Origin of the sequence: Klebsiella sp. HN106, from assembly GCF_051209435.1 — a bacterium.
GTDB classification, from domain to species: Bacteria; Pseudomonadota; Gammaproteobacteria; order Enterobacterales; family Enterobacteriaceae; genus Klebsiella; species Klebsiella oxytoca.
On the sequence record NZ_JBLURD010000004.1, the window covers coordinates 57672 to 115165 of the forward strand.

Here is a 57494-nt window from a genome sequence, read left to right on the forward strand (position 1 = left end):
CGCTCGCATTTTGGGTCGGCCATCATGTCGCCTGGCTAATGGTGATTATCGTCGGCTTTAACCTCTTTTTCTCGCCGCTGGTGCCGCTCACCGACGCGCTGGCGAATACCTGGCAAAAGCAGATCACCATGGACTACGGGCGCGTGCGTCTGTGGGGATCGATAGCTTTCGTCATTGGTTCGGCGCTAACCGGGAAGCTGGTCAGCCTGTATGACTACCGGATGATACTGGTGATGCTCAGCGTCGGCATTGCTTCAATGCTGCTCGGCATGCTGCTGAAACCGTCGGTGCAGCCGCAGGGAGAGTCCCGCCAGCAGGAAGCGGCCGGCCTGGCGGCCTGGCTTACGCTGGTGCGGCAAAGCTGGCGCTTCCTTGCCTGCGTCTGTTTGCTGCAGGGAGCGCACGCCGCCTACTACGGATTTAGCGCTATCTACTGGCAGGAGGCGGGGTATTCGGCCTCCGCGGTGGGCTATCTGTGGTCGCTTGGCGTGGTGGCGGAAGTGGTGATTTTCGCGCTGAGCAAAAAAGTCTTCCGTCGCTTTAGCGCCCGCGATCTACTGCTGCTGTCCGCGGTGTGCGGGCTGATTCGCTGGACGTTGATGGGCTGGACGACGGCGCTACCCTGGCTTATCGTCGCGCAGATCCTCCACTGCGGCACCTTTACGGTGTGCCATCTGGCGGCGATGCGCTATATCGCAGCGCGTCAGGGCAGCGAAGTGATCCGCCTGCAGGCGGTCTACTCCGCCGTCGCGATGGGCGGCAGCATTGCGGTGATGACGGTATTTGCCGGTTTCCTCTACCAGCATCTGCACCAGGGCGTGTTCTGGGTAATGGCGTTGGTGGCCTTACCGGCGCTGGTGGTGAGGCCAAAAGCGGTAGCCTAGGCCTCCAGCATTTTGCAAATCTGCTGCTGCTGATGATCGCTGAACGCCTCTTCAGCATGAAACAGCGGCGGTGAAAACAGCGGTAGCGCGGTGGTATAGGGAGTGACGATCAGCGTCACTTCCTTCGGGGCGCCCTCTTTCTGAAAGGTGCTCACGCTCAAATACTTGATATTGAGCGGCAACAGGGTTAACTCGCGCAGCTGCTGCTCCAGCGACTGCTCAAGATCCGGATTATCATCGGTAAGCAGCACCACCTGCTTCTCTTGCAGATCGCTTTTTTGCATCAGCCATGCGCCGAAAATCACCGCGATCAGGCTGACTTCCTCCTGGCTAAACCGCACTTGCCAGCTGGCTTCAAACTCCTCCAGTGCGGCCTGGGTGGTGCGCATCAGGCGGGGATAAAGACGGCCAATTTCCTCCGGCAGCGCGTTATCGATACCGATAGCGAAAACGCTGCGATGTAACGCCTGCGAGAGGTGGATATAGAGCTGATCGCTGAGCCCCTGTTCATCGCTAAACGGACGGCCCGCCAGGTTCTGAAAGCGGTGAATCAGGCCGGATATAGCCAGATGCAGACGTCGATCCTGCTGATGACCATCGCGAATAGGATCGGGAGTTTTCAACAGCATAAACAGCAGGGTCAAAAACAGCTGTTCTCCTGCGTGGGGCGCTGCCGCAACCCGCCGCTGCCAGTGGCGGACAATCTCCTCCGCGAGGGCAAATTCGGCGGCGGCCTGCGCCCAGCGCTGTTGCTCGTGAGTGAAAGAGGGACTCTGCCCAAGGTGGTGCTGCAGCAAACAATACTGTAAATAAAGACGCAGAAAATGCACGTCGCGGCAGTCAAACTGCCGGTTCAGGGCGCGCGAGCAGCGGTTGACCAATGCCTGAAGATTGGTGTCATCATAGAGCGTGCGTGCGATACCCTGCTGTTTAAGCTGCGTTTTCAGAGCCGGGGTAAAATGGTGGCTGACAAAATGCGGGCACAGGCGCAGCCCGCGGCGCAGGCCGTGCAGCAGGCATAAGCGTTGATCGAGCGCGGCGCCTTCCATCCGATAGCTGCCGTCCGCTTGTGAAGTCAGGGTCAAGCGGTGATAACGCTGAATTTCGCGTCCCGTCTCCGCGATGTCCTGCCGGGCGGTATCCTCATCAACCTGGGTGAGGTTACCCAGCCATTCGGGCGTCACGGACTGCCCGGGCAGATAAAACATCAGGAGCACCTGGCTACGGCGCTGTGGACTGGAAAGCACAGATGGTGGTTCAATCACTGTCATCATCCGGTTAGTTCCAGTTAGGGTTTTCGTTAAGAGTAGTTAATGTATTGCGGGTGAACAGGGCATTTCCGGGTCTTTACATCAGGATTGCTGGCGGGGTTCACAGAATTTTTCACGCGAGGAACAGATGAAGAGAGTGAAACAATGCGTCAGCGTAGCGTTTTTCATGTTTTTATCGCTATCTGCGGCGGCGCATCCGCATAGTTTCATTAGTCTGCAAACCGAGGCCGTAGCGGAAAATGGGCAACTTACCGGCTTTAAAATGCGCTGGACGATGGATGAAATCACCTCCGCCGATCTGCTCTATGATGCGGGCAACGCCAAACCCGGTAGCGAAATATGGAAAAAGCTGGCGGCGGAAGTGATGGCTAACGTACTGGGCCAGCACTATTTCAGCGAGCTGTGGCATAACGGTGAGAGAGTGAAGTTTGATAATCGGCCCGATGGCTATGGCCTTGAGCGCAGCGGCCATCAGGCGGTACTCTCTTTTACTCTGCCGCTGGCGAAGCCGCAGCCTCTGGCCGGGCAAACCTTCACCTTTTCCACCTACGACCCAACTTATTATGTTGATATGTATTATGACCAGGACGCAGACTTTGTTCTGCCGGCTGCAATGACAGCGGGCTGCACGGCAAAAGTGATGACGCCGAAACCTAATGAAAAAATGTTGTCCTACGCGCAGTCGCTGGATAAAGCGGATGCGCCGCCGGAGGATATGGAACTGGGGAATTACTTCGCGCAAAAGGTAACGCTGCAATGTCAGTGATTTTTGCACAAAACGGCCGTTCGCCGCGCTGGCGTCAGCTGTGGCCGCTGGCGCTGTTTCTGCTGCTGGCAGCCGGAGCTGGCTTCTGGCTATGGCGGGCCTGGCCGCAGGTGCTGCTGCAAAGCGCGGTCTGGCAGCGCGCGCTGAATGTCGAACTGAGTCGGCTTCTGCAGGCGGTAGCGGAGAATCCTGCCGCTGCCGGGCTGTCGCTGCTGGGATTTAGCTTCGCCTACGGCGTCCTCCATGCCCTGGGGCCCGGGCACGGCAAGGTGGTCATAACCACCTGGCTGGCAACCCATCCGTCGAAGCTGAAATCGAGCATCGGTCTGACCCTGGCCGCCTCGCTGCTGCAGGGGCTGGTGGCTATCGCCTTAATCGTCGTGGTGCTGACGCTGCTGCGGCTGCCGGCAAGACAGCTGCATCTGAGCAGCTTCTGGCTGGAAAAGGGAAGCTATCTGCTGGTCGGCGCGCTGGGCCTTTTGTTGTGCTGGCGTGCGCTGAAAAAGCTGCGCGTACTGCTGCGCCGGCCGACATTCACCGCCTTCACCGCGCATCACGTCCATCACGCCAACTGCGGCTGCGGGCATCAGCATCTGCCCGCGCCGGAACAGCTGCAAAGCGGCGACGACTGGCGGGCGCGGCTGGCTATCGTGCTGTCAATGGGGATGCGGCCCTGCTCCGGAGCGATTATGGTGCTGTTATTCAGCAAGGTTATCGGCGTATTTAGCTGGGGCATGGCGGCCGCGATGGCGATGGCGGCAGGTACCTCGTTAACGATTAGCGCGCTGGCCCTGCTGGTGCATGGCTTCCGTCAGCTGGCGGTCAGGCTGAGCGCCGGCCGGGCGCCGGCGCTGTGGAAGCAGATTGGCTGGGCAACGCTGGCGCTGGCCGGCGGCGTCATCTTACTGGCGGCGGCGATAGTGATGTGGAGCAGCGCGATGCCATCGGGCGGCGGCCTGCGTCCGTTTTGAAGCGATAAAAAAAGGAAGCCGCGGCTTCCTTTTTGTTTTTCATGCGGTGAGAAATTAACGCTTCAGCGCTTCGCTCAGCTGCTCGCGCATATTGGCCAGCATCGCTTTCACAACGCGCGGGTTGCCTGCAACGATGTTGCCGGTCAGCAGGTAGTTATGGCCGCCGGTAAAGTCGCAGACGATAGCGCCGGCTTCACGGGCGATCAGCTCGCCGGCCGCGAAATCCCACGGTTTCAGCGCGATTTCAAAGTAGCCGTCAACGCGGCCAGCAGCAACGTAGGCCAGATCCAGGGCGGCGGAACCGGTACGGCGGAAGTCCGCGCATTCGGTAAACATGTTGCCGAGGATGTTCATGTAGGAGGTCGCGTGCTGTTTTGCTTTGAACGGGAAGCCGGTGGCGATGATCGTGCCATCGAGATCGCGAGCGCTGCTGCCGCGCAGGCGGTAGCCGTTCAGCTGCGCGCCCTGACCGCGGGTTGCGGTAAACAGTTCGTTACGCATTGGATCGTAAACCACGGCTACTTCAGTACGGCCTTTAATGCGTACGGCAATGGAGACGGCGAAGTGGGGCAGACGTTTTACAAAGTTGGTGGTGCCATCCAGTGGATCGATAACCCATTGAACATCCTGATCTTCACCAGCGTGCTCACCGCTTTCTTCGGTGATGATGGTGTGCTGCGGGTAAGATTTGCGAATGGTTTCGATAATCATCGCCTCTGCGGCTTTATCGACGTTGGTCACAAAATCATTGCTGCCTTTCTGGCTGGTTTCTACGGAGTCAGGGGTTTCGTAGTGCTTGGCAATTAAATTACCCGCCTTGCGCGCTGCGCGCACGGCGATGTTCAGCATCGGATGCATCGGTATCTCTCACTGGATGTTAAAGAACGGGAAAAAACGGCGCATATAGTAACAGTGAAATCTGCTTATGTCTCCGTTTTATGATAGCATGCACGAATAATCTTTAGCCGAAGAACCATAATGCTGCAAAATATTCGAATCGTACTGGTAGAAACCTCACACACCGGCAATATGGGCTCCGTCGCCCGCGCAATGAAAACCATGGGGTTAACCAACCTCTGGCTGGTTAATCCTCTGGTTAAACCTGATTCTCAGGCCATCGCTCTGGCGGCCGGAGCCAGCGACGTGATTGGCAATGCCAACATCGTTGATACCCTCGATGAAGCCCTGGCGGGGTGCAGCCTGGTAGTGGGAACCAGCGCGCGTTCCCGCACGCTGCCGTGGCCGATGCTCGATCCGCGTGAATGCGGTCTGAAAAGCGTTGCGGAAGCGAAGCATGCGCCGATCGCGCTGGTATTTGGCCGCGAACGCGTAGGCCTGACTAACGAAGAGCTGCAGAAGTGTCACTACCACGTGGCGATTGCCGCGAATCCGGAATACAGTTCGCTGAACCTGGCGATGGCGGTACAGGTTATCTCCTATGAAGTCCGGATGGCCTGGCTGGCGGCGCAGGAACAAAATGAACCTGTCGCTGAGCATGAGGAAACCCCGTATCCGCTGGTGGATGATTTAGAGCGTTTCTACGGTCATCTGGAGCAGACGCTGCTGGCAACCGGATTTATTCGCGCCAGCCACCCGGGTCAGGTGATGAACAAACTGCGCCGTTTGTTTACTCGCGCCCGTCCGGAAAGCCAGGAGCTAAACATCCTGCGCGGCATGCTGGCGTCAATTGAGCAGCAGCAGAAAAATAAAGAATAATAGTGCCCGCCGTTGCCCGGCGGCGCGATGCTGGCACGGTCGTTGCGGGTTCCCCTCTCCCTGTGGAAGAGGGGCGGAGTGAGGGCGTCAGGCCGCGCTGAAGTGAAACGGCACGGAAAGCCAAATACCTGACTAAAACAGTCAAGTAAATAGTTGACCAATTTACTCGGGAATGTCAGACTTGCCCTTGCTATGCAATACCCATATTAATAAAAAGCCCGGGCAGGGGCGAGTTTGAGGTTAAGTAAGACATGAGACTGACATCTAAAGGGCGTTATGCCGTGACCGCGATGCTTGACGTTGCGCTCAACTCTGAATCGGGTCCGGTTCCGTTGGCTGATATTTCAGAGCGTCAGGGAATTTCGCTTTCCTATCTGGAACAGCTGTTCTCTCGCCTGCGCAAAAATGGTCTGGTTTCCAGCGTACGTGGTCCAGGCGGCGGTTATCTGTTAGGTAAAGAAGCGGGTAGCATCGCGGTTGGCGAAGTTATCAGCGCAGTAGACGAATCCGTTGACGCCACCCGTTGTCAGGGTAAAGGCGGCTGCCAGGGCGGCGATAAGTGCCTTACTCACGCGCTGTGGCGCGATCTGAGCGAGCGACTGACCGGTTTTCTGAATAACATCACGCTGGGCGAACTGGTGAATAACCAGGAAATCCTCGATGTCTCCGGTCGTCAGCACAACCATGAATCCCAGCGTAATACCCGTGCTCAGGACGCTATCGACGTCAAACTGCGCGCGTAGTTCTCGTTCAGTTTCATCTTGCAGCGATGTGCTGCAAGCTGAAACGAACTGAGTAAAAAAGATAAAAAGATTTTCGAATCAGGCCGGGATGCTCCGACATCCTGTGTACTCGGTCGTACATCCAGCCGGTTGCCTGATTCCTTGCATTGAAGCGATGTACGGAGTTTATAGAGCAATGAAATTACCGATCTATCTCGATTACTCCGCAACCACGCCGGTGGACCCGCGTGTTGCCGAGAAAATGATGCAGTTCCTGACCCTGGACGGGACCTTTGGTAACCCGGCCTCTCGTTCACACCGTTTTGGCTGGCAGGCTGAAGAGGCGGTAGATATCGCCCGTAATCAGATTGCCGAGCTGGTCGGCGCTGACCCGCGCGAAATCGTTTTTACCTCCGGCGCGACGGAGTCCGATAACCTGGCGATTAAAGGTGCAGCCAACTTTTATCAGAAAAAAGGCAAGCACATCATCACCAGCAAAACCGAACACAAAGCCGTGCTGGATACCTGCCGTCAGCTGGAGCGCGAAGGGTTTGAAGTGACCTACCTCGCCCCGCAGCGTAACGGCATTATCGATTTAAAAGAGCTGGAAGCCGCGATGCGTGATGACACCATCCTGGTTTCCATTATGCACGTGAATAACGAAATCGGCGTGGTGCAGGATATCGCTACCATCGGCGAGATGTGCCGCGCCCGCGGTATCATTTACCACGTTGACGCGACCCAGAGCGTGGGCAAGCTGCCTATCGATCTGAGCCAGCTGAAAGTGGACCTGATGTCCTTCTCCGGCCACAAAATCTACGGCCCGAAAGGCATCGGCGCGCTGTACGTGCGTCGTAAGCCGCGTATCCGTATCGAAGCGCAGATGCACGGCGGTGGTCACGAGCGCGGTATGCGTTCCGGGACGCTGCCAGTCCACCAGATCGTCGGTATGGGTGAAGCTTACCGTATCGCGAAAGAAGAGATGGAAAGCGAAATGGCCCGCCTGCGCGGCCTGCGTAACCGTCTGTGGGACGGCGTAAAAGATATGGAAGAGGTCTACCTGAACGGCGATCTCGAGCAGGGCGCGCCGAACATTCTCAACGTCAGCTTTAACTACGTTGAAGGCGAGTCGCTGATTATGGCGCTGAAAGACCTGGCGGTCTCCTCCGGTTCAGCCTGTACTTCCGCAAGCCTCGAGCCGTCCTACGTGCTGCGTGCGCTGGGGATGACCGACGAGCTGGCGCATAGCTCTATTCGTTTCTCTTTAGGTCGTTTTACTACCGAAGAAGAGATTGACTACACCATCAATCTGGTCCGTAACTCCATCGGCCGTCTGCGCGAACTCTCTCCGCTGTGGGAAATGTTCAAGCAGGGCGTGGATTTGAACAGCATTGAATGGTCACATCACTAATTCGGCACCAATAAGGAGAATTCATCATGGCTTACAGCGAAAAAGTTATCGATCATTACGAGAATCCGCGCAACGTCGGCTCTTTCGACAATAGCGACGAAAACGTCGGCAGCGGTATGGTTGGCGCACCGGCGTGCGGCGACGTGATGAAGTTGCAGATTAAAGTCAACAATGAAGGTATCATTGAAGACGCGCGTTTCAAGACCTACGGCTGCGGTTCCGCTATTGCCTCCAGCTCCCTGGTGACCGAATGGGTGAAAGGGAAGTCGCTGGACGAAGCTCAGGCGATTAAAAACACCGATATCGCCGACGAGCTCGAACTGCCGCCGGTGAAAATTCACTGCTCTATTCTGGCGGAAGACGCGATTAAAGCCGCTATTGCGGATTACAAAAGCAAACGTGAAGCAAAATAATTAAGAGTTGAGGTTTGTTATGTCGATTACTTTAAGCGACAGTGCAGCAGCGCGAGTCAACACCTTTCTGGCCAACCGCGGTAAAGGGTTTGGTCTGCGCCTGGGAGTCAGAACTTCCGGCTGCTCGGGTATGGCTTATGTACTGGAGTTTGTTGACGAGCCGGCGGCAGAAGACACCGTGTTTGAAGACAAAGGCGTGAAGGTCGTGATCGACGGCAAAAGCTTGCAGTTCCTCGACGGCACGCAGCTGGACTTCGTCAAAGAAGGTCTTAACGAAGGGTTTAAGTTCACCAACCCGAACGTGAAAGACGAGTGCGGCTGCGGCGAAAGCTTTAACGTGTAATTGCAATGTCATCTCAACCCCACTGCGGACTTCCGTAAGTGGGGTTTGCTTTATCTCGTTAACCCTGAGGTTGTTATGGACTATTTTACCCTCTTCGGGTTACCGGCCAGCTATACCCTTTCGTTAGAACCTCTGGCTGCCCGGTACCAGGAGCTACAGCGCCAGTATCACCCGGACAAGTTCGCCAGCGGCAGCGCGGCCGAACAGCTTGCCGCGGTGCAGCAGTCCGCCACCATCAATCAGGCGTGGCAAACCCTTCGCCACCCGCTGACCCGCGCCGAATATCTCCTTTCGCTTCACGGATTCGATCTCGCCAGCGAGCAGCATACCGTGCGCGATACCGCGTTCCTGATGGAACAGCTGGAACTGCGCGAAGAGCTTGATGAGATAGGCAAGGCGAAAGATGAAGCGCGGCTGGAAAGTTTTATCAAGCGGGTCAAAGCGCAATTTGATACCCGGCATCAGCTGATGGTTGAACAACTGAATAACGAGACGTGGGAGGCGGCGGCGGATACCGTGCGCAAGCTGCGTTTTCTCGATAAACTGCGAAGCAGTGCGGAACAACTCGAAGAAAAACTGCTCGATTTTTAATTTTCGGAAGCAATTATGGCCTTATTACAAATTAGTGAGCCTGGCCTGAGCGCCGCGCCGCACCAGCGACGTCTGGCGGCGGGTATCGACCTGGGCACCACCAATTCACTGGTTGCTACCGTGCGTAGCGGCCAGGCCGAAACCCTGCCCGACCATCAGGGGCGCTATTTGCTGCCATCGGTGGTGAACTATCAGGCTTCGGGTTTGACGGTGGGCTACGACGCGCGACAAAACGCCGCTCAGGATCCGGTCAACACCATTAGCTCCGTCAAACGCATGATGGGGCGCTCTTTGGCCGATATCGAGGCCCGCTACCCGCATCTGCCTTATCACCTGCAGGCCAGCGAAAACGGCCTGCCGATGATTCAGACAACGGGCGGACTGCTCAATCCGGTTCGCGTTTCTGCCGATATTCTGAAGGCGCTGGCCGCACGCGCCACCGAGGCGCTGGCGGGCGAGCTTGACGGCGTAGTGATCACCGTGCCGGCCTACTTCGATGATGCCCAGCGTCAGGGTACCAAAGATGCCGCGCGTCTGGCGGGCCTGCACGTCCTGCGTCTTCTGAACGAACCCACTGCGGCGGCGATTGCCTACGGTCTGGACTCCGGTCAGGAAGGAACTATCGCGGTTTACGATCTCGGCGGCGGCACTTTTGATATCTCCGTGCTGCGCTTGAGTCGCGGCGTATTTGAAGTCCTGGCGACCGGCGGCGATTCCGCGCTCGGCGGTGACGATTTCGATCATCTGTTGGCCGATTATCTGCGCGAGCAGGCTGGCCTGAACGATCGCAGCGATAACCGCCTGCAGCGTGAGCTGCTCGACGCGGCCATCGCGGCAAAAATCGCCCTCAGCGATGCCGATACGGCGCGGGTGAATGTCGGTGGCTGGCAGGGTGAAGTGACCCGCAGCCAGTTTAATGAGCTGATCGCGCCGCTGGTAAAACGTACATTATTGGCCTGCCGTCGCGCGTTGAAAGATGCAGGCGTTGAGGCGCAAGAGGTTCTGGAAGTGGTGATGGTGGGCGGCTCGACCCGCGTGCCGCTGGTGCGTGAACGCGTCGGCGAGTTCTTTGGCCGTACGCCGCTGACCTCTATCGATCCGGATAAAGTCGTCGCCATCGGCGCGGCGATTCAGGCGGACATTCTGGTAGGCAATAAGCCGGACAGCGAACTGCTGCTGCTTGATGTCATCCCACTCTCCCTGGGGCTGGAAACCATGGGTGGCCTGGTGGAAAAGGTTATTCCGCGTAACACCACCATACCTGTCGCGCGCGCGCAGGAGTTCACCACCTTCAAAGATGGCCAGACGGCGATGTCTATCCATGTTATGCAGGGCGAGCGCGAGCTGGTGCAGGACTGCCGTTCCCTGGCGCGCTTTGCGCTGCGCGGCATTCCGGCATTACCGGCGGGCGGAGCGCATATTCGCGTGACCTTCCAGGTGGATGCCGACGGTCTGCTGAGCGTGACGGCGATGGAGAAATCGACCGGCGTCGAGGCCTCAATTCAGGTGAAGCCGTCCTACGGTCTGACCGACGGCGAGATCGCCAGCATGATTAAAGATTCGATGAGCTACGCCGAACAGGACGTCCAGGCGCGTATGCTGGCCGAGCAAAAAGTTGAAGCCGCACGCGTGCTGGAAAGTCTGGTCAGCGCGCTGGCCTCCGACGCCGCGCTGTTAAGCGCCGCAGAGCGTCAGGCTATCGATGACGCCGCGGAGCAAGTACGCGCCGCAGCGGCAGGCGATGATGCCGATGCAATCAAAGAAGCGATTAAAAATATCGACACACAAACCCAGGAATTTGCCGCACGTCGTATGGATCAATCGGTCCGTATCGCGCTGAAAGGCCAATCCGTGGACGAGGTTTAAAATGCCAAAAATTGTTTTTCTGCCCCACCAGGACCTGTGTCCGGATGGCGTAGTTGTGGAAGCTGAGACCGGTGAGACCATTCTTGATGCTGCTCTGCGTAGCGGCATTGAGATTGAACACGCCTGCGAAAAATCCTGTGCCTGCACCACCTGCCACTGCATCGTGCGCGAAGGCTTTGACTCGCTGGCTGAAAGTACCGAAGATGAAGACGACATGCTGGATAAGGCCTGGGGGCTTGAACCCGACAGCCGTCTGAGCTGCCAGGCGCGGGTGACTGACGAAGATTTGGTCATCGAAATTCCGCGTTACACCATCAACCACGCACGCGAGCATTAATATGGGACTGAAATGGACCGATAGTCGTGAAATCGGCGAAGCGCTGTACGACGCTTTCCCGGATCTCGACCCGAAAACCGTTCGCTTCACCGATCTGCATCAGTGGATTTGCGACCTGGAAGAGTTTGATGACGATCCAAACGCATCCAATGAAAAAATTCTTGAGGCGATTCTGCTAGTCTGGTTAGACGAAGCCGAATAATTTTCGCGTCATGATTTACCCGGTGGTTTTAAGCCGAGTGAATCAACGAGCGAAAGAACTTTACGGGCTGCCATACGGCGGCCCGTTTGCTAAGAAGGATAATGATAATGACCGAAGCTATGAAAATTACGCTTACCGCTCAGCCAGCCGATGCGCGCTGGGGAGAAAAAGCGTCTTACAGCATGAATAACGACGGCATCGCCCTGCACCTGAACGGCAAAGACGACCTGGGTTTGATTCAGCGCGCGGCGCGTAAAATTGACGGCATGGGTATTAAACATGTCGCGCTTGACGGCGAGGGCTGGGATACCGACCGCGCATGGGCGTTCTGGGCGGGTTATAAAGGCCCGAAAGGCAGTCGCAAAGTTGAGTGGCCAGCTCTTGACGATGCGCAGAAAAGCGAACTGGATAACCGCCTGACCATTATTGACTGGGTGCGCGACACCATCAACGCCCCGGCGGAAGAGCTGGGGCCGGAACAGCTGGCGCAGCGTGCGGTAGACCTGCTGTGCAGCGTGGCCTGCGATAACGTCTCTTATCGCATCACTAAGGGCGAAGATCTGCGCGAGCAGAACTACCTGGGCCTCCACACCGTCGGCCGCGGATCCGAGCGTCCGCCGGTCCTGCTGGCGCTGGACTATAACCCGACTGGCGACAAAGAAGCTCCGGTATACGCCTGTCTGGTCGGCAAAGGCATTACCTTTGACTCAGGCGGATACAGCATCAAGCAGAGCGCATTTATGGACTCAATGAAGTCCGATATGGGCGGCGCGGCGACGGTAACCGGCGCGCTGGCGTTCGCCATTACTCGCGGCCTGAACAAGCGCGTGAAGCTGTATCTGTGCTGTGCCGATAACCTGATTAGCGGTAACGCCTTCAAACTGGGCGATATTATTCACTATCGCAACGGCAAAACCGTGGAAATCATGAACACCGATGCGGAAGGTCGTCTGGTGCTGGCGGACGGCTTGATCGATGCTTCGGCGCAAAAGCCGGAGCTGATCATCGATGCCGCCACGCTGACCGGCGCGGCGAAAACCGCGCTGGGCAATGACTATCACGCCCTGTTCAGCTTTGACGACAGGCTGGCGAATCGCCTGCTGGCGAGCGCGCAGGCTGAAAACGAAGCTTTCTGGCGTCTGCCGCTGGCTGAGTTCCACCGCGGCCAGCTGCCGTCCAACTTTGCTGAACTGAACAATACCGGAAGCGCGGCCTATCCGGCCGGCGCCAGCACCGCGGCGGGCTTCCTGTCCCACTTCGTGGAGAATTACCATGAAGGCTGGCTGCACATCGACTGCTCGGCGACCTACCGCAAATCTGCGGTTGAGCAGTGGTCGGCGGGCGCGACCGGCCTCGGCGTGCGCACTATTGCGAATCTGTTGACCGCGGAATAACTCTTTCCCCTCACCCTGACTCTCTCCCTGAGGATGAGACAACGTTCGGTTTTCTCCCGCTGAGGAGAGCGTCGGGGCGGAGGGATCATCGTTGTGGAACTACTATGTCCGAAACTAAAAATGAGCTAGAAATCCTGCTGGAGAAGGCGGCTATAGAACCAGGCCATCGTCCGGCTTTTTTCCGCAGTTTGCTGGAAGCCACCGTTTGGGTACCGGGAGCCGCCGCGCAGGGCGAGCAGGTCGTTGAAGACAGCGTACTGGATCTGCAGCACTGGGAAAAAGATGATGGTACATCGGTCATTCCTTTCTTCACCTCGCTGGCGGCGCTGCAGCAGGCCGTTGAGGACGAACAGTCTTTCGTGGTGATGCCGGTGCGCACGCTATTTGCCATGACCCTCGGCGAGACGCTCTATCTCAATGCCAAACTCGCCACCGGCAAAGAGTTTGCGCCGCGTGAGATCAGCCATCTGCTGGGCGAAGAGGGCAGCCCGCTCAGCACCCAGACCGTGCTGGAAGGCGGAGAGTCGCTGCTGCTGTCTGAGGTTGCCGAGCCGCCCGCGCAGATGGTGGACTCGCTGACCACGCTGTTTAAGACGCTGAAAACGGTGAAGCGCGCGTTTTTATGCTCTATCAAAGACAGCGCCGATGCGCCAGCCAACCTGCTGATTGGCATTGAAGCGGAAGGCGATATTGAGGAGGTTATTCAGGCGACCGGCAGCGTGGCGACCGATACGCTTCCCGGCGATGAGCCGATTGACATCTGTCAGGTGGTGGAGGGTGAAAAGGGAATTAGCCACTTTATGATCGCCCACATTACGCCGTTTTATGAAAAGCGCTGGGGCAGCTTCCTGCGCGACTTTAAGCAAAATCGAATTATTTAACACAATGGGGGCCCGGGCCCCCATTGTGCTATCTACTGCCTACTGGGCCGGCTCAATCGGTAAATCCGTCCGCGCGCCCCATTCGCTCCATGAGCCGTCGTACAGGCTAACGCCGTTAACGCCGAGAGTAGTGAGCGCCAGCACGACGACCGCCGCCGTTACGCCGGAGCCGCAGCTGGCAATAATCGGCCGTTCAAAATCGACGCCCTGACGCGCAAAAATCTCGTTGAGTTCATCGGTGGTTTTAAGTTCGCCGTTAATCACCAGTTCAGTCCACGGCACGTTTAGCGCGCCGGGAATATGCCCGCAGCGCAGGCCCGGTCGCGGCTCTGCCACCTGGCCATTAAAGCGCCCTGCCGGACGCGCATCGACGATCTGCGCCGATCCTTCATGGCTGACCAGCAGCACATCGGTCAGCCGCTTGATCGCCAGCGGTTCGACGCGTCCGTCAAAATCCCCTTCCGGCAGTTCGGGAAGGCCTTGCTCCAGCGGTAGCCCATCGCGGCGCCAGCCTTCCAGCCCACCCGCAACAATCGACACCTTTTCAACGCCGAACGCGCGCAGCATCCACCAGGCGCGCGGCGCAGAGAAGAGATTACCTTCATCGTATACCACCAGGTGCTTATCGCTGCTGACGCCTAGTTCGCGCATGGCGACGGCAAACGCCTCCGCGCGCGGCATCATGTGCGGCAGCGGGCTGGTGTGATCGGAGAGGGCTTCGATATCAAAAAAGACGGCGCCGGGAATATGACCGGCCTGATACTCAGCGTTAAGATCGCGCTCTTCCTGTCCCGGCGGCGCCATCCGCGCGTCGATAATCTGGATTTCCGGGTCATCAATATGCTCTGCCAGCCAGTCGGCAGCGACAAAAAACGAGGTAGACATGAGTGCCTCCGTGTCATCAACAATAGAGTGATTGTTGTTGTTTTTTGCGATATCGACAAGGCATTTTCAAGAAGAGGCGGTGGGAATGTGATGCTCCCCCGAGCAGCGTCGGGGGAGGGGGGGCTTAAAACGCGTTTTGCTGCAGATAGCGCCAGGCGTACTGCGCGTACAGTTCAGCGCCGCTTTTCATCACCTGCTCGTCAATATTAAAGCAGCCGTGATGGTGCGCGTAGTCGCTGCCTTTCTCTTTATTTCCTGAGCCAAGCAGCGCAAAGGCGCCGGGGATATTTTCCATATAAAAACTGAAATCTTCTCCGCCGGTAGTCGGCTTTTCGTTGAAAAGGACGCTATCGCCGAATGCGTCGCGGATAACCGACTGCGCCAGCAGCGCGCTGCGCTCTTCGTTGATCACCGGTAGCGTACCGTAGCAGTAGTCAACCTGAGCGGTCGCCCCATACACTGCGGCAGTATGCTCGGCATAGCGGCTAATCGCCGTTTCCAGCCGCTGGCGCGCTTCAAGACTAAAGCAGCGTACGGTACCGTCAAGAACGGCGTTTTCAGCGATGACGTTAAAGCGCGTGCCGACATCCATTTTGCCGATAGTCACTACCGCAGATTCCAGCGGGGAAGTTTCTCGCGCCACAATAGCCTGTAGATTCATCACGAAAGCGGAAGCAACGACCGCCGCATCGACGCAGGCCTCCGGCATCGAACCATGGCCGCCGCGGCCGCGGAAGGTCACTTTCAGTAAATCGGCTGAGGCAAAGGATGAACCGACGTTACAGGAGATTTTTCCGGACGGCGTGCCCGACCAGATATGCATTCCGAAAACGTTATCCACGTTATCAATCGCCCCCTGCTGTATCATCGCCTTTGCCCCTTCGGCAATCTCTTCCGCAGGCTGAAAGATGAGCCGTACGTTGCCCGTCAGCTGTTCGCGAACATCATATAATGCATGGGCGGCGGTCAGCAGCATGGCGGTATGGGCGTCGTGGCCGCAGGCGTGCATTTTCCCGGGCGTTTGTGATTTATAGTCGAGCGGATCGTTCAGCTCCCGTACCGGCAGCGCATCCATATCGGCGCGCAGAGCTACGGTTTTACCCGGCTTGCCGCCGATGATGTCGGCGATGATTCCGGTGGGATGAGTGCGGCGATAAGGGATACCGATAGCCTCCAGTTCGGCGGCGACGCGATCCGTCGTGCGCTTCTCCTCCCAGGGAAGTTCCGGATGGGCGTGCAGGTCGCGGCGAAAAGCGATCATCGCCTGTTCTTGTCTGGCGATAATCGCGGTGATATCAGGGTTAATCATCAATGGCTCCATAATTTGCTAAAAATTCAACGCGCTCAACCGAGCACCGGCGTCAGATAGCCGACCAGAATTCCGGCTAACACCACCGAAACCATGGTGACGGAGACGAATCCGCCAACCAGCATCGGGCCCAGCATATGGTGGGTGAGCATCTGGCGCTCTTTTTCATCGTGGGTGAGGGCGTTGATGGCCTCGTTGGTAATAATGTAGTCGGCGGGAAAACCGTACAGCGCGGTCAAAGAGATGGCGAATGCCATCGGACCGCTGACGCCAAGCAGTTTTCCGACCAGCCAGGAGACAACAAACATACCTATCACCGCCGTGGCGATTAACACTACCATCGGGAATAGCAGACGCAGCAGCATCTCCGGCGTGGCTTTGTTCAACGTATCAAAGATAAAGAGCATCAACGCCATAATGGCGAAGCCAAAGCCGTTAGCCTTATGCAGGGTATGTTTTTCCAGGAAGCCTAACGAGGTAAATACGACGCCAAAAAACAGACACAGTACGAAGGGGCTGATATTCACGATTGGCTTTGCGAGGTCAGCGACGATCCAGGCCAGACAGCCGACCAGCGCCAGACGCAGGAATTTAAAGTAATTGCTGTTGTAGCTGACGGGGATTTTACTGAACAGGCGCGGCATTTTCTCCTCGCCGACGGCAAGCATCGCGTGCTCTTCGGCAATGTCATCAGGGCGCTGTTCGCCGCTGCGGTAGCGGGCAAGCAGCGTTTTGCCTTCTCGTTGCAGCATAATCGCGGTCAGCGGATATCCGGCGAACCCCTGCATCACGTAAATCAAAATGGCAAAAACCGACAGGTCTACCAGGCCGGCGCTACTGGCGCCCTGCGACATAATCAGCGATGACACGATACCCCCGACCAGCGGAGGAATGGTGACCAGCGCGGTGTTAAGATCGAATAGCATCATGCTCACCGCAAAGACGGCCACCGCGATCCCGGCAATACCGGCGAGAGAGATGACCACGGTCTTCCACTGCTGCGCCAGCTCTTTCAGCGACAGCAGGGTGCCCATATTAGTGATTAACAGATACATGAGCATTATGGCAACTGGCGTACCGATCCCGGCCCGGCTAATGATATCTGCCGGAAAAAATGTCCAGTAGCCGACTAAAAACAGAACGGCGCAGACAAATACCGAGGGAATCCAGGCTTTTGTGCGGGTAGAAACAACGTCGCCGATATAAAGAATTAAAATAATAATCGACAGTGCGACCATTTGAGACATAAATAACTTCCATATTATTTATCCCATATAAGGAATATGAGATGGGTTGATGTTGTGCTTTCTGGAAGACTGTGGAACGGACAGTCACTATCATCGCCAGGGTAATGATTTATATTTTAAAGGCATTGATATCCCGAACAATAAATAGAAAGCTCGCGCCTTGTCAATTTATATGGCCGGAGAGAGGGGAATTTCAGAATAAAAAGTGCCAATGGTTGAGGATATTAAAGGTCGAGGTAAGAAAAATCGTAGCGCGATATATCCGCTAAATTAATTCACTCCAGCTATCCGTGGTTCGCGGGGTCGCCGCCCCGGTTATCTACCAATATTGCGGGCTGGCGGGCTATTGGTAATTCTGCCGTTAACGCATAATAATGTGTTCACTGAATGTATCTGGCCTGCGGGCCGAGGGGTTAGAAGGATGAAACCATTTCGTTTGGCGGCGCTGTCTCTGGCGCTACTTACCGCGCTATCGATAACCGGCTGCGACGACAGCGGCAAACCGCAGGCGGCCGCGCCGGCGGCATCCGCAGCGGCGGATAACGCGCCCGCGAAGCCGGACAGCGCCCAGCTGGCGGCGCTGGCTGAGAAAAGCAAAGGCAAAGCGTTAACGCTGCTGGATGCCTCTGAAGTTCAGCTCGACGGCGCGGCGACGCTGGTGCTGACTTTTTCTATTCCTCTACAGCCGGATCAGGATTTCTCCCGCAGCGTGCATCTGGTCGACAAAAAAAGCGGCAAAGTTGACGGGGCATGGGAGCTGGCGCCCAACCTTAAAGAGCTGCGTCTTCGCCATCTTGAGCCAAAACGCGAGCTGATCGTTTCGGTGGATCCCACCCTGGCGGCGCTGAATAAAGCGACTTTTGACAGCAGCTTTGAAAAAACCATTACCACCCGCGACATCGCCCCGAGCATCGGCTTTGCCAGCCGCGGCTCGCTGCTGCCGGGGAAAGTCGTGGCCGGACTGCCGGTGATGGCGCTGAATGTCGATAACATCGACGTCAATTTTTTCCGGATTAAACCTGAATCACTTTCGGCCTTCGTCAGCCAATGGGAATACCGGAATTCCTTGAGCAACTGGGAGTCGGACGAGCTGCTGAAGATGGCCGATCTGGTCTACACCGGCCGTTTTGACCTCAACCCCGCGCGCAATACGCGCGAAAAACTGCTGTTGCCGCTGGCGGATATCAAGCCACTGCAGGAGCCGGGCGTCTATATCGCGGTGATGAATCAGGCGGGCCGCTACAGCTATAGCAACGCTGCGACGCTGTTCACCCTCAGCGATATTGGCGTATCCGCGCACCGTTATCACCATCGGCTGGATGTCTTTACCCAGAGTCTGGAAAACGGCGCGGCGCAGTCCGGTATCGATGTGCAGCTGCTGAACGCCAAAGGGCAAACCCTGGCGCAGGCGAAGAGCGACGCTCAGGGGCACGTGACGTTGCAAACGGATAAAGACGCGGCGCTGCTGCTGGCGCGTAAGGACGGGCAAACCACTCTGCTGGATCTTAAACTTCCGGCGCTGGATCTGGCTGAGTTTTCTATTGCCGGCGCGCCGGGCTTTAGCAAGCAGCTGTTTATGTTTGGTCCGCGCGATCTCTACCGCCCGGGCGAAACGGTGATCCTCAACGCGTTACTGCGCGATAGCGACGGCAGGCCGCTTCCCGAACAGCCGGTAAAGCTGGAAGTGGTGCAGCCGGATGGCCAGGTAATCCGCTCGACGGTCAGCAAACCGATCAATGGTCTGTATCAATTTACTTATCCGCTCGATAGCGGCGCGGCGACCGGGATGTGGCATATTCGCGCCAGTACCGGCGATAACCAGCCGCGCGAGTGGGATTTTCACGTTGAAGATTTTATGCCTGAGCGCATGGCGCTGAATCTCACGCCGCAAAATGCCCCCGTTTCGCCGGCTGCGGATGTCAGCTTTGCCGTAAGCGGGGCGTATTTGTACGGCGCGCCGGCCAGCGGCAACTCGCTGCAGGGTAAACTGTTCCTGCGTCCGCTGCGCGACGCGGTACCTGCGCTGCCGGGCTTCCAGTTTGGCGACATTGCCGAGGAGAATCTTTCCCGCAGCCTGGATGAAGTGCAGACCACCCTGGATGACCAGGGACATGCGGAAGTCACCGCCGCCAGCCAGTGGCAGGAGAGCCGCTCGCCGCTGCAGGTGATCCTGCAGGCCAGCCTGCTGGAGTCCGGCGGCAGACCGGTTACGCGCACCGTCAGGCAGCCGATCTGGCCGGCCGAAACGCTGCCTGGCATCCGTCCGGAATTCGCCCTGAAAGAGGTTTATGACTATCGTACCGACAGCACGATCAAGCAGCCGGTAGTGGATGAAAACAGCAACGCCGCATTTGAAATTGTCTACGCCGATGCCAAAGGCGAAAAGAAAGCGGTCTCCGGGCTGCAGGTGCGATTAATTCGCGAACGTCGCGACTACTACTGGAACTGGTCCGAGAGCGAAGGCTGGCAGTCACAGTTCGATCAAAAAGATCTTCAGGAAGGTGAGGAATCGCTCGATCTCTCTGCCGGGCAAACGGCGAAAGTAAGTTTCCCGGTCGAGTGGGGCGCCTATCGCCTGGAAGTCAAAGGGCCGGATGATGTCATCAGCAGCGTACGCTTCTGGGCAGGGTACAGCTGGCAGGATAACAGCGAAGGCCAGGGGGCGGCGCGTCCGGACCGCGTTACCATGAAGCTGGATAAACCGGCCTATAAACCCGGCGATACGATCAAGCTGCATATTGCCGCTCCGGCTGCCGGTAAAGGCTACGCGCTGGTGGAATCAAGCGAAGGGCCGCTGTGGTGGCAGGAGATTGACGTCCCGGCGGAAGGGATGGAATTATCTATCCCGGTGGATAAAGCCTGGAATCGTCACGACCTGTACCTCAGCACCCTGGTGATTCGCCCGGGGGATAAATCCCAGTCCGCAACGCCAAAACGGGCCGTGGGGCTGCTGCACCTGCCGCTTGGCGATGATAACCGTCGCCTGAATCTGGCGCTGGAAGCACCGGATAAAATGCGTCCTGACCAGCCGTTGAAAGTGAAGATTAAGGCCAGCCTCAAAGAAGGCGAGACGCCGAAACAGGTTAACGTTCTGCTCTCTGCCGTCGATAGCGGCGTACTCAATATTACCGACTACGCCACGCCGGATCCCTGGAACGCGTTCTTTGGCCAGAAACGCTACGGCGCCGATATTTACGATATCTATGGTCAGGTCATTGAAGGACAGGGGAGGCTCGCCAGCCTGCGCTTCGGCGGCGACGGCGATGAACTGAAACGCGGCGGTAAGCCGCCGGTTAATCACGTGACGATTATCGCCCAGCAGGCACAGCCGGTTGTGCTGGATGAGAAAGGCGAAGGGACGGTGACCCTGCCAATCGGCGACTTTAACGGCGAACTGCGGATCATGGCGCAGGCGTGGACGGCTGATGATTTCGGCAGCAGCGAAGAAAAAACGATCGTGGCGGCGCCGGTGATTGCGGAGCTGAATATGCCGCGTTTCCTCGCCAGCGGAGATACCACTCGCCTGGCGCTGGATCTCAGCAACCTGACCGATAAGCCGCAGACTCTCAACGTTGCGCTGGCAGCCAGCGGTCTGCTGCAGCTTGCAGGGGGAGAAATACCGCCGGTGCATCTGGCGCCCGGCGCGCGCAGCACCCTGTTTGTGCCCGTTCGCGCCCTACAAGGCTTTGGCGATGGTGAGGTAAATGCCACCATCAGCGGCCTGAACCTGCCGGGTGAAACTTTCACGCCAATGCAGAAGCAGTGGAAGCTGGGCGTGCGTCCCGCCTTCCCGGCGCAAACCGTGAATTCCGGCGCTGTCCTCCAGCCGGGGGAAAGCTGGCAGGCTCCGGCGGCGCAAAGCGAGGGTTTCTCGCCGGCCACGTTGCAGGGGCAGTTGGTGTTTAGCGGCAAGCCGCCGCTGAACCTGGCGCGCTATATTCGCGACCTGAAGGCCTATCCTTACGGCTGCCTGGAGCAGACCACCAGCGGGCTATTCCCGTCGCTCTATACCAACGCCGCCCAGCTTAAAGCCCTGGGGATCGGCGGCGATAGCGATGAAAAACGACGCGCGGCGGTGGATATCGGCATTTCTCGCCTGCTGCAGATGCAGCGCGATGACGGCGGTTTCGCCCTGTGGGACAGAGAGGGGCCGGAAGAGTACTGGCTAACCGCCTACACGATGGACTTCCTCGTCCGGGCGGGCGAGCAGGGCTATAGCGTACCAACCAATGCCGTCAATAACGGCAACCAGCGCCTGCTGCGTTATTTACAGGAGCCGGGGCTGATCGCCGTCCGCTACAGCGATGATGCCCAGGCCAGCCGTTTTGCCGCTCAGGCCTACGCCGCGCTGGTGCTGGCACGGCAGCAGAAAGCGCCGCTCGGCGCGCTGCGCGAAATCTGGAGCCGTCACGACCAGGCGCGTTCCGGTCTGCCGCTACTGCAGCTGGGCGTGGCCCTGAAATTGATGGGCGATGCGCCGCGCGGCGACGAAGCCCTGAAGCTGGCGCTGAGCACGTCGCGGCAGGAGGCGAACCGCTGGCTCGGCGATTACGGCAGCGAGCTGCGCGACGATGCGCTGAAGCTGGCGCTGCTGGAGGAGAACAAACTGCTGCCGGAAGCGCAAAATACGCTGCTCAGCCATCTGGCGGAAGAAGCCTACGGCCAGCGCTGGCTCTCGACGCAGGAGAGTAATGCCCTGTTCCTGGCCGGACGTACGTTGCAGGATCTTCCCGGCAGCTGGCAGGCACAAACCTCCGTGCAGGCCGAACCGCTCTCCGGCGAGAAAGCGCAAACCCGTAACCTGACCGGCGATCAGCTGGCGGCCTTGCAGGTGACCAATACCGGTCAGCAGCCGCTGTGGCTCCGTCTCGACAGCAGCGGCTATCCGCAGAACGCGCCGCAGCCGGGGGGCAACGTGCTGGGCATTGAACGGCAAATTTTCGATACCCAGGGTCAGCAGAAATCGCTCTCTTCGCTGCGCAGCGGCGAACTGGTGCTGGTGAAGCTGGAGGTGACGGCTAAGCGTAACGTCCCGGACGCGCTGGTAGTGGATTTACTCCCGGCGGGGCTGGAGCTGGAAAACCAGAATCTGGCCAACAGCAGCGCCAGTCTGCAGGAGAACGGCGAGGTGGTGCAAAATCTGCTTAACCAGATGCAGCAGGCCGATATCCAGCACATTGAGTTTCGCGACGATCGCTTTGTGGCCGCGGTAGCTATCAATGAAGGCCAGCCGGTGACGCTGGTTTATCTGGCGCGCGCGGTGACGCCGGGCACCTATCAGGTACCGCAGCCGCAGGTTGAGTCGATGTACGTGCCGCAGTGGCGGGCAACTGGCGCAGCCAGCGGACCGCTAACCGTTGCGCCATAAATGCGGGTGCTGAGGCGTATCAAACGCCGCTGGCGCTGGCTGGCGGCGTTTATTTTTTTGCTGTGGCTATTGCTGCTGGCGGCCGACCGGCTGTGGCCGCTGCCGCTGCGTGAGGTTACCCCTGCCAGAGTAGTGGTGGCGGAAGACGGGACGCCGCTGTGGCGCTTTGCCGATGCGCAGGGCGTCTGGCGCTATCCGGTAACGCTGGCTGATGTTTCGCCGCGCTATTTGCAGGCGCTGATCCACTATGAAGATCGCTGGTTCTGGGAGCATCCCGGCGTTAACCCGTTTGCGATCGCTCGCGCCGCCTGGCAGGATCTCACTTCCGGGAGAGTGATCTCCGGAGGGAGCACCCTGACCATGCAGGTGGCGCGCCTGCTCGATCCTCATCCCCGCACCTTCGGCGGCAAGCTGCGTCAGCTATGGCGGGCGCTGCAGCTGGAGTGGCATCTGTCAAAAAGCGAGATCCTCACGCTCTATCTCAATCGGGCGCCGTTCGGCGGCACGCTGCAGGGGATTGGCGCGGCCAGCTGGGCTTATCTCGGTAAACCGCCCGCACAGCTAAGCTACGGCGAAGCGGCGCTGCTGGCCGTTCTGCCGCAGGCGCCAAGCAGGCTGCGCCCGGACCGCTGGCCGGAACGAGCGCAGGCGGCGCGCGATAAAGTGCTGCTGAGAATGGAAAATCAGGGCGTGTGGCCGCCGCAGCCGGTGCGAGAAGCTATCGAAGAGCCCGTCTGGCTGTTTCCGCGGCAGATGCCGCAGCTGGCGCCGCTTTTCTCCCGCCGCGCGCTGGCGAGCAGCCGGTCTGAGAAGGTAGTAACGACGCTGGATGCCGGGCTGCAGCGGCAGCTGGAGGATCTGGCGCTGAACTGGAAATCGCGCCTGCCGCCGCGCAGCTCTTTAGCGATGGTGGTGGTCGACCATACCAATATGAAGGTGCGCGGCTGGGTAGGATCGGCGGATATCAGTGATGATAGCCGCTTTGGCCACATTGATATGGTATCGGCGATCCGCTCCCCGGGTTCGGTACTGAAACCGTTTGTCTACGGCATGGCGCTGGATGAGGGGCTGATCCATCCGGCTTCGCTATTACAGGATGTCCCGCGCCGGTTTAGCGACTACCGGCCGGGCAACTTTGACAGCGGTTTTCACGGGCCGGTAAGCGCCAGCGAAGCGCTGGTTCGCTCGTTGAACCTTCCGGCTGTGCAGGTGCTGGAGGCCTACGGGCCGAAGCGTTTTGCCGCCAGGCTGCGCAATGCCGGATTGCCGCTGATGCTGCCCGCCGGCGCGGAGCCGAATCTATCGCTGATCCTCGGCGGCGCCGGCGCGCGTCTGGCGGATATCGTGGCGGCGTACAGCGCGTTCGCCCGTCACGGTAAGGCGGGGCAACTGCGCATCACTCCTGATTCACCGCTGGTTGAACGACCGCTGCTGTCGCCGGGGGCCGCCTGGATTGTGCGGCGCATTCTGGCCGGCGAAGCGCAGCCGGTTCCCGATGCGTCGCTGGTACAGGTGGTGCCGCTGGCGTGGAAAACCGGAACCAGCTACGGCTATCGCGATGCCTGGGCAATCGGCGTGAACGCCCGCTATCTGATAGGTATCTGGACCGGAAGACCTGACGGCACGCCGGTTGTCGGACAGTTTGGCTTCGCCAGCGCGGTGCCGCTGCTGAATCAGGTCAATAATATGCTGCTGGCGCGGCCGGCAATGAGCCACGGCGGATTGCCGAGCGACCCGCGTCCCTCATCGGTCAGCGCCGGGACGGTTTGCTGGCCCGGCGGGCAGTATTTACCTGCGGGGGATGCGAACTGCCGCCGACGGCTGGCCACCTGGCTACTTGATGAGAGTCAGCCGCCGACCTTGCTGCTCCCTGGACAGGAAGGTATGCGAGGGATCCGCTTTCCGGTCTGGCTGAACGAAAAAGGACAGCGGGTGGCGGCAGATTGCCCTGGCGCGGTAGAGAAAAGTTTCGACGTCTGGCCGCTGCCGCTCGAACCCTGGCTACCCGCAGGCGAACGACGTCGGGTCAGGCTGCCTGCAGTTTCGGCGGCGTGTCCGCCGGTCCAAAGCGCTGATGCCGCACCGCTGGTGCTCTCGGGCATACGCGAGGGCGCAGTCGTTAAACGACTGCCCGGCGAGCAGAGGGTGATGCTGTCGCTGCAAACGACCGGAGGGGAAGGGCGCCGCTGGTGGTTTCTTAACGGTGAGCCTATGCCGGCTGAAGGCTCCAGCGCGACCCTTAACATCGATCGCCCTGACCGTTATCAACTGGTGGTGATGGATGAGGCGGGGCAAATTGTTGCCGCGAACTTCACGGTGCAATAAACAGAACTTGCCTTAATGGGCTGGATTTGTTGTTTAAGGTCGCTTTTTTTTAAAAAAATGTTACCTAAATACATAGGCAATCGCCTTAGATGATGATTATAATTCGCGCCGTATTTATCGGTCTCATCTGCTCATCTGCAAAACAGAACAACATATATAAAGAGGTTATCATGGCTATTGAACGTACTTTTTCCATCATCAAACCAAACGCGGTGGCAAAAAACGTTATTGGCGGCATCTTTTCTCGCTTTGAAGCTGCAGGGTTCAAAATCGTTGGCACTAAAATGCTGCATCTGACCGTTGAGCAGGCTCGCGGCTTCTATGCTGAGCACGAAGGTCGCCCGTTCTTTGACGGTCTGGTTGAGTTCATGACTTCCGGTCCGATCGTCGTTTCCGTGCTGGAAGGCGAAAATGCGGTTCAGCGTCATCGTGACCTGCTGGGCGCAACCAACCCGGCGAACGCGCTGGCGGGTACGCTGCGCGCAGACTACGCTGACAGCTTCACCGAGAACGGCACCCACGGTTCCGATTCCGTTGAATCCGCTGCGCGCGAAATCGCGTTTTTCTTTGCTGAAGGCGAGGTTTGCCCGCGCACCCGCTAATCTCCCGCGTCTTTCACGCCACCGCTTTGTTGGCTTCATTCGCGCACCCCGGTCACATCGTTATCTATGCTCCCGGGGATTTGCGAACTCGCCGCCTCGCCGTGACGTAAAATACTTTGGAGATACCATCCTCGTCGCCTTTTCGACCGTCGCGGTGTTGGCTGCGCGCGTTCACCCCGGTCACGAGGAGCTGCCTGGCAGTTACAGATTTTTTCATCATTGCTGCGTGCAGACGTAGTATTGATGGGCCAGAATTTGTAGAATACAGCGCCCCGGCTGAGCAGTCGCTCCCGGGGCGTTTCTTTTTAACCCTCCAGGGGCCATAACGTGTAATAACGAGGCCGGAATCAATTATGTCTGAACAAATAGTCACACCTGATAGCGCCGCACTGACGGTGCCGAACAAAGATGCCAAAATCAACCTGCTGGATCTGAATCGTCAGCAGATGCGCGAGTTTTTCAAAAACATGGGCGAAAAGCCTTTCCGCGCCGATCAGGTGATGAAATGGATGTATCACTACTGCTGCGATAACTTTGACGAGATGACCGACATCAACAAAGTTCTGCGCGGCAAATTAAAGGAAGTCGCGGAAATCCGTGCCCCGGAAGTCGTGGAAGAACAGCGCTCCAGCGACGGCACCATCAAATGGGCGATTGCCGTTGGCGATCAGCGCGTCGAAACCGTGTATATCCCGGAAGACGATCGCGCCACCCTGTGCGTTTCTTCTCAGGTGGGCTGTGCGCTGGAGTGTAAATTCTGCTCCACGGCGCAGCAGGGCTTTAACCGCAACCTGCGGGTTTCGGAAATTATCGGCCAGGTCTGGCGCGCGGCGAAAATCGTCGGTGCGGTGAAGACCACCGGCGTGCGTCCGATTACCAACGTGGTAATGATGGGCATGGGCGAGCCGCTGCTGAACCTGACCAACGTGGTTCCGGCTATGGAAATCATGCTCGACGACTTCGGCTTTGGGCTCTCAAAACGTCGCGTCACGCTCTCCACTTCCGGCGTGGTGCCTGCGCTTGATAAGCTTGGCGATATGATTGACGTCGCGCTGGCTATCTCTCTGCACGCGCCGAACGATACCATTCGTGACGAAATCGTGCCGATCAACAAGAAATATAATATCGAGACCTTCCTGAACTCGGTACGTGGTTATATTTCGAAGTCCAATGCCAACCAGGGCCGCGTGACGATCGAATACGTCATGCTGGATCACGTCAACGACGGTACCGAGCATGCCCACGAGCTGGCGGCGCTGTTAAAAGATACGCCGTGCAAGATCAACCTCATCCCGTGGAACCCCTTCCCGGGAGCGCCGTATGGCCGCAGCTCTAACAGTCGCATCGACCGTTTCTCCAAGGTATTGATGGAGTATGGTTTCACCACTATCGTGCGTAAAACTCGCGGTGACGATATCGACGCAGCCTGCGGCCAGCTGGCCGGCGACGTTATCGACCGAACCAAACGTACGCTGCGTAAACGTATGCAGGGCGAAGCGATCGACGTGAAGGCAGTCTGATAAATGATGCAGCGCACAGCCTGGGCGGTGCGCTGCATATTTATGTTGTATAGCCGGGCGAAATACGCTGTTCTGGTTAATAATTACGGTGCGTTTTTGTCGACTTTGAGGCAGTATGTAGCGGTACAACAACCGCTTAGCATTCAATATTGATAAGTCTCTGTGATAGTACGTCATACGGACTTATACTGTTTGTCTGACGTTGAGCAGATGTCTCGCGGCGCGGGGTCACCGGCGCTGAATTTTAAATTTCACGTACCAGTAGTTGTAGCGAATGAATACTGAAGCCACTCAAGACCATCAAGAAGCAAACACTACGGGCGCGCGTTTGCGTAACGCCCGCGAACAACTCGGGCTCAGCCAGCAAGCGGTGGCTGAGCGCTTATGCCTGAAGGTTTCCACGGTTCGTGATATTGAAGACGATAAGGCACCCGCCGATCTGGCTTCAACCTTCCTGCGCGGCTATATCCGCTCTTATGCCCGCCTCGTGCACATCCCTGAAGAAGAACTGCTGCCGATGATGGCGAAGCAGGCTCCCATTCGTGCGGCAAAAGTGGCGCCAATGCAGAGCTTCTCGCTGGGTAAACGTCGCAAAAAACGCGACGGCTGGCTAATGAGTTTTACCTGGCTGGTGCTGTTCGTGGTGATTGGCCTCAGCGGCGCGTGGTGGTGGCAGGACCACAAAGCGCAGCAGGACGAGATCTCCACCATGGCCGATCAGTCCTCCGCCGAGCTGAACGCTGGCGATAACAACAGCCAAAGCATTCCTCTGGACAATGGTTCGGCGAATTCTTCCGCCGATACCGCTGCTAACAGCGCGCCGGCAGAGACCTCTTCTGCGCCAGCAACCTCGGCTCCGGCTGCGACTGCGGCCCCGGTCGATAACAACGCCGTTGTTGCGCCTTCTCAGGCGAACGTTGACACGGCGGCTACCCCAGCGCCCGCCAGTCCAACATCGCCGCTACCGACCGACCAGGCAAACGTGACCGCTGCGCCGGCCTCGGCTCAGGATCTGGTGCTGAATTTCACCGCCGACTGCTGGCTGGAAGTGAGCGATGCGACGGGTAAAAAGCTGTTCAGCGGGTTGCAGCGTAAAGGCGGTAATCTCAATCTGAGCGGCCAGGCACCTTATAAACTGAAAATCGGTGCACCGGCGGCGGTACAGATACAGTATCTGGGTAAACCAGTCGATTTGAGTCGTTTTATCAGAACTAACCAGGTTGCACGTCTGACCCTTAATGCCGAACAATCACCGGCGCAGTAACAGACGGGTAACGCGGGAGATTTTTCATGCATAACCAGGCTCCGATTCAACGTAGAAAATCAAAGCGAATTTACGTTGGGAATGTGCCGATTGGCGATGGCGCCCCCATCGCCGTACAGTCGATGACAAACACGCGCACCACCGATGTGGCGGCGACGGTAAATCAAATTAAAGCCCTTGAGCGCGTTGGCGCGGATATCGTTCGTGTTTCGGTGCCAACGATGGACGCGGCAGAAGCCTTTAAGCTTATCAAACAGCAGGTGAGCGTACCGCTGGTTGCCGATATCCACTTCGATTACCGCATTGCGCTGAAGGTAGCGGAATACGGCGTTGATTGTCTGCGTATTAACCCGGGCAATATCGGTAACGAAGAGCGTATCCGCATGGTGGTGGACTGCGCTCGCGATAAAAATATTCCCATCCGTATCGGGGTAAACGCCGGTTCTCTGGAAAAAGATCTCCAGGAGAAATACGGTGAACCGACTCCGCAGGCGCTGCTGGAATCGGCAATGCGCCATGTCGATCATCTCGATCGTCTCAATTTCGATCAGTTTAAAGTCAGCGTAAAAGCTTCCGATGTGTTCCTCGCGGTCGAATCCTATCGTCTGCTGGCGAAACAGATCGACCAGCCTCTGCATCTCGGGATTACCGAAGCGGGCGGCGCGCGCAGCGGCGCGGTGAAGTCCGCGATCGGCCTCGGACTGCTGCTGTCTGAAGGGATCGGCGATACCTTGCGCGTTTCTCTGGCAGCGGATCCGGTTGAAGAGATCAAAGTTGGCTTCGATATTCTCAAGTCGCTGCGCATTCGCTCTCGCGGGATCAACTTCATTGCCTGCCCGACATGTTCACGTCAGGAGTTTGACGTTATCGGTACCGTTAACGCCCTGGAGCAGCGCCTGGAAGACATCATTACGCCGATGGACATTTCGATCATTGGCTGCGTGGTGAATGGCCCAGGCGAGGCGCTGGTGTCGACGCTCGGCGTGACCGGCGGCAACAAGAAAAGCGGCCTGTACGAAGACGGCGTCCGTAAAGACCGACTGGATAACGACGATATGATCGATCAGCTGGAAGCGCGTATTCGCGCTAAAGCATCGATGCTGGATGAGGCGCGTCGTATCGATATTCAGCAGGTTGAAGCGAAATAACGTGTTGGGAAGCGATACGCTTCCCGTGTATGATTGAACCTGCGGGCGCGAGGCGCCGGGGTTCATTTTTGTATATATAAAGAGAATAAACGTGGCAAAGAACATTCAAGCCATTCGCGGCATGAACGATTATCTGCCGGGCGAAACCGCTCTCTGGCAGCGCATTGAAGGCTCACTGAAGCAAGTGCTTGGTAGCTACGGTTACAGCGAAATCCGTATGCCGATTGTAGAGCAGACCCCGTTATTCAAACGCGCTATCGGCGAAGTGACCGACGTGGTTGAAAAAGAGATGTATACCTTTGAGGACCGTAACGGCGATAGCCTGACCCTGCGTCCGGAAGGTACGGCGGGTTGCGTACGCGCCGGCATCGAACATGGTCTCCTGTACAATCAAGAACAGCGCCTGTGGTATATCGGGCCAATGTTCCGCCACGAGCGTCCGCAAAAAGGCCGCTATCGTCAGTTCCACCAGATTGGTGCGGAAGCGTTCGGTCTGCAGGGGCCGGATATCGATGCCGAGCTGATCATGCTGACCGCCCGCTGGTGGCGTGAACTGGGGATCTCCAGCCACGTTGCCCTTGAGCTGAACTCTATCGGTTCGCTGGAAGCTCGCGCCAGCTATCGCGACGCGCTGGTGGCTTATCTTGAGCAGTATAAGGATAAGCTCGATGAAGACTGCAAACGCCGCATGTACACCAACCCGCTGCGCGTGCTGGATTCTAAAAACCCGGAAGTTCAGGCGCTGCTGAACGATGCGCCGACGCTGGGTGATTATCTTGACGAAGAGTCCAAAGCGCACTTCGCCGGGCTTTGCGCGCTGCTGGACGATGCCGGTATTCGCTATACCGTGAATCAGCGTCTGGTGCGCGGTCTCGACTATTACAACCGCACCGTGTTTGAGTGGGTTACCACCAGCCTCGGCTCACAGGGAACCGTCTGTGCCGGTGGGCGTTATGACGGTCTGGTTGAGCAGCTTGGCGGTCGCGCAACGCCTGGCGTCGGCTTTGCGATGGGGCTGGAACGTCTTGTTTTACTGGTTCAGGCAGTGAATCCGGAATTTAAAGCCGATCCTGTTGTCGATATATACCTGGTAGCCTCCGGAACTGACACCCAGTCCGCAGCAATGCGTCTGGCTGAACAGGTACGCGATGCGTTACCCGGCGTTAAGCTGATGACCAACCACGGCGGCGGCAACTTTAAGAAGCAGTTTGCTCGCGCTGATAAATGGGGCGCTCGCGTTGCGCTGGTGCTGGGCGAAGCAGAAATCGCTGACGGAAACGTGGTAGTGAAAGATTTACGCTCAGGTGAGCAAACTACCGTAACGCAGGATAGCGTTGCCGCGCATTTGCGCACACTTCTGGGTTAATTTCCCGGGAAACATTAGTCAGGAGAAGGACTGCGTGGAACTTTACAATAACGAAAACGATCAGGTCGACGCGCTGAAGCGCTTCTTTGCTGAAAATGGCAAAGCGCTGGCCGTTGGGGTGATTTTGGGCGTTGGCGCGCTGGTTGGCTGGCGCTACTGGACCTCCCATCAGTTGGATACCGCCAGAGGCTCGTCTCTGGCTTATGAAAATGCGATTTCCGCGCTTAAAGCGGATAAACCAGAGGCGCTGAACGCGGCGCAGAAATTTGCCGCCGACAGCAAAAACACCTATGGTGCGTTTGCTTCTCTTGAGCTGGCGCAGCAGTTTGTTGAGAAAAACGATCTGCAGAACGCTGAAAAGCAGCTTCAGCAGGGGCTTGCCGCTGCTTCTGATGATAACCTGAAATCGGTTATCAATATGCGTCTTGCTCGCGTACAGCTACAGCTTAAGCAGCCTGATGCCGCGCTGAAAACCCTGGATGCCGTGAAAGGCGAAGGCTGGACCGCGATTGTCGCCGACCTGCGCGGCGAGATCCTGCTGAGCAAAGGCGATAAGCAAGGGGCGAAAGCGGCCTGGGAAGCGGGCGCGAAAAGCGATGCTTCGCCGGCGCTCAGCGAAATGATGCGTATGAAAATAAATAATTTGTCCATCTGAGAGGGACTCGATGCAATTGCGTAAATTACTTTTGCCAGGGCTGCTTTCCGTTACCTTATTGAGCGGTTGTTCGCTGTTTAACAGCGAAGAAGATGTGGTGAAAATGTCGCCACTGCCGACGGTGGAAAACCAGTTTACGCCGTCCACGTCCTGGAGCACCTCCGTTGGCGGCGGTATTGGCGAATTCTACTCTAACCTGCACCCGGCTTTTGCTGATGGCGTTGTGTATGCCGCCGATCGTAAAGGCACCGTTAAAGCCCTGAATTCAGGCGACGGCAAAGAGGTGTGGTCGGTTAACCTGGCCGAGAAAGACGGCTGGTTCTCCCGCGCGCCTGCGCTGCTCTCCGGCGGCGTGACCGTCTCGGGTGGCCATGTGTATATCGGTAGCGAAAAAGCGAAAGTTTACGCGCTGAATACCAGCGACGGCACCGTCGCATGGGAAGCAAGCGTAGCGGGTGAAGCGATTTCCCGTCCGGTCGTCAGTGACGGTATGGTGTTGATTCACACCACTAACGGTCAGCTGCAGGCGCTGAACGAAGCTGACGGCGCGGTGAAATGGACCGTTAACCTGGATATGCCAGCGCTCTCTCTGCGCGGCGAATCCGCTCCGGCTACCGCATACGGCGCAGCGATTGTGGGCGGCGATAACGGTCGCGTCAGCGCGGTGCTGATGCAGCAGGGGCAGATGATTTGGCAGCAACGTATCTCTACCGCCACCGGTCCGACGGAAATCGACCGTCTTAACGACGTCGATACGACGCCGGTTATCGTGAACGGTGTGATTTATGCGCTGGCCTATAACGGCAACCTGACGGCTTTGGATCTGCGCAGCGGCCAGATTATGTGGAAACGCGAGCTGGGTTCAGTGAACGATTTCATCGTCGACGGCAACCGTATTTACCTGGTTGATCAAAACGACCGTCTGCTGGCGCTCACCACCGACGGCGGCGTGACGCTGTGGACGCAAAGCGATCTGCTGCACCGTCTGCTGACGGCGCCTGTGCTGTATAATGGCAACCTGGTTGTTGGCGATAGCGAAGGCTATATGCACTGGGTCAACCCGGAAGATGGTCACTTTGTGGCTCAGCAGAAGGTAGACAGCTCAGGCTTCCTGACCGATCCGGTTGTTGCTGACGGCAAACTGCTGATTCAGGCGAAAGACGGTACGCTGTACGCGATTACGCGTTAACAACAGCGGTAGTCTATTTTTGAGAAACGGCCCCTGGCAGACAGGGGCCGTTTTGGCTTTTTTAAAAACGCCGTGAAAATGGCGTTGTATCGATTTTAGTATGAGGCATTTAACATGATACCTGTGGTCGCGCTTGTCGGGCGCCCTAACGTTGGAAAATCCACGCTTTTTAACCGCTTAACGCGCACTCGCGATGCGTTGGTCGCGGATTTCCCGGGGCTGACTCGTGACCGTAAGTACGGTCGTGCTGAAGTGGAAGGCCGCGAATTTATCTGTATCGATACCGGCGGGATCGACGGTACCGAAGATGGCGTAGAAACGCGGATGGCGGAACAGTCGCTGCTGGCGATTGAAGAAGCGGACGTGGTGCTGTTTATGGTCGATGCGCGGGCGGGCCTGATGCCGGCGGACTCGGCAATCGCTAAACATCTGCGCTCCCGCGAAAAGCCGACCTTCCTGGTGGCAAACAAAACTGACGGCATCGATGCCGATCAGGCGATCGCCGATTTTTGGTCGCTGGGGTTAGGCGAGATTTATCCTATCGCCGCTTCACACGGTCGCGGCGTCACCAGTCTGCTGGAGCACGTCCTGCTGCCGTGGGTTGATGAGGTGAACCCGCCGGAAGAAGTGGACGAAGACGCGGCATACTGGGCACAGTTTGAAGCCGAGCAGAACGGCGAAGCAGTTGAAGAGCCGGAAGAAGATTTTAACCCACAGGATCTGCCGATTAAGCTGGCGATAGTGGGTCGCCCGAACGTGGGTAAGTCAACGCTCACCAACCGTATCCTGGGCGAAGACCGCGTAGTGGTCTACGACATGCCCGGAACGACCCGCGACAGCATCTACATCCCGATGCAGCGCGACGAGCGTGAATATGTGCTGATTGACACCGCCGGCGTGCGCAAACGCGGTAAGATCACCGATGTCGTCGAGAAATTCTCGGTGATTAAAACCCTGCAGGCGATCGAAGACGCCAACGTGGTGCTGCTGGTGATTGATGCGCGGGAGGGGATTTCCGATCAGGATCTCTCTCTGCTGGGCTTTATCCTCAACAGCGGTCGCTCGCTGGTGATTGTCGTTAACAAATGGGACGGCCTGAGCCAAGAAGTTAAAGAGCAGGTGAAAGAGACTCTGGACTACCGTCTGGGCTTTATCGACTTTGCCCGCGTGCACTTTATCTCCGCGCTGCACGGTAGCGGCGTAGGCAACCTGTTTGAATCCGTGCGCGAAGCGTACGACAGCGCAACCCGTCGCGTGGGTACCGCTATGCTGACCCGCATCATGACCATGGCTGCCGAAGACCATCAGCCGCCGCTGGTGCGCGGTCGTCGCGTGAAGCTGAAATATGCCCACGCCGGGGGGTATAACCCGCCGATCGTGGTTATTCACGGTAATCAGGTTAAAGATCTGCCGGATTCGTATAAGCGCTACCTGATGAACTACTTCCGTAAATCACTGGAAGTGATGGGCACGCCAATTCGCATTCAGTTCAAGGAAGGGGAAAACCCGTTTGCCAACAAACGTAATACTCTGACGCCTAATCAGATGCGTAAGCGTAAGCGCTTGATTAAACACATCAAGAAAAGCAAATAAGCTATCCGTCAGCATTAAAAATAGAAAGCCCGCATCCGTCGGGCTTTTTTATTATCGGCCACCGATCATGCGCAGAATAATAAACTCGCTTGAGGCTGCGTTATAAATGTGAGAAAAACCAGGGAGGATAAATATTTTTGTGACAATGAGGTCAGAATGAAAAGCTTCTTAACTCTCCTGATGCTGTTTCTTTTTCCCATAGCCTGTACCGCTGAATCACAACCTGTTGAACCGCGCGTTAAGCCTGCTTATCCAGCGAAAGCCGCAAAAAAAGGGATACCGGGTCAGGTTAAAGCGCAATTTGACGTTGACGAGAATGGGCGGGTGACTAACATTCAGTTATTAAGCTCCGATCCCTCCGGAATGTTTGATAATGAAGTCAGGGCCGCAATGGGAAAATGGCGATACGTTAAAGGGAAGCCTTCCAGCAATAACATCATTACCATTCATTTCACGCCGGGGCCGTGTTCCGTTGAGGTGCCAGCGCCAAATCAGCCCGGCAGTATTCGAAGCGGTGGCGTCCCTTTTCGCTAAGATGAATGCACGTGAAATAACGAAGGGACAATCGAAATAAACGCCGGGAACAGGGATATGAAAAAAACAATCGTGATGTTCGCTTTGGTCATATTAACCAGCAGCTGTACGCCGTTTCATCCTGCTGACTGTCATAAAACCTCAGCGCTTGGGAGCTGTAGCTCTGGACGATTCAGCGATGATGATGAATATGGCAGGCAGGCGAGATCGATAAAAGAGTCTATTGATTCCCGATTATCCAATCGCTACGGCTGGACGGGGAAAAAATGCACGATCCATGTGAGTTTCAGCTATGAGGGGAAACTGAATAGCATCACAACGAGTGAAGGTAATAAAAAATATTGCGCTGCGCTGATTGATGCCGCTAAACGGGCCACCTTCCCGCCGTTCACCGATAAGCAGGTGTACGACGCTTTTGCTCAGTCCCGGTTCAGTATGCAGGGTGAGTAAAATAAACGCGGCGATCCGCTCGGGAGCGAATAGTCTGCTGGAGTTCAGTGGCTGGCAGCAGCCACAGATTGTGCAACCGTGATAAAATAAAGCCACATACCCGTCGTCAGGAGTCACCATGGAATTTGATTGCCCCGTGTGCCATGCGCAGCTTGCTGTGCAGGGCAATAGCGCCCACTGCGCGCATTGCGCGAAAGAGTATGTTGTTGAAGCCCGCTGCCCGGACTGCCACAAGCCGCTGGAAGTATTAAAAGCCTGCGGCGCGGTAGATTATTTTTGTCAGAATGGCCACGGGCTGATTTCAAAAAAACGCGTCGAGTTTGTGCCGGTTTAATTTTTATCGCTGACGCAGCTTTCACCGTCGCGCCAGAGTTCAACCAGTGATTCTGGCGCACGCTCCTCCGGGATGAGAATAATCAGGCTGTGGTAGTGCTGCTCGCTGACGATCTGAATGCGAAAAAAACGCTGATCGCCGCTGCCCGGCGAGTCGGGCTGCCCCGGCGGCTTGCCCAGCGGTAGCGATTGTTGAAGAATTGAAGCGATCCGCTGCTTCTGTTGCTCGTTGAGCTTCGCAACCACAATCTTACGCATTCCACTGAGCGCCGGGATCCAGGCGACGCCCCCCTCGCGAGCCAGCTCAATAATCGCATCATCGCTAAGATCGGCAAGATTCATAGCACCACTCCGACGCGCCCCCAGGCTTGAGTGATGGCATCAGCGATCTCTTTGCCAAAACGTTTTTCGCCATGGCGAACCGTGAGCCTGGCAAAGGTTGAAAAATCAGCGTCTTTTGCCAGAGAGTTATCACACACTGCGTCATACCAGGCGTGGCCCGCTTTTTGCCACGCAAAACCGCCGATCTCGCGGGCGGCGAGATAAAAGGCGTGATTAGGAATGCCGGAATTGATATGTACGCCGCCGTTATCCTGCTGGGTATGCACAAAATCTTTCATGTGAGCGGGCTGCGGATCTTTGCCAAGGATGGGGTCATCGTAAGCGGAGCCGGGCTGAGACATCGAGCGCAGACCTTTGCCGTGAATGCCTTTCGCGAGCAGTCCCTCACCTATTAGCCAGTCCGCCTTGTCCGCCGTTTGCTGGCGCTGATATTGTTTGACCAGCGAGCCAAAGACGTCCGAGAGTGATTCGTTAAGCGCGCCGGATTGTTCGAAGTAGATAAGACCGGCTTCGCTCTCCGTCACGCCATGGCTTAGCTCGTGCGCGACGACGTCAATGGCGATAGTAAAGCGATTAAAAATCTCGCCATCACCGTCGCCAAATACCATTTGCTGGCCGTTCCAGAACGCATTTTGATATTCGTGGCCATAGTGGACGCTGCCGGTGAGCTTTAGCCCGCGGTTATCCAGAGAATCGCGCTGGTAGCTCTTCCAGAAAAACTCATGGGTGATGCCGAGATAGTCATAGGCTTCATCAACGGCCACATCACCGTTGGAGGGCTGCCCCTCAAAACGGACCTGCGTTCCCGGTAGTTCCTGGGTTTGCCCGGCATCGTAAATGTCGCGCTCAAGCTGGCCCGGCGTGGTGACATGGGGAGCCGCGGGGCGTCCGGGAACATGCGCCATCAGGGACTGAACATGGCTGAGGGTATTCTGCGCGCAGCGCTGCTGCTGAAGCGAGCCATGGTCGACAATGCGGCGTAAAATATAGGGCGGAATCACATAACGAGGATAAGCAACAGGCATATCACGCTCCTTAGCCGGATAGAACCGTTTAAAAAGGGCATGAGAGCAGTATAGTTATCCCCGGTTGAAAAGGCAGAATAATCAGGCTTTTTTACGGGAGCGCGTTTTCTTCGCCGGCGTGATGTTTTTCACTTCGCTCTCCACCCAGCCATCGTTCAGGCGGGTAGTGAGAAGGTCTCCCTCGCGTACCTGTTTGGTCTGCTTCAGCACTTTGCCGTCGCTGGCGGAAGTCACGCTATAGCCGCGGGCGAGCGTCGCCAGCGGGCTGACGGCCTCCAGATGCGTGACCATATTGCCGAAGCGCTCGCGCTGCTCGCCGAGGCGGCTGCGGATATTTTCCGCCAGGCGATATTCCAGCTGTTGAATACGGCTCTGGGCACGGTGAATACGCGGCTGCGGATTTTGCTGATTCAGACGCTGCGTAGCGCGCTGCTGGCGCTGATCGGCGCGCTTCATCTGCGTCTCAAGAGCGAAACGCATGCGCTGACGCAACCTTTCCAGCTCCGTTTGCTGGCGAGCAAGGCGCAGCTGAGGATGCTGCTGCTGCAGGCGGTGAAATATCTGGGTAAAGCGACGATGGCGGTTGGCAAGGAAGTAGTCCATCGCCATCTCAAGACGCTGCTGTCCTGACTGGAGCTGGCGCAGCAGCTCCAGCTGGTTACGGCTGACCATTTCTGCCGCCGCGGAAGGCGTTGGCGCGCGCAGGTCGGCGACGAAATCGGCAATAGTGACGTCAGTTTCATGGCCCACGGCGCTGACGATGGCAATCGGACTGCTAAATATCGCCCGCGCCACCCGCTCGTCGTTAAAACTCCATAAATCTTCCAGCGAACCGCCGCCGCGTCCGACGATAAGTACGTCGCATTCGCGGCGCGCGTTGGCCAGTTCAATTGCGCGAACAATCTGCCCCGGTGCGTCTTCACCCTGAACGGCGGTCGGATAAATAATCACCGGCAGGGAAGGGTCGCGACGCTTGAGCACCTGTAAAATATCATGCAGCGCGGCGCCGGTTTTAGAGGTAATGACGCCTATGCAGTGCGCAGGGGAGGGAAGCGCTTTTTTATGCTGCTGATCGAACAAGCCTTCCGCCGCCAGGGCGGCCTTCAGCTGTTCATACTTCTGCTGAAGCAGTCCTTCGCCCGCAGGCTGCATGCTCTCCACAATAATCTGATAATCGCCGCGCGGCTCGTAAAGGGTAATGTTGGCGCGAACCAGCACCTGCTGCCCGTGCTGCGGACGGAAGGTCACCCGGCGATTGCTGTTGCGAAACATTGCGCAGCGCACCTGGGCGTTATCGTCTTTTAAGGTAAAGTACCAGTGACCGGAAGAGGGCTGGCTGAAATTGGAAATCTCGCCGCTGATCCATACCTGGCCCATTTCACGTTCCAGCAGCAGCCGGACCGACTGATTGAGGCGGCTAACCGTGTAAATTGAGGGGGATTGAGATGGCAACATGTGAGCAAGATCAAATTCTAAATCAGCAGGTTATTCAGTCGATAGTAACCTGCTGAGAGGGGATCGCAAGTATTATTTGCAAAAAAGGGTAGATGCAATCGGTTACGCTCTGTATAATGCCACGGCAATATTTATCCACCCTGGTCGAGATATTGCCCATGCTACGTATCGCTAAAGAAGCTCTGACGTTTGACGACGTCCTCCTCGTTCCCGCTCATTCAACCGTTCTGCCAAACACCGCCGATCTCAGCACCCAGCTGACGAAAACCATTCGCCTGAATATTCCTATGCTCTCCGCAGCAATGGATACCGTGACGGAAGCGCGTCTGGCAATTGCCCTGGCACAGGAAGGCGGCATCGGTTTTATTCATAAAAACATGTCTATCGAGCGTCAGGCGGAAGAAGTTAAGCGCGTGAAGAAGCATGAGTCCGGCGTGGTTACCGACCCGCAGACCGTTCTGCCGACTACGACTCTGCGCGAAGTTAAAGAGCTGACTGAACGCAACGGTTTTGCTGGCTATCCGGTTGTGACCGAAGACAATGAGCTGGTCGGCATCATTACCGGCCGCGATGTGCGTTTCGTCACCGACCTGAACCAGCCGGTTAGCGTATATATGACGCCGAAAGAGCGTCTGGTTACCGTTCGCGAAGGTGAAAGCCGCGAAGTGGTCTTTGCTAAAATGCATGAAAAACGCGTTGAGAAAGCCCTGGTTGTGGATGACAGCTTCCATCTTCTCGGCATGATCACCGTTAAAGATTTCCAGAAAGCGGAACGTAAACCGAACGCCTGTAAAGATGAGCAGGGTCGCCTGCGCGTTGGCGCAGCGGTTGGCGCGGGCGCGGGTAACGAAGAGCGTGTTGATGCGCTGGTTGCCGCGGGCGTCGATATTCTGCTGATCGACTCTTCTCACGGTCACTCTGAGGGCGTATTGCAGCGTATTCGCGATACCCGCGCAAAATATCCTGACCTGCAAATCATCGGCGGCAACGTGGCGACCGGCGCGGGCGCACGTGCGCTGGCGGAAGCCGGCTGCAGCGCGGTGAAAGTGGGTATCGGTCCTGGCTCCATCTGTACGACGCGTATCGTGACCGGCGTGGGCGTTCCGCAGATCACCGCCGTTTCTGACGCGGTTGAAGCGCTGGAAGGCACCGGTATTCCGGTTATCGCTGACGGCGGTATTCGTTTCTCCGGCGATATCGCGAAAGCGATTGCCGCAGGCGCAGCCGCCGTCATGGTCGGTTCGATGCTGGCGGGTACCGAAGAGTCTCCGGGCGAAATCGAACTCTACCAGGGGCGTTCTTACAAATCTTACCGCGGTATGGGTTCCCTTGGCGCGATGTCTAAAGGCTCCTCCGATCGCTACTTCCAGACCGATAACGCCGCCGACAAACTGGTACCGGAAGGTATCGAAGGTCGCGTCGCCTATAAAGGCCGTCTGAAAGAGATTATTCACCAGCAGATGGGCGGACTGCGCTCCTGTATGGGCCTGACCGGTTGTGGTACCATCGACACCCTGCGGACCAAAGCGGAATTCGTGCGCATCAGCGGCGCGGGTATCCAGGAGAGTCACGTTCACGACGTGACCATTACCAAGGAATCCCCGAACTACCGCATGGGCTCCTGATTTTCATCGCCCGGCCACGCGCCGGGCGATTTATTTAACCTGTATCACTTGCCTCGGAATTATCGTCAATGACGGATAACATTCATAAACATCGTATTCTTATCCTGGACTTCGGTTCTCAATACACCCAGCTGGTTGCGCGTCGCGTTCGTGAATTAGGTGTCTACTGTGAACTGTGGGCATGGGACGTGACTGAAGCTCAAATTCGTGAGTTCAATCCTAACGGCATCATTCTTTCCGGCGGCCCGGAAAGCACTACCGAAGATAACAGCCCGCGCGCCCCGCAGTATGTCTTCGAAGCTGGCGTGCCGGTCTTTGGTATCTGCTACGGTATGCAGACCATGGCGATGCAGCTGGGCGGCCACGTTGAAGCCTCTAATGAGCGTGAATTTGGCTACGCGCAGGTTGAAGTTCAGACCGATAGCGCGCTGATCCACGGCATTGAAGATGCGCTGAGCGCGGACGGCAACGCTATGCTGGACGTCTGGATGAGCCACGGCGACAAAGTCACCGCCATCCCGTCTGACTTCGTTACCGTTGCCAGCACCGAAACCTGCCCGTTCGCCATTATGGCCAACGAAGAGAAGCGCTTCTACGGCGTGCAGTTCCACCCGGAAGTGACCCACACCCGTCAGGGCCTGCGCATGCTGGAGCGTTTTGTACGCGAGATTTGCCAGTGTGAAGCGCTGTGGACCCCGGCCAAAATTATCGACGACGCCATCGAACGTATTCGTCAGCAAGTGGGCGACGATAAAGTCATTCTCGGCCTCTCCGGCGGCGTGGACTCGTCTGTTACCGCAATGCTGCTGCATCGCGCTATCGGCAAAAACCTGACCTGCGTCTTCGTGGATAACGGTCTGCTGCGTCTTAATGAAGCTCAGCAGGTTATGGATATGTTCGGCGATCGTTTCGGTCTGAACATCGTTCACGTCGAAGGCGAGGCGCGTTTCCTGGCTGCGCTGGCGGGCGAAAACGATCCGGAAGCGAAGCGTAAAATCATCGGCCGCGTGTTTGTTGAAGTGTTTGACGAAGAAGCGCTGAAGCTGGAAGACGTGAAATGGCTGGCGCAGGGGACTATCTACCCTGACGTGATCGAGTCCGCGGCATCCGCAACCGGCAAAGCGCACGTCATCAAATCTCACCACAACGTGGGCGGCCTGCCGAAAGAGATGAAGATGGGCCTCGTTGAACCGCTGCGTGAGCTGTTCAAAGATGAAGTGCGTAAGATTGGCCTCGAGCTGGGCCTGCCGTACGACATGCTGTATCGTCACCCGTTCCCGGGCCCGGGTCTCGGCGTGCGCGTGCTGGGCGAAGTGAAGAAAGAGTACTGTGACCTGCTGCGTCGCGCGGATGCCATCTTCATTGAAGAGCTGCACAAAGCTGACCTGTACAACAAAGTGAGTCAGGCGTTCACCGTATTCCTGCCGGTGCGTTCCGTCGGCGTAATGGGCGATGGCCGTAAGTACGACTGGGTGGTCTCCCTGCGCGCAGTTGAAACCATCGACTTTATGACCGCACACTGGGCGCACCTGCCGTACGATTTCCTCGGCCGCGTGTCCAACCGCATCATCAATGAAGTCAACGGTATCTCCCGCGTGGTGTATGACATCAGCGGTAAGCCGCCGGCTACCATTGAGTGGGAATAAAATTTATTCTTTGCGGTAATTGAATAAAAATAATGCCATTAATGATTGACGTCATTAATGGCATTTTTCATGTTAATATCAAAGGATTACGGAATTACCTGAGGCGATGAATACCGATACGCCGGGCTTCTACTGTTATCCCCGTTCTTCAATCGCCGCTGGCGTATTCTCCTGCTGACACCATGCAATGGCCATCGCCAAAGCTGTCACCATCACAGCCAGCACGGCGGAAACGGCTAAGCTTCCCCTCAACCCGAAATGATGATTTAGCCATGCGTAGGCAAACGGCGATATGGCGGCCAGCAGTTGCGCGGGAATCAACAGAATGCCGGTTAGCCGGGCATAATCCTCGGCGGCAAAGAGCTGCAGCGGTAAAGTGGCCTTAAACACGGTGGTCAGGCCGTTGATCGCGCCGTAACCCAGTACAAATCCGCCGGCCGCCCACGACAGAAAAGCGCTGCTCAGTCCAAGCGCAAAGCAGAGCGGCATCAGCGAGGTCGTCAATATCGTTAGCCGCAGCGGCGTGAGCGCGGAGCCGGATACCACTTCGAGAAAACGCGCGCCGGTTTGTCCAATTCCCCATAGCATTCCCACCGCGACAGGGAGCCCAACGCTGGCGATGAACTCGGGAAGATGCGTTGACGTGCCGTTGGATACAAAGGTAACCAGCGCAATCAACGACGCGTACAGCAGGGCCGGACGTCTATCATGCTTTGACTGCTGCTGGTTTTTTTTCACCCTTACCGGCAACGGTAATTTGGTATTCGGCATTTTCCACAACAGCAGAGCGCTAAGCAGGCCAAACAGGGCGTAGACCAGCAGCGCGTGCCGCCAGTCCATCCGCGTCAGCAGCCAGGCGCCAAGCGGCCAGAACAGGGCCGAGGCTAATCCTCCGGCCAGCGTCACGCGCGATATGGTCAACCTGGCACGCTGCCCGTAAAGATTCACCAGCGCCGCGAACAGCGCGTCGTACAGCGCCAGCCGCATACCGATGCCGGTCAGAAGCCAGGCGGCGAACCAGCCCGTCAGGCTATGGACGTAAGCCATCAGCAGACACCCCGCTGAAATCGCCAGCGTACCGGTAATAACTATTCGCTGGCCGCCAAAGCGGGCCAGAAGCCGGGCGATAAACGGAGAAAGCGTCGCCATCATGAGCATGGCGAGGGTCATTCCGAAATAGATTTCCGTGGCGGTCCAGCCGGTCTCCTGAGCGATAGCCCTGGCAAAAGTGCCGGGCATATAAAACGAGATTCCCCAGTTAATCAGCTGATTGCACCCGGCGGCCAGCGTGATAAAGCCCGGCGCGGAGTGCGAGTTCGCAGGTGTATTCATGACTTTCCATTCAGTTACGCTGTTGTCGGCAGCATACCTTGCGCGCTATTGTGCAGGCAGGCCGGTCCGTTTATGACCCTTATAAGAGAAACTTTGTGATGATGACGCTCAATCTGGGAAATCTGGCGACGTTCCGCCTGGTCGTACAGCGCGGGAGCTTCTCCGCTGCGGCAGACGTACTGGGATTGTCGCAGCCTGCGGTCAGCCTGCAGGTACGTCAGCTGGAACAGTTTCTACAAACCAGGCTGCTTGAGCGCACCGGGCGGGGAATTAAAGCGACGGCGGCCGGTATCGCCCTGCTGGCCCACAGCGATCGGATTGAACAGGCGGTGGGCGCGGCGGTGCAATCGGTGAGTGAATTCAATCGTGAAATCAGCGGCTCGGTAACGCTGGGATCCGGAGCAACCGCCTGTATTCATCTGCTACCTCCGTTACTGCAGAAGCTACATCATGAGCATCCTTTATTGACGGTGAGGGTCACGGTTGGCAATACGCTTGAGGTGGTTCGGGCTATTGAAGAGAATCGGCTCGACCTTGGGCTTTGTACGCTACCGGCGAATGGACGCAGTCTGGCGGTTATGCCGGTGTTAGAGGAGGAGTTTGTGTGTATTTTCAGCGATGGGCTGGATGAGTTACCGTGGTCGCTGACGCCAGAGATTCTGCAATCATTACCGCTAATCGCTTTTGAATCGGGAAGCGGAACCCGGGATCTGATCGATGGCTGGTTTCTTGCCGATGGGCGGGCGATAGCGCCAGTCATGCAGTTAGGCAGCATTGAGGCGATTAAGCGCATGGTACGTGCGGGGTTGGGGTTCAGCATTGTGCCGAGAATGGCGGTAGAGCATCCGCAGGATCGTATTGGCTTAAATGTTCAATCACTGACTCCGCTGCTGCATCGTCAGTTAGGCATAATCATGCGGCAGGATAAAATTATCAGCAAAGGTATTGCTGAGATCCTGCGTTTACTGCAGAAGTTGGAGAATGGTCAGGCGTAGCGTGTTTTCAATAAAGCAATGGCTGAATCAACCAGCGGGTGGTGACGCTCGCTGTTCCACGCCGCCGCCGCGGTAACAACCATCTGCTTCTCTTCCAGGGCCTTTATCACCACATTAGCCGGCGCCAGTTTGCGGGTGGAGGCGGGAACCAGCGCGATGCCCTGGCCGCAGCTGACGAACGCAATTTGTGAACTTACCGAGCGGACCTCATGCAGAATGCGGGGAGTAAAACCGTGGGTGCGACACAGCGAGGTGAGGAGATCAAACCAGGCCGGGCTGACCTGGCGAGCAGACATTACCATCGGCTCCTTTGCCAGCGCGCGCAGGCTGACGCGATGCTGTAAGGCCAGCGGATGATCGACCGGTAGCGCGACAGCCAGGCGTGACTCTTCCAGCGGCAAAGTCGTGATGTGGCCTTCGGTCTCACCTTCCAGGCGCACAAAAGCCAGATCCAGTTCACCGTTCTCCAGTGCGGGGATCGCATCGACACTATCGATTTCCCGGATAAATATTGTTAGCCCGGGCGTAGCGCGCTTAAGCTCCTCAAGCAGTGGGGGTAAGGTCTCCAGCATGGCCGAGGTTATCGCCCCGATATTCAATACCGCCGAGTGGCCTGCGGCGATTTCATCGACGGTTCTGCCCAACTGGCTGAGCTGGTCGGCGAACTGGCGTACCGCGGGCAGGAGTGCGGCTCCGGCCGGACTCAGGCGGGTCCCGCGCCGCGAACGCTCGAACAGCTGGAGTTTCAGCCCGTGCTCCAGGAGCTTGATTTGTTCCGTTAGCGGCGGTTGTGACATCCCGAGGCGCAGCGCCGCGCGGCCAAAGTGTTCCTCTTCCGCTACTGCGAGAAACATCCACAGCTGCTTAATACGACGAAAATCAATATTGCTCATGAGAGATATTCTGTTACTTATTTAGTATCACAGAGTTTATTTTATAAGAATTTACATATCAACATAGCTGGTTATGATTCCAGCCCAGGAATGATAAGCAATGAGGATATGATGAAAATACAGCCGGAGTTGACATGGCAGCGCTTGCCAATGACGGTGCAGGGCATCGGGCTTGATATCGCGTCCATTAGCCGTGAAGGAACGGGGGAGCCGGTCGTCTTTCTTCACGGTTTTGGCTCCAGCAAAGAGGATTACGCTGATTTCGTGCGCCATCGAGCCTTTGAGGGGCAGCCGTTTATTGCCTGGGATGCACCGGGTTGTGGTGAGAGCCAATGCGCTGATTACAGCAAGATGGGGTTACCCTTTCTGCTTGAGACGGCGCTGAAGGTGATTTCCCACGCGGGGTTTACGCGCTTTCACCTGGTCGGGCATTCAATGGGAGGATTAACATCGCTTCTGCTGGCGCACGCTTTCCCCGAGCGAGTGCTAAGTTTTGTGAATATTGAGGGCAATATCGCGCCGGAAGACTGCTTTTTGAGCCGGCAAATTGTGCAATATGCTGAGCCGGACGCGGAACGTTTCTTCGCGCGCTTTATTGAACGCACTCGCCAATCGCCAGCCTGGGCCAGCGCGCTCTATGCCAGCAGCCTGCCGCAAAAGGTTCGCGCTCAAGCGGTGCCGGGGATTTTCTCTTCGATGGTGGATTATTCTGACCACGGTGAGCTAATGGCGAAATTCCTTAATTTACCGTGTCCAAAAATGTTTATGTACGGCGACCAGAATGCCGGGCTAAGCTATTTATCTTCTATTGCCCGCCGTGGTGTAAAGTTGGCGGAAATTCCGCATTGCGGGCATTTCCCTATGTATTCAAACTCGCCGGAGATGTGGCGACAGATAGCTTTATTGCAGCAGGCCTCACGATGAATAAAGCGTCATCTTCACAGCTGATCGGCGTGCTATTTTCCGTCTGCGCGGCTTTTGGTTTCTCGTTTAAGGCAATATTCGTCAAGCTTGCCTACGAGCAGGCAACGGTAGATGCCATTACTTTACTCATGCTGCGGATGACCCTGTCGTTACCTTTCGTTATCCTGGTTGCTCTACGGGTGCTGCGTAGCGGTGTACCACTGCAGCGTCGTGATTATCTGCTGCTACTGCTGCTGGGAATAGTGGGGTATTACGGTTCGGCGATCCTGGATTTTATGGGCCTGCGCTATATTACCGCCGGGCTTGAGCGGCTGATCTTATTTACCTACCCGGCGCTCACTATTCTGATTGGCGTCCTGTTTTTGGGTAAGCGTTTCGAAAAAAAGGTACTCCTGGCCTTAGCGCTCTCCTGGTCGGGAATTTTGCTGGCGTTTGTCCACGATCTGCAGATTAGCGGTGATATGCATAGCCTGGTGCTCGGTGGTGGTCTGATCGCCGCAGCGGCCTTACTGTATGCCATTTATAATGCCGGGTCAGAGGTGGCAATCCGGCGTATGGGGTCGATGAAGTTCGCGGTTCTTGCCCTGCTGGTTTCATCTCTTGCCACGCAAACCCATTTTTATCTTGCTCAACCGTTATCCGCGCTTAACCTGCCGTGGCAGGTATATCTATGGTGTGGCGCGATGGCGCTCTTCTCAACCGTATTACCGATCTTCTGGCAGTCGGCGGCCGTGCAGCGCATTGGTGCGGAACGCGCCGTGCTGATCGGCCTTCTGGGACCAATGCTAACCGTATTCTTTAGCTGGTGGTTACTGGGAGAACCCATTTCGCTGGCACAAATAGCGGGCACATTGTTAGTGATGGCTGGTGTGCTGGTTGTGCTTCGGCATTAGTCTTTTTGAGCGTTTATTTTTGCTCAGGCGCTTTTGCTGAATCCGAAGGCTCAACGGTGATAGTGGATTGCTGCGATTGCTTTTTGTCCTGATGATGGTACCAGGCACCAATGGAGGAGTAGACAAAGCGTCCAAAGAAGAAGATAAAGCTGATAAGCAGTACGATACGGGTCATGCGACGGTTAAATCGATGTCGTTTACGCATACTGGGTGCCTGACTCACAAAAGGTTCCTTAAAGTATACCCAAAGGCTGGGCGATGTGCGTATTAAGGCACAGGAAAGCGGAAGGGTCAATTGATGAGGATGTAAAAATCCCGCAGGCAAAACATTAATTAATGTTATATAAGATAATCCTCGTATTTACATGCTTTCTGCTTATGGCGGATGAATGTTAAAAAAACGGTATTATTAATATCAGCTACGTGATTTCTTGATTTATATCAATCGTCTGTTCGCAGCGATAACTAAAATCACCAGCCAGTTCCGCGTTGTTATTCCTGGCGCGATTATGACGGTTGGTTGGATGCCTGCCTGAATACACCCTGCAGGATTTAGGGTTATCCGTAGAGCATCTATGAACTTAATTAAACTTTACAGGCAATATCGGGATAAATGGTGGGCGCTACCGCTTATCTTACCTGTATGTTTGCTTCCCGTGTCACGATGGGCTAATACCGTTGCGTTGCTGGATGGTAATGAAGTCTCTCTTTACTATTTACCCCTGGCGCTAGTACTGAGCCTGATGCTGTTTTTCGGCTGGGCCGCATTACCGGGGATCGTTCTCGGGTTGTTGCTTTCCATTACGCGCGGCATGTCGCTGGAAGATACTATCGGCGTCATTTTCCATTTTCTTATTCCGACCGTTTTATGCTGGGGCGGTTATCGCGTTTTTGTCCCGCGAAGGCAGCAAATATCGCATGGCAACGTAAGTCTGATGCCTCAGCGATTGTTCTGGCAGATGCTGTTGCCGTCCCTGATCTTTCTTATCCTGTCGCAGCTGGCCGAGTATCTGGGCATTCATCCACGTGCTACCGGGTTGATAGGGGTCAATCCCTTAAGTTTGCGTTCGCTTATCACCTTCCAGGCCCTGATGGCGGGATGTTTAACCGGCGTGCCGTTGTGCTACTTCGTTATTCGAACTATCCGCAATCCGCTTTATATCCGCGGGTTTATATCGCAAATTCGCTTACAGATCGACCCAAAAATAAAGCGCTTTGAATTTGTTATATGGGCAGTGGTGCTGATAATTCTATTATTCCTTCTATTGATGCCGCTGAATAGTACGAGCACCATATTCAGTACAAATTATACGTTATCCTTGCTGATGCCGGTGATGTTATGGGGGGCGATGCGCTTTGGCTATCGCTTTATTTCATTAGTCTGGTCACTTGTTTTAATTATTATTATTCACTTTCACTATCAATATCTCCCGCATTCCCCGATTTATAACAATCAGCTGGCGATCACCTCCTCCAGCTATCTGGTGTTTTCATTTATTATCGCCTATATGGCAATGCTGGCGACGCAGCAGCGAGTTTTTTACTCGCGCATGCGTCGGATGGCCTTCATCGATCCGGTCGTTCGCTTGCCTAATATCCGGGCGCTGAGTCGGGCGTTAAATAAATCCTCCTGGTCCGTGCTGTGTTTCCTGCGCATTCCTGAACTGGAAATCTTGGGCCGCCACTACGGTGTTCTGTTGCGTATTCAGTACAAGCAGCTGCTGGCCGAGTCGCTCAGCGAGTTACTGCGCCCTGGGGAGGATATCTACCAGATGGCAGGGCATGAGCTGGTGGTTCATCTGAACAGTGAAGGCCATCAGCAGCGCATTCCCCAGCTCTATGAGCACCTCAAAAAATTTCGTTTTGTCTGGAATGGTATGCCGCTGCAGCCGCCCGTGGGATTCAGCTATTGCAACGTTCGCTCGCCGGTGATGCATCTGCATTTGCTGCTTGGCGAACTCAACAGCGCGGCCGACCTTTCTCTGGCGACCGGAAGCCCTGAAAACTTACAGCGCCGCGGCGCCATCAATCTGCAGCAAGAGCTGAAAGACAAAGTCGCGATAATGAATCAGCTGGTGAAGGCGCTTGATCAGGATCGGTTCCTCCTGATGGCGCAGCCGATTGTCGGCATCCGCGGGGATAGCTACCACGAAGTCCTGCTCAGGATGTTGAACGACAATGATGAAATCGTCATGCCGGATATCTTTTTACCGGTAGCACACGAGTTTGGCTTCTCGGCGCGTATTGATAGCTGGGTACTCGAACATACGCTTATGTTTATGGACAAGCAGCGCAAGAAGCTGCCGGGAATGCGTCTGGCGATAAATATCTCACCTTTTTCAGTGAGCAACAGCCATTTTCATCAACAGGTGCAAGCGCTGCTGGAGCATTACGACATTGAGCCCTGGCAGATTATTTTTGAGCTGACTGAAAACCATTCACTGACAAATCCGGAACAGGCGCGTAAAACCCTGGCGCAGCTTCAGGAGCTGGGATGCCGGGTGGCAATTGATGATTTTGGCACCGGTTATGCCAGCTACGCGCGGCTGAAAACGATGAATGCGGATTTGCTGAAAATTGACGGCAGTTTTATTCGTAATCTGGTCTCCAGCAGTCTGGACTATCAGGCCGTTGCTTCCATTTGCCTGCTGGCCCGGATGAGAAACATGCAGGTAGTGGCCGAATATGTCGAAACGCCGGAGATTCGCCAGGCGGTAATTTCGCTGGGGATTGACTATATGCAGGGCTACGAGATTGGCAGACCAGCGCCGCTTGAGGCGCTGGTTGAGGCTTGACAGGACAACGGGCCGGAAGTCCGGCCCGCGTGAGATAAACTAGCTGGCCGCGTCAGGCTTCTCTTCCTCGCTGATTTTTAGCCACCAGTCAGGTACGCCTTCCCAGTACTCCTGCTCTTTTTCCAGATCGAGCAGTACCAGCGCATTCTGGCTAAACCAGTCGTGCGGGAAGGTCAGCGTCCAGTGGTTGGCCTCGGTTTTCAGCGTGAGGGTCGGCGGCGTGGTCGTCGCCTGGCGCTGGTTATTCAACAGCACGCCAAGGCGCAGCAGCTGAATCAACGGCAGAAACTGCTTTTTCTTAAACAGCGTAAAACGCGGCAAATCATCCAGCTTAATCGCTTTACGGTGATAGCGAACCAGGGTGGCCATCAGCATTTGCTGTTCCTGATTAAAGCCCGGCAGATCGCTATGTTGCAGAATATAAGCCGAATGACGGTGCATGCCGCTGTGGTTAATGTTTAAGCCAACTTCATGGAGCATGGTTGCCCATTTCAGCAGCGCCGCCAGATGCGGATTGGCAAGCTTGGGATTCTGCTCCTGCCATTGCTCATAAATATGCGTGGTGGTCTCCAGCACGCGTCGCGCCTGCTCACGGTCGATGTTGTACTGGTTCGCCAGGCTTTGCGCGGTGCGGCTACGGATATCCTGATGACGGAAACGTCCTTCCATCTCGTACAGCACGCCCTCGCGCAGCGCGCCGTCGGACAAGCGCAGCTCTTTAATCGCCAGCGCGTCAAATACTCCGCACAGGATAGCCAGACCGGGCGCAAAAACGGCTTTTCGATCTTCAGACAGCCCGGGCAGGCTCAGCGAGTCGAAGTTTTTATACTTCAGCAGCTCTTCGACCAGCATCTCGAGGCGCTCCGGAGTGATGAACCCGTCTTTCTCGCCCATCGCCACCAGCACTTCGTGAGCAGCTTTAATGGTGCCGGACGCGCCCAGGGCCACGTTCCACCCCTGGATGCGGAACTGCCAGGCCAGCGTTTCCAGCTTCTGCACGGCTGAAAGTCGCGCGCGCTGGAAATTCTCTTTATTGATGACGCCGCCAGCAAAATAGGCCTGAGAGAAGCTCACGCAGCCCATACGGCGGCTTTCCACCAGGCGAGGTTCGAAATCCTCGCCGATAACCAGCTCGGTAGAGCCGCCGCCGATATCGATGACCAGCTTACGGCCTCGTTCCGGCTGCGTATGCTCAACGCCCATAAAAATCAGACGCGCTTCTTCATTGCCGGGGATGATTTCAATCGGGTAGGGGATGACCTGCTCCGCGCGCTTGAGGAATTCTGCGGCGTTTGTCGCCTGGCGCAGCGTGTGCGTGCCGACGATGCAGACGCTGGATGGGTCAAAACCCTGCAGGCGCTCGGCGAATAGCGACAGGCAGTTCAGCCCGCGCGCAATAGCCTCTTCGCTCAGTACAGAGTTTTCATCCAGGCCGTCGGCCAGATGTACGCGCTGTTTCAGACGACCGATGATCTGCATTGCTCCGTCAACGACACGGGCGATCACCATATGAAAACTGTTCGAACCGAGGTCGACCGCAGCGAACTCCTGCGGCCGAGGGGCATTTTCGTTTATTGGCATAGGTTAATCGGGCTGTTCAAGTGATTTGAGGTAGTCGTATATCGCCATCTGTGCGCGCACTTTGCGGCGATTGCCGCGCGGCACGTAGCGATTACTCAGTTCTTTATCAAGATAGCGTGCTTTGACCGTATCGTTGAAGAGGAGATCGAAAATATCGAGTACGCGCTGTTTCAGACGCGGATCCAGCAGCGGCGCGGCCACTTCGATACGATAGTCAATATTGCGCGTCATCCAGTCCGCGGACGATAGCCAAACCTGCTTATCGCCGCCGTTTTCGAAGCAATAAACGCGGTCATGCTCAAGGAAACGGTCAACAATGCTGATGACGCGTATATTTTCGCTGATTCCTTCGAGGCCAGGGATCAGCGAGCACATGCCGCGAATAAGCAAATTAACCGGAACGCCTGAGCTGGAGGCGGCGTAAAGGCGGTCTACCAGGCCTTTATCGACCAGATTGTTCAGCTTCAGGGTGATTCCTGATGGCTGACTATTTTGCGCGTTGGCGATCTCGCGATCGATCATCTCATAAAGCAGTCGGCGCGAGTTTTGCGGCGATACCAGCAGGTAATCGAAGCTGACCGGACGATAGGGGTTTTCGATAAAGTTAAATACCCGGCGGACTTCATTGGTGATGCGCGCATCGGCGGTCAGCAGCGAATAGTCGGTGTACAGACGCGCGGTTTTTTCGTTGAAGTTGCCGGTACCGATGTGCGCATAGCGCACGACTTCATCACCCTCTTTACGCGAAACCAGGAACAGCTTGGCGTGAATTTTGAGACCCGGGGCGGAGAAAATGACGTGCACGCCAGCTTCGGTCAGGCGTTTAGCCCAGTGAATATTGGCTTCTTCATCGAAACGCGCCTGCAGCTCCACGACCACGGTCACTTTCTTACCGTTGTGGGCGGCGTGAATCATCGAGTCGATGATTCGTGAATCTTTCGCTACGCGGTAGATGTTGATTTTGATGGCCAGCACGCTCGGGTCGAAAGAGGCCTGGCGCAGCAGCTCAAGCACGTGTTCGAAAGTGTGGTACGGATAATAAAGCAGCACGTCGCGTTCGCGAATTGCATCAAAGCCGTTACGGAATTTATCGAACCACAGATGGCGCAGACGCGGCATCGGTTTATTCACCAGATTGGCTTTGCCGACGTTGGGGAAGCCGATAAAGTCTTTAAAATTGTGGTAACGACCGCCCGGCAGCATAGAGTCGTAGTTAGAGATGGAGAGCTTGTCGCGCAGCATTTCGACCATCGCGTCCGGCATATCGCGCTGATAAACGAAGCGCACCGGCTCGGCGGTCAGACGCTGCTTCAGGCTGGAGGACATCAGCTCCATCAGGCTCGATTCCATCTCATGCACCAGATCGTATTCGGCATCACGCGTCATTTTCATCGAGTAGGCATTCAGCGCATCGTAATCGAAAAAGCCCTTGAAGATATCATCCAGACAATAGCGCAGAATGTTGTCTAACAGAATCATTGGCTTGCGACGGCGCGGCGCTTCCGGCGGCAGATTCACAAAACGCGGCACCTTGTCTGATGGAATCTCGAGAAGCGCGTAATTGATGCTATCCCCGCGAATAATCTCGACGGCCAGATAGGTGTAATCATCCTTCAGAAACTGAACCAGATCCGTTTCGCGGTTAATCAGGATCGGCGTAATGTGCTGACGAAGATACAGCTTGAAGTAGTTGCGCAGCCAGGACTGCTGGTTGACGGAGAGCTGGCGTTCGTTAATCAGGAAAATCTGGTTACGCGCCATCTCCAGCAGCAGCTCATTGTATAAACCGTCAAACTCCTGATCGGCCTTGAGCACGCGAGCCTGGATTTTTCCCAGCAGATGGCGAGAGTGTGCGGTACTGCCTTGTTCTTCGCTAATGATGATGCGGCGCTTCAGTTCGGCAAAGCGCACCTTGTAAAATTCATCGAGGTTGTTGGAGTAAATCCCCAAAAAACGCATGCGCTCGATCAGCGGATTGCTTTTGTCCGCCGCTTCCTGAAGTACGCGCTCGTTGAAGGATAACCAGCTGAGTTCTTTTTCGATGTATAGCTTTTCCTGGCCCATTACAGCTCACACTCCGTTTTACTCACAGGACATAGACTATTATGACGAAATTTTCCGCATAGCGATTCACTCTGTCACAACAATATGACAGTAAGAAGAATTATTTCTCCAATATATTTGATTGTTAAACGATTTTAATCAAAAAAAAGCCCCGCGTGGATAAAACGCAGGGCGGGAGGTTACTCTTCGGCAGCGTAGCCTTGCGGCGGTAGCTTCACTTCATCAAGCCAGGCTTCGTTGCCCTCCGCGCGCAGGCGGCCGTCGACAAACCAGCTAATAGCCAGGGGATAGATATCGTGTTCCTGCGCCTGTACGCGGGCGGTAATGTCGTCTTCGGTATCTTCAGCGAAAACCGGCACCTTTGCCTGCAATACCACCGGACCGCCATCCAGCTCATCGGTCACGAAATGCACCGACGTCCCGTGCTCCTCATCGCCATTTTCCAGAGCCTGGCGATGGGTATGCAGCCCCGGATATTTTGGCAGCAGGGAAGGGTGGATATTCAGCATCCGCCCCTGATAGTGGGCGACAAAAGCCGGACTAAGAATACGCATATAGCCGGCCAGTACCACCAGATCCGGCGCATAGGCGTCGATCTCGTGCATCAGCTCGCGATCGAAGGCTTCCCGGTTGGCAAACTGGCTGGCGGCGAGAGCGTGAGCCGGAATATTCGCCGCGCGCGCGCGCTCAAGGCCGAACGCGTCGGCCTTGTTGCTGAAGACTGCACGCAGGGTGCCGTTGATTTTTTTCCGGGCGCAGGCGTCGATAATCGCCTGCAGGTTGCTACCGTTGCCGGAAATCAGCACCACGATGTTTTTCATTCAATGACCACACGCTGTTCGGAATCAGAGGCTTTGATATACCCTATTTTCCACGCGTTTTCACCTTTGTCGTTCAGGAAGGCAATCGCCTTATCCGCCGCGTCTGCCGGCAGCGCGATTACCATGCCGACGCCGCAGTTAAAGGTGCGATACATTTCGTGGCTGCTGACGTTACCCGCGGTTTGCAGCCAGTTGAACACTTCCGGCCACTGCCAGGAAGATTCATCAATGACCGCCTGGGTGTTGTCCGGCAGGACGCGCGGGATATTTTCCCAGAAGCCGCCGCCGGTCAGGTGGGCGATAGCGTGCACGTCTACGTTGGCAATCAGGTCGAGCACGGACTTCACATAAATTCGGGTCGGGGCCAGCAGGTGGTCAGCCAGCGGTTTGCCGTTGAGATCGGTGGTTTGCGGGTCAACGCCGCTGACTTCGATAATTTTGCGTACCAGAGAGTAGCCGTTAGAGTGCGGTCCGCTGGAGGCCAGCGCCACCAGCACATCGCCATCGGCTACTTTGCTGCCGTCGATAATTTCTGACTTTTCTACCACGCCGACGCAGAAACCAGCCACGTCATAATCTTCTCCGTGATACATGCCCGGCATTTCCGCCGTCTCGCCGCCCACCAGCGCGCAGCCTGACTGCAGACAACCTTCGGCAATGCCGCTGATTACGCTAGCCGCAGTATCAACATCCAGTTTGCCGGTCGCGTAGTAATCAAGGAAGAACAGCGGCTCGGCGCCCTGAACCACGAGGTCGTTTACGCACATGGCGACCAGGTCGATACCGATAGTGTCGTGGCGCTTCAGGTCCATCGCCAGACGCAGCTTGGTGCCGACGCCGTCGGTGCCGGAGACCAGAACCGGCTCGCGATACTTCTGCGGCAGCGCGCACAGCGCGCCGAATCCGCCCAGTCCACCCATCACTTCCGGGCGGCGAGTTTTCTTCACCACGCCCTTAATACGGTCGACGAGAGCGTTGCCTGCATCAATATCCACGCCGGCATCTTTATAGCTGAGAGAGGTTTTATCGGTCACTGCGAAGTCTCCACGCGTTTGCGGTAGCAATAAAAAACGGCGCAATTCTAACAGGGAAAGCAAACGTTTGCGAGCCTGCTTTGCAGTCGATGTAAAACGGCCGATAAGTGCGCAAATTTGATACCGTTCACGAAAATGAAACCGGGTACATTCTTCTGCTTGCCAGCGTTCTCAGGAATAATCATCATGCCACTGAAACCGGTTTCTTTCCTGCTGCTACGCGAGATAAACCGAGAATTTGATGGATTCTGGAGGAAAGCTGAGGATGAAAATTGCCGCATTCGATATCGGTGGCACGGCGTTAAAAATGGGGGTAATGACGCGCGAAGGCGAGCTGCTGGATAAAGGAAAGCAGACCCTTATCGACAGCGATGGCGACCAGATCCTGCAGGCGATGCTGACGTGGATCGCCGCTCACCCGGAATGTAAAGGAGTGGCGATCAGCGCTCCCGGCTACGTTAATCCGCACACCGGCTTTATCGAAATGGGCGGCGCCATCCGTAAGTTCGATAACTTCGCTATCAAGGCCTGGCTTGAGCAGCAGGTGGGATTGCCCGTCGCCATTGAAAATGATGCTAACTGCGTGCTGCTGGCCGAGCGCTGGCGGGGTAAAGCCGCCGACATGAGCAACTTCCTGGTCCTGACCATCGGCACCGGCATCGGCGGGGCGATTTTCTGTAATAACCAGTTGGTCCACGGCGCACGTTTCCGCGCCGGCGAATTCGGTTATATGCAAACCGCGCGTCCGGGCACCCGTGATGTGCGGCGCTATTCGATGAACGAAAACTGCACGCTGCGCGTGCTGCGCCATCGCTACGCTGAGCATCTCGGCAAAGCGCTGGATGACGTCACCGGCGAAGAGATTTTTGACCGCTACGATGCGGGCGACGCGACCTGTCGACGGCTGGTCGCTGAATTCTTTAACGGCCTGGGTACCGGGCTTTACAACCTCGTTAACTTATTCGATCCGCAAACGATTTTGATCGGCGGTGGAATTGTGGAACGACCGGGATTTCTGGCGCTGCTGCGCGAGCATCTGGCCTGGTTTGGCATTGCGGAGTATCTCGACACCGTCAGCCACGGCAACGATGCCGGGCTGGTAGGCGCGGTTTACCATTTCAATCAGCAACACCGGTCGCAGAGCGGCGACTGCGCATAGGGAGAGAACATGTCTGGATTTAAAGAAGGTTTTCTGTGGGGCGGTGCGGTAGCGGCGCATCAGCTGGAAGGCGGCTGGAAAGAGGGCGGTAAAGGGGTGAGCGTCGCCGACGTCATGACCGCAGGCGCACACGGCGTACCGCGCGAAATCACGGATGGCGTCCTGCCAGGGAAAAACTATCCCAACCACGAGGCGATTGATTTCTACCATCGTTATAAAGACGACGTTCAGCTGTTTGCCGAAATGGGCTTCAAGTGTTTCCGCACCTCCATTGCCTGGACGAGGATCTTCCCGCAGGGCGATGAGCAAGAACCTAACGAAGCCGGCCTGCAGTTTTACGATGACCTGTTCGACGAGTGCCTGAAGCACGGCATTGAGCCGGTGATTACGCTCTCCCACTTCGAAATGCCGTACCATCTGGTGACGGAGTACGGCGGCTGGCGTAACCGTAAGCTGATTGATTTCTTCGTCCGCTTTGCCCGGGTGGTGTTTACCCGCTACCAGCATAAAGTGAAGTACTGGATGACCTTTAATGAGATCAATAACCAGGCCAATTTCCACGAAGATTTTGCCCCGTTTACTAACTCCGGACTGAAGTATCTGCCGGGTGAAGACCGTGAGCCGGTGATGTATCAGGCAGCGCACTATGAGCTGGTCGCCAGCGCGCTGGCGGTTAAGGCCGCCCGCGAAATTAACCCGTCGTTGCAGGTGGGCTGCATGATCGCCATGTGTCCTATTTACCCGCTGAGCTGCGCGCCCAACGATATGATGATGGCGATGAACGCCATGCATCGCCGCTACTGGTTTACCGACGTTCACGTGCGCGGCAAATATCCGCAGCACCTGCTGAACTACTTCGAGCGCCGCGGTTTTAAACTGGATATCACCGAAGAAGACCGCGCGGCGCTGACTCAGGGCTGCGTCGATTATATTGGCTTTAGCTACTATATGTCGTTTGCCACGAAAGCAACGGATGACAATCCGCTGCTGGATTATGACGAAACCACCAGCCTGGTTTCCAATCCGTACGTGCAGAAGTCAGACTGGGGCTGGCAGATTGATCCGGTCGGGCTGCGCTACTCCCTGAACTGGTTCTGGGACCATTATCAGTTGCCGCTGTTTATCGTGGAGAACGGCTTTGGCGCCATTGACGTGCGCGAAGCGGACGGTTCGGTAGATGACCAGTACCGTATCGACTATCTCTCCGCCCATATCGCCGAGATGAAAAAAGCGGTTGTTGAGGATGGCGTCGACCTGATGGGCTACACCCCGTGGGGCTGTATCGATCTGGTCTCCGCAGGTACCGGCGAGATGAAAAAACGCTACGGGTTTATCTATGTAGATAAAGACAATG

50 protein-coding genes (2 of these 50 cut by a window edge) are annotated in these 57494 nt (G+C 56.4%); 35 read left to right on the forward strand and 15 right to left on the reverse strand.

What is annotated here, in order from left to right:
- A protein-coding gene (locus ACSIPU_RS12925) for a 3-phenylpropionate MFS transporter (RefSeq protein WP_004104522.1) crosses the window boundary here: on the forward strand, nucleotides 1–884 show its 3' portion. It extends 250 nt beyond the left edge of the window; 884 of the gene's 1134 nt are visible here — the last part of the coding sequence; its start codon lies beyond the left edge, outside the window; its stop codon occupies nucleotides 882–884.
- Here the strand turns inward: ACSIPU_RS12925 and csiE are convergent.
- Entirely contained in the window at nucleotides 881–2158 is a 1278-nt protein-coding gene (gene csiE, locus ACSIPU_RS12930; protein WP_004104520.1) for a stationary phase inducible protein CsiE, read from the reverse strand. The genes ACSIPU_RS12925 and csiE overlap by 4 nt on opposite strands.
- A gap of 124 nt (nucleotides 2159–2282) precedes the next feature.
- Between csiE and ACSIPU_RS12935 the strand changes: the two genes are divergently transcribed.
- Together ACSIPU_RS12935 and ACSIPU_RS12940 are read left to right on the forward strand one after the other, a co-directional pair.
- On the forward strand, nucleotides 2283–2921 hold the full coding sequence (locus ACSIPU_RS12935) for a DUF1007 family protein (protein ID WP_004114434.1): 639 nt from the start codon (nucleotides 2283–2285) through the stop codon (nucleotides 2919–2921).
- The gene (locus ACSIPU_RS12940; protein WP_004104516.1) at nucleotides 2912–3892 is read left to right on the forward strand and encodes a nickel/cobalt transporter; all 981 of its coding nucleotides are present in this window, start codon (nucleotides 2912–2914) and stop codon (nucleotides 3890–3892) included. Before ACSIPU_RS12935 ends, ACSIPU_RS12940 begins: the two co-directional genes overlap by 10 nt.
- A 54-nt stretch (nucleotides 3893–3946) precedes the next feature.
- Here the strand turns inward: ACSIPU_RS12940 and suhB are convergent, their stop codons facing one another.
- Complete coding sequence (suhB, locus tag ACSIPU_RS12945) at nucleotides 3947–4750, reverse strand: inositol-1-monophosphatase (RefSeq protein ID WP_004104514.1); 804 nt, start codon at nucleotides 4748–4750, stop codon at nucleotides 3947–3949.
- Nucleotides 4751–4870: 120 nt separating this feature from the next.
- Here suhB and trmJ point away from each other — a divergent pair, with 120 nt between their 5' ends.
- The 11 genes from trmJ (at nucleotide 4871) to sseB (ending at nucleotide 13768) form a co-directional block, all read left to right on the forward strand.
- The gene (gene trmJ / locus ACSIPU_RS12950) at nucleotides 4871–5608 is read left to right on the forward strand and encodes a tRNA (cytosine(32)/uridine(32)-2'-O)-methyltransferase TrmJ (protein WP_004104512.1); all 738 of its coding nucleotides are present in this window, start codon (nucleotides 4871–4873) and stop codon (nucleotides 5606–5608) included.
- A 251-nt stretch (nucleotides 5609–5859) separates the two neighbouring features.
- Nucleotides 5860–6351: a Fe-S cluster assembly transcriptional regulator IscR gene (gene iscR, locus ACSIPU_RS12955; protein ID WP_004104510.1), complete on the forward strand. Its 492-nt coding sequence runs from the start codon at nucleotides 5860–5862 to the stop codon at nucleotides 6349–6351.
- A gap of 175 nt (nucleotides 6352–6526) precedes the next feature.
- On the forward strand, nucleotides 6527–7741 hold the full coding sequence (iscS, locus tag ACSIPU_RS12960) for a cysteine desulfurase (RefSeq protein WP_004134936.1): 1215 nt from the start codon (nucleotides 6527–6529) through the stop codon (nucleotides 7739–7741).
- Between the two features lie 26 nt (nucleotides 7742–7767).
- Nucleotides 7768–8154, forward strand: a complete 387-nt coding sequence (gene iscU / locus ACSIPU_RS12965) for a Fe-S cluster assembly scaffold IscU (protein ID WP_002913991.1) — start codon at nucleotides 7768–7770, stop codon at nucleotides 8152–8154.
- A 19-nt stretch (nucleotides 8155–8173) separates the two neighbouring features.
- Nucleotides 8174–8497, forward strand: coding sequence for an iron-sulfur cluster assembly protein IscA (gene iscA, locus ACSIPU_RS12970; RefSeq protein WP_004104506.1), 324 nt, complete (start codon nucleotides 8174–8176; stop codon nucleotides 8495–8497).
- A 75-nt stretch (nucleotides 8498–8572) separates the two neighbouring features.
- Entirely contained in the window at nucleotides 8573–9088 is a 516-nt protein-coding gene (gene hscB / locus ACSIPU_RS12975; RefSeq protein WP_004104505.1) for a co-chaperone HscB, read from the forward strand.
- A gap of 15 nt (nucleotides 9089–9103) precedes the next feature.
- A complete protein-coding gene (gene hscA / locus ACSIPU_RS12980) occupies nucleotides 9104–10954 on the forward strand; it encodes a Fe-S protein assembly chaperone HscA (RefSeq protein ID WP_004104504.1) in 1851 nt (616 codons plus the stop codon).
- A 1-nt stretch (nucleotide 10955) separates the two neighbouring features.
- The gene (gene fdx / locus ACSIPU_RS12985; RefSeq protein ID WP_004104503.1) at nucleotides 10956–11291 is read left to right on the forward strand and encodes an ISC system 2Fe-2S type ferredoxin; all 336 of its coding nucleotides are present in this window, start codon (nucleotides 10956–10958) and stop codon (nucleotides 11289–11291) included.
- 1 nt (nucleotide 11292) lies between these two features.
- Nucleotides 11293–11493 (forward strand): Fe-S cluster assembly protein IscX, encoded by a 201-nt coding sequence (gene iscX, locus ACSIPU_RS12990; RefSeq protein ID WP_004104502.1) that lies wholly within the window; start codon nucleotides 11293–11295, stop codon nucleotides 11491–11493.
- Nucleotides 11494–11600: 107 nt separating this feature from the next.
- The gene (gene pepB / locus ACSIPU_RS12995) at nucleotides 11601–12887 is read left to right on the forward strand and encodes an aminopeptidase PepB (RefSeq protein ID WP_004104501.1); all 1287 of its coding nucleotides are present in this window, start codon (nucleotides 11601–11603) and stop codon (nucleotides 12885–12887) included.
- Nucleotides 12888–12991: 104 nt separating this feature from the next.
- Nucleotides 12992–13768 carry an enhanced serine sensitivity protein SseB gene (sseB, locus tag ACSIPU_RS13000; RefSeq protein WP_004104500.1) on the forward strand — a complete coding sequence of 259 codons (777 nt, stop codon included), beginning with the start codon at nucleotides 12992–12994 and terminating at the stop codon, nucleotides 13766–13768.
- A 39-nt stretch (nucleotides 13769–13807) separates the two neighbouring features.
- Here sseB and sseA read toward each other — a convergent pair whose 3' ends face one another.
- From sseA to ACSIPU_RS13015, 3 genes are all read right to left on the reverse strand, one after another.
- Nucleotides 13808–14653: a 3-mercaptopyruvate sulfurtransferase gene (sseA, locus tag ACSIPU_RS13005; RefSeq protein WP_196557870.1), complete on the reverse strand. Its 846-nt coding sequence runs from the start codon at nucleotides 14651–14653 to the stop codon at nucleotides 13808–13810.
- Nucleotides 14654–14777: 124 nt separating this feature from the next.
- Nucleotides 14778–15962, reverse strand: coding sequence for a M20 family metallopeptidase (locus ACSIPU_RS13010; RefSeq protein ID WP_004104498.1), 1185 nt, complete (start codon nucleotides 15960–15962; stop codon nucleotides 14778–14780).
- A gap of 35 nt (nucleotides 15963–15997) precedes the next feature.
- Nucleotides 15998–17209 carry a hypothetical protein gene (locus ACSIPU_RS13015; RefSeq protein ID WP_004114417.1) on the reverse strand — a complete coding sequence of 404 codons (1212 nt, stop codon included), beginning with the start codon at nucleotides 17207–17209 and terminating at the stop codon, nucleotides 15998–16000.
- A 421-nt stretch (nucleotides 17210–17630) separates the two neighbouring features.
- Between ACSIPU_RS13015 and ACSIPU_RS13020 the strand changes: the two genes are divergently transcribed.
- The 13 genes from ACSIPU_RS13020 to ACSIPU_RS13080 all read left to right on the forward strand — a co-directional run bounded on the left by ACSIPU_RS13020 (nucleotide 17631) and on the right by ACSIPU_RS13080 (nucleotide 35557).
- A complete protein-coding gene (locus ACSIPU_RS13020; RefSeq protein WP_142472094.1) occupies nucleotides 17631–22577 on the forward strand; it encodes an alpha-2-macroglobulin family protein in 4947 nt (1648 codons plus the stop codon).
- On the forward strand, nucleotides 22578–24902 hold the full coding sequence (gene pbpC, locus ACSIPU_RS13025) for a peptidoglycan glycosyltransferase PbpC (protein ID WP_142472095.1): 2325 nt from the start codon (nucleotides 22578–22580) through the stop codon (nucleotides 24900–24902).
- A 170-nt stretch (nucleotides 24903–25072) separates the two neighbouring features.
- On the forward strand, nucleotides 25073–25504 hold the full coding sequence (ndk, locus tag ACSIPU_RS13030; RefSeq protein ID WP_004114414.1) for a nucleoside-diphosphate kinase: 432 nt from the start codon (nucleotides 25073–25075) through the stop codon (nucleotides 25502–25504).
- A gap of 353 nt (nucleotides 25505–25857) precedes the next feature.
- Nucleotides 25858–27024, forward strand: a complete 1167-nt coding sequence (locus ACSIPU_RS13035) for a bifunctional tRNA (adenosine(37)-C2)-methyltransferase TrmG/ribosomal RNA large subunit methyltransferase RlmN (RefSeq protein WP_004104488.1) — start codon at nucleotides 25858–25860, stop codon at nucleotides 27022–27024.
- 274 nt (nucleotides 27025–27298) lie between these two features.
- Nucleotides 27299–28288, forward strand: coding sequence for a cytoskeleton protein RodZ (gene rodZ, locus ACSIPU_RS13040; protein ID WP_004114411.1), 990 nt, complete (start codon nucleotides 27299–27301; stop codon nucleotides 28286–28288).
- A 26-nt stretch (nucleotides 28289–28314) separates the two neighbouring features.
- A complete protein-coding gene (gene ispG, locus ACSIPU_RS13045) occupies nucleotides 28315–29436 on the forward strand; it encodes a flavodoxin-dependent (E)-4-hydroxy-3-methylbut-2-enyl-diphosphate synthase (protein ID WP_004104485.1) in 1122 nt (373 codons plus the stop codon).
- Nucleotides 29437–29527: 91 nt separating this feature from the next.
- Complete coding sequence (hisS, locus tag ACSIPU_RS13050; protein ID WP_004104483.1) at nucleotides 29528–30802, forward strand: histidine--tRNA ligase; 1275 nt, start codon at nucleotides 29528–29530, stop codon at nucleotides 30800–30802.
- A gap of 34 nt (nucleotides 30803–30836) precedes the next feature.
- On the forward strand, nucleotides 30837–31457 hold the full coding sequence (locus ACSIPU_RS13055) for a YfgM family protein (protein ID WP_004104480.1): 621 nt from the start codon (nucleotides 30837–30839) through the stop codon (nucleotides 31455–31457).
- A gap of 10 nt (nucleotides 31458–31467) precedes the next feature.
- Entirely contained in the window at nucleotides 31468–32646 is a 1179-nt protein-coding gene (gene bamB, locus ACSIPU_RS13060) for an outer membrane protein assembly factor BamB (RefSeq protein ID WP_004104478.1), read from the forward strand.
- Between the two features lie 114 nt (nucleotides 32647–32760).
- On the forward strand, nucleotides 32761–34239 hold the full coding sequence (gene der, locus ACSIPU_RS13065; RefSeq protein WP_004104476.1) for a ribosome biogenesis GTPase Der: 1479 nt from the start codon (nucleotides 32761–32763) through the stop codon (nucleotides 34237–34239).
- A gap of 156 nt (nucleotides 34240–34395) precedes the next feature.
- Nucleotides 34396–34773, forward strand: a complete 378-nt coding sequence (locus ACSIPU_RS13070; RefSeq protein ID WP_023321425.1) for a TonB family protein — start codon at nucleotides 34396–34398, stop codon at nucleotides 34771–34773.
- A gap of 57 nt (nucleotides 34774–34830) precedes the next feature.
- The gene (locus ACSIPU_RS13075) at nucleotides 34831–35223 is read left to right on the forward strand and encodes a cell envelope integrity TolA C-terminal domain-containing protein (protein WP_004104474.1); all 393 of its coding nucleotides are present in this window, start codon (nucleotides 34831–34833) and stop codon (nucleotides 35221–35223) included.
- A 118-nt stretch (nucleotides 35224–35341) separates the two neighbouring features.
- Complete coding sequence (locus ACSIPU_RS13080; RefSeq protein ID WP_004104473.1) at nucleotides 35342–35557, forward strand: zinc ribbon domain-containing protein; 216 nt, start codon at nucleotides 35342–35344, stop codon at nucleotides 35555–35557.
- On the opposite strand, the gene ACSIPU_RS13085 is transcribed toward ACSIPU_RS13080, so the two are convergent.
- The 3 genes from ACSIPU_RS13085 to xseA form a co-directional block, all read right to left on the reverse strand.
- A complete protein-coding gene (locus tag ACSIPU_RS13085; protein WP_004104472.1) occupies nucleotides 35554–35898 on the reverse strand; it encodes a protealysin inhibitor emfourin in 345 nt (114 codons plus the stop codon). The two genes, ACSIPU_RS13080 and ACSIPU_RS13085, sit on opposite strands and share 4 nt — an antisense overlap.
- Nucleotides 35895–36923 (reverse strand): M4 family metallopeptidase, encoded by a 1029-nt coding sequence (locus tag ACSIPU_RS13090; RefSeq protein WP_004114405.1) that lies wholly within the window; start codon nucleotides 36921–36923, stop codon nucleotides 35895–35897. The genes ACSIPU_RS13085 and ACSIPU_RS13090 overlap by 4 nt, the downstream gene beginning before the upstream one ends.
- Before the next feature lie 81 nt (nucleotides 36924–37004).
- Nucleotides 37005–38378 (reverse strand): exodeoxyribonuclease VII large subunit, encoded by a 1374-nt coding sequence (gene xseA / locus ACSIPU_RS13095; protein WP_160886130.1) that lies wholly within the window; start codon nucleotides 38376–38378, stop codon nucleotides 37005–37007.
- A 158-nt stretch (nucleotides 38379–38536) separates the two neighbouring features.
- Between xseA and guaB the strand changes: the two genes are divergently transcribed.
- Complete coding sequence (gene guaB, locus ACSIPU_RS13100; RefSeq protein ID WP_014230355.1) at nucleotides 38537–40003, forward strand: IMP dehydrogenase; 1467 nt, start codon at nucleotides 38537–38539, stop codon at nucleotides 40001–40003.
- A 68-nt stretch (nucleotides 40004–40071) separates the two neighbouring features.
- Nucleotides 40072–41649 (forward strand): glutamine-hydrolyzing GMP synthase, encoded by a 1578-nt coding sequence (gene guaA / locus ACSIPU_RS13105; protein WP_004104468.1) that lies wholly within the window; start codon nucleotides 40072–40074, stop codon nucleotides 41647–41649.
- Between the two features lie 135 nt (nucleotides 41650–41784).
- Here guaA and ACSIPU_RS13110 read toward each other — a convergent pair whose 3' ends face one another.
- Complete coding sequence (locus tag ACSIPU_RS13110; RefSeq protein ID WP_196557868.1) at nucleotides 41785–42981, reverse strand: MFS transporter; 1197 nt, start codon at nucleotides 42979–42981, stop codon at nucleotides 41785–41787.
- 98 nt (nucleotides 42982–43079) lie between these two features.
- On the opposite strand from ACSIPU_RS13110, the gene ACSIPU_RS13115 reads away from it, so the two are divergent.
- Nucleotides 43080–43976 (forward strand): LysR family transcriptional regulator, encoded by an 897-nt coding sequence (locus tag ACSIPU_RS13115; RefSeq protein ID WP_435322106.1) that lies wholly within the window; start codon nucleotides 43080–43082, stop codon nucleotides 43974–43976.
- Here ACSIPU_RS13115 and ACSIPU_RS13120 read toward each other — a convergent pair.
- Nucleotides 43967–44869 carry a LysR substrate-binding domain-containing protein gene (locus ACSIPU_RS13120; protein ID WP_004104450.1) on the reverse strand — a complete coding sequence of 301 codons (903 nt, stop codon included), beginning with the start codon at nucleotides 44867–44869 and terminating at the stop codon, nucleotides 43967–43969. The genes ACSIPU_RS13115 and ACSIPU_RS13120 overlap by 10 nt on opposite strands.
- A gap of 108 nt (nucleotides 44870–44977) precedes the next feature.
- Here ACSIPU_RS13120 and ACSIPU_RS13125 point away from each other — a divergent pair, with 108 nt between their 5' ends.
- Complete coding sequence (locus ACSIPU_RS13125) at nucleotides 44978–45793, forward strand: alpha/beta fold hydrolase (protein WP_224239213.1); 816 nt, start codon at nucleotides 44978–44980, stop codon at nucleotides 45791–45793.
- Nucleotides 45790–46686, forward strand: a complete 897-nt coding sequence (locus ACSIPU_RS13130) for a DMT family transporter (RefSeq protein WP_024274551.1) — start codon at nucleotides 45790–45792, stop codon at nucleotides 46684–46686. The genes ACSIPU_RS13125 and ACSIPU_RS13130 overlap by 4 nt, the downstream gene beginning before the upstream one ends.
- A 13-nt stretch (nucleotides 46687–46699) precedes the next feature.
- Here ACSIPU_RS13130 and ACSIPU_RS13135 read toward each other — a convergent pair whose 3' ends face one another.
- A complete protein-coding gene (locus ACSIPU_RS13135) occupies nucleotides 46700–46891 on the reverse strand; it encodes a YfgG family protein (protein WP_004104447.1) in 192 nt (63 codons plus the stop codon).
- A gap of 370 nt (nucleotides 46892–47261) precedes the next feature.
- Between ACSIPU_RS13135 and ACSIPU_RS13140 the strand changes: the two genes are divergently transcribed.
- Complete coding sequence (locus tag ACSIPU_RS13140) at nucleotides 47262–49481, forward strand: sensor domain-containing phosphodiesterase (protein WP_024274550.1); 2220 nt, start codon at nucleotides 47262–47264, stop codon at nucleotides 49479–49481.
- 39 nt (nucleotides 49482–49520) lie between these two features.
- Here the strand turns inward: ACSIPU_RS13140 and ppx are convergent, their stop codons facing one another.
- The 4 genes from ppx to purM all read right to left on the reverse strand — a co-directional run bounded on the left by ppx (nucleotide 49521) and on the right by purM (nucleotide 54981).
- On the reverse strand, nucleotides 49521–51062 hold the full coding sequence (gene ppx / locus ACSIPU_RS13145) for an exopolyphosphatase (RefSeq protein ID WP_004114392.1): 1542 nt from the start codon (nucleotides 51060–51062) through the stop codon (nucleotides 49521–49523).
- Between the two features lie 3 nt (nucleotides 51063–51065).
- Complete coding sequence (gene ppk1, locus ACSIPU_RS13150; protein ID WP_004104435.1) at nucleotides 51066–53126, reverse strand: polyphosphate kinase 1; 2061 nt, start codon at nucleotides 53124–53126, stop codon at nucleotides 51066–51068.
- Between the two features lie 179 nt (nucleotides 53127–53305).
- The gene (purN, locus tag ACSIPU_RS13155) at nucleotides 53306–53947 is read right to left on the reverse strand and encodes a phosphoribosylglycinamide formyltransferase (RefSeq protein ID WP_004114390.1); all 642 of its coding nucleotides are present in this window, start codon (nucleotides 53945–53947) and stop codon (nucleotides 53306–53308) included.
- Nucleotides 53944–54981, reverse strand: coding sequence for a phosphoribosylformylglycinamidine cyclo-ligase (gene purM, locus ACSIPU_RS13160; RefSeq protein WP_004104433.1), 1038 nt, complete (start codon nucleotides 54979–54981; stop codon nucleotides 53944–53946). The genes purN and purM overlap by 4 nt, the downstream gene beginning before the upstream one ends.
- Before the next feature lie 265 nt (nucleotides 54982–55246).
- On the opposite strand from purM, the gene bglK reads away from it, so the two are divergent.
- Nucleotides 55247–56140 (forward strand): beta-glucoside kinase BglK, encoded by an 894-nt coding sequence (gene bglK, locus ACSIPU_RS13165; RefSeq protein WP_196550940.1) that lies wholly within the window; start codon nucleotides 55247–55249, stop codon nucleotides 56138–56140.
- Between the two features lie 9 nt (nucleotides 56141–56149).
- Nucleotides 56150–57494 carry the 5' portion of a 6-phospho-beta-glucosidase gene (locus tag ACSIPU_RS13170; RefSeq protein ID WP_024274547.1) on the forward strand. 86 nt of this gene lie beyond the right edge of the window, so only the first 1345 of its 1431 coding nucleotides appear in the window; its start codon is at nucleotides 56150–56152; its stop codon lies off the right edge, out of view.

Bases quoted from the DNA above. Each gene is read 5' to 3' on its own strand.
- ACSIPU_RS13115 (WP_435322106.1), top strand. From the start codon at position 43,080: ATGATGACGCTCAATCTGGGAAATCTGGCGACGTTCCGCCTGGTCGTA.
- csiE (WP_004104520.1), bottom strand. From the start codon at position 2,158: ATGATGACAGTGATTGAACCACCATCTGTGCTTTCCAGTCCACAGCGC.
- bglK (WP_196550940.1), top strand. From the start codon at position 55,247: ATGAAAATTGCCGCATTCGATATCGGTGGCACGGCGTTAAAAATGGGG.
- sseA (WP_196557870.1), bottom strand. From the start codon at position 14,653: ATGTCTACCTCGTTTTTTGTCGCTGCCGACTGGCTGGCAGAGCATATT.
- ndk (WP_004114414.1), top strand. From the start codon at position 25,073: ATGGCTATTGAACGTACTTTTTCCATCATCAAACCAAACGCGGTGGCA.
- ACSIPU_RS13020 (WP_142472094.1), top strand. From the start codon at position 17,631: ATGAAACCATTTCGTTTGGCGGCGCTGTCTCTGGCGCTACTTACCGCG.
- bamB (WP_004104478.1), top strand. From the start codon at position 31,468: ATGCAATTGCGTAAATTACTTTTGCCAGGGCTGCTTTCCGTTACCTTA.
- ACSIPU_RS13085 (WP_004104472.1), bottom strand. From the start codon at position 35,898: ATGAATCTTGCCGATCTTAGCGATGATGCGATTATTGAGCTGGCTCGC.
- fdx (WP_004104503.1), top strand. From the start codon at position 10,956: ATGCCAAAAATTGTTTTTCTGCCCCACCAGGACCTGTGTCCGGATGGC.
- ACSIPU_RS13015 (WP_004114417.1), bottom strand. From the start codon at position 17,209: ATGTCTCAAATGGTCGCACTGTCGATTATTATTTTAATTCTTTATATC.
- rodZ (WP_004114411.1), top strand. From the start codon at position 27,299: ATGAATACTGAAGCCACTCAAGACCATCAAGAAGCAAACACTACGGGC.
- ACSIPU_RS13110 (WP_196557868.1), bottom strand. From the start codon at position 42,981: ATGAATACACCTGCGAACTCGCACTCCGCGCCGGGCTTTATCACGCTG.
- hscA (WP_004104504.1), top strand. From the start codon at position 9,104: ATGGCCTTATTACAAATTAGTGAGCCTGGCCTGAGCGCCGCGCCGCAC.
- iscR (WP_004104510.1), top strand. From the start codon at position 5,860: ATGAGACTGACATCTAAAGGGCGTTATGCCGTGACCGCGATGCTTGAC.
- hscB (WP_004104505.1), top strand. From the start codon at position 8,573: ATGGACTATTTTACCCTCTTCGGGTTACCGGCCAGCTATACCCTTTCG.
- der (WP_004104476.1), top strand. From the start codon at position 32,761: ATGATACCTGTGGTCGCGCTTGTCGGGCGCCCTAACGTTGGAAAATCC.
- ACSIPU_RS13135 (WP_004104447.1), bottom strand. From the start codon at position 46,891: ATGCGTAAACGACATCGATTTAACCGTCGCATGACCCGTATCGTACTG.
- ACSIPU_RS12940 (WP_004104516.1), top strand. From the start codon at position 2,912: ATGTCAGTGATTTTTGCACAAAACGGCCGTTCGCCGCGCTGGCGTCAG.
- iscU (WP_002913991.1), top strand. From the start codon at position 7,768: ATGGCTTACAGCGAAAAAGTTATCGATCATTACGAGAATCCGCGCAAC.
- sseB (WP_004104500.1), top strand. From the start codon at position 12,992: ATGTCCGAAACTAAAAATGAGCTAGAAATCCTGCTGGAGAAGGCGGCT.
- ACSIPU_RS13130 (WP_024274551.1), top strand. From the start codon at position 45,790: ATGAATAAAGCGTCATCTTCACAGCTGATCGGCGTGCTATTTTCCGTC.
- ACSIPU_RS13125 (WP_224239213.1), top strand. From the start codon at position 44,978: ATGATGAAAATACAGCCGGAGTTGACATGGCAGCGCTTGCCAATGACG.
- ACSIPU_RS13070 (WP_023321425.1), top strand. From the start codon at position 34,396: ATGAAAAGCTTCTTAACTCTCCTGATGCTGTTTCTTTTTCCCATAGCC.
- ACSIPU_RS13090 (WP_004114405.1), bottom strand. From the start codon at position 36,923: ATGCCTGTTGCTTATCCTCGTTATGTGATTCCGCCCTATATTTTACGC.
- ACSIPU_RS12935 (WP_004114434.1), top strand. From the start codon at position 2,283: ATGAAGAGAGTGAAACAATGCGTCAGCGTAGCGTTTTTCATGTTTTTA.
- purN (WP_004114390.1), bottom strand. From the start codon at position 53,947: ATGAAAAACATCGTGGTGCTGATTTCCGGCAACGGTAGCAACCTGCAG.
- pepB (WP_004104501.1), top strand. From the start codon at position 11,601: ATGACCGAAGCTATGAAAATTACGCTTACCGCTCAGCCAGCCGATGCG.
- suhB (WP_004104514.1), bottom strand. From the start codon at position 4,750: ATGCATCCGATGCTGAACATCGCCGTGCGCGCAGCGCGCAAGGCGGGT.
- guaB (WP_014230355.1), top strand. From the start codon at position 38,537: ATGCTACGTATCGCTAAAGAAGCTCTGACGTTTGACGACGTCCTCCTC.
- ACSIPU_RS13080 (WP_004104473.1), top strand. From the start codon at position 35,342: ATGGAATTTGATTGCCCCGTGTGCCATGCGCAGCTTGCTGTGCAGGGC.
- xseA (WP_160886130.1), bottom strand. From the start codon at position 38,378: ATGTTGCCATCTCAATCCCCCTCAATTTACACGGTTAGCCGCCTCAAT.
- guaA (WP_004104468.1), top strand. From the start codon at position 40,072: ATGACGGATAACATTCATAAACATCGTATTCTTATCCTGGACTTCGGT.
- ppx (WP_004114392.1), bottom strand. From the start codon at position 51,062: ATGCCAATAAACGAAAATGCCCCTCGGCCGCAGGAGTTCGCTGCGGTC.
- ACSIPU_RS13140 (WP_024274550.1), top strand. From the start codon at position 47,262: ATGAACTTAATTAAACTTTACAGGCAATATCGGGATAAATGGTGGGCG.
- ACSIPU_RS13120 (WP_004104450.1), bottom strand. From the start codon at position 44,869: ATGAGCAATATTGATTTTCGTCGTATTAAGCAGCTGTGGATGTTTCTC.
- trmJ (WP_004104512.1), top strand. From the start codon at position 4,871: ATGCTGCAAAATATTCGAATCGTACTGGTAGAAACCTCACACACCGGC.
- ppk1 (WP_004104435.1), bottom strand. From the start codon at position 53,126: ATGGGCCAGGAAAAGCTATACATCGAAAAAGAACTCAGCTGGTTATCC.
- pbpC (WP_142472095.1), top strand. From the start codon at position 22,578: ATGCGGGTGCTGAGGCGTATCAAACGCCGCTGGCGCTGGCTGGCGGCG.
- ACSIPU_RS13010 (WP_004104498.1), bottom strand. From the start codon at position 15,962: ATGATTAACCCTGATATCACCGCGATTATCGCCAGACAAGAACAGGCG.
- ispG (WP_004104485.1), top strand. From the start codon at position 28,315: ATGCATAACCAGGCTCCGATTCAACGTAGAAAATCAAAGCGAATTTAC.
- iscX (WP_004104502.1), top strand. From the start codon at position 11,293: ATGGGACTGAAATGGACCGATAGTCGTGAAATCGGCGAAGCGCTGTAC.
- ACSIPU_RS13075 (WP_004104474.1), top strand. From the start codon at position 34,831: ATGAAAAAAACAATCGTGATGTTCGCTTTGGTCATATTAACCAGCAGC.
- iscS (WP_004134936.1), top strand. From the start codon at position 6,527: ATGAAATTACCGATCTATCTCGATTACTCCGCAACCACGCCGGTGGAC.
- ACSIPU_RS13035 (WP_004104488.1), top strand. From the start codon at position 25,858: ATGTCTGAACAAATAGTCACACCTGATAGCGCCGCACTGACGGTGCCG.
- iscA (WP_004104506.1), top strand. From the start codon at position 8,174: ATGTCGATTACTTTAAGCGACAGTGCAGCAGCGCGAGTCAACACCTTT.